Source organism: Flavobacterium faecale, from assembly GCF_048320115.1.
GTDB classification, from domain to species: Bacteria; Bacteroidota; Bacteroidia; order Flavobacteriales; family Flavobacteriaceae; genus Flavobacterium; species Flavobacterium faecale_A.
On sequence record NZ_CP182943.1, the window covers coordinates 115343 to 173013 of the forward strand.

Consider the following 57671-nt stretch of genomic DNA (forward strand, 5'->3'; position numbering starts at 1 on the left):
AAAGCGGCTACTCCTTTATCGTAATGACCTTCAAATAACGTTGTAACTATATCCATTCTACATTTGATTGTTTTGTCTTGTCGTGCAAGGCGAATAATTTTGTGTTTATAAAACTATCTCTTTTGTTATTTTTTACTTTAACAGTAGTTTTAAAACTGCCTATATTAGTGTAAAGCTCTTGTATTAAATCTAAAATTTGATACTCACTTCTTTGAAGAATGTTTTTATGATAAAAAATTCTAAGGTAAGCTGATAGAATGTTTTTGATTTTCCTTAGCGTTATATACCGATAATCATTTTTGATATTAATGGGGTTTGTTTTATCTAAATCATACCCAATCAATAAAGGACTGGAAAGCCCAAAACCCAAAAACAATTTTTTATAATAATTAATCTCTGTACGATTTTTGGGAATGTAATGGTAAAACTGTAATCTTTTGTACCACAACACCTCATAACCTATCATACGTAACGCTAAGCACAACTCATGATCTTCACTGCTGGCTAGTGAGGCTCCTATTCGACCAGTCGCTTGAAATTCAAATTGATAATTCTGTATCAATTCCAAAAAAGCTTTTTTGTTAACAATCATTCCAGCACCATAAACCACTTTTCGCGTATGGGTAATATTGCCCTCTTCGACATATTGTGCCCCCACTGCCAATGTATGGTATTGATTTTTCCAAAAATAAGGAGGTTCTTGTCCTTCAAAAACGGGTGTCCCATAACCCCCAATCACTCCAACATTGGAATGGGCAGCAATAATCGCCAATGCATCCTGCAAATAACTTTTGACCAACCAATTATCATCGTCACAAAACAACAAAAAGTCAAAAGAAGCATGGTTAATCCCACACATTCGAGCTGCTGACAAACCCGGTTTAACTTCTTTAATAATCTTAAAAAAGGGACTGTTTTTCGTCTTATTCTTTTCTAATAAATCACTAGCTACTGCTGCGGTATCATCTGTTGAGGCATTATCAATTATCAATATTTCCCATTGATTTGGCGCGATACCTACTTGATTTAGTAAGTGTTCAATAGTTGGTTTTAACCTTTCAACACTATTATAACAGCAAACAATTACACTGATTCCCTTCATAATTTGTTGATTTTGTATTTAAGTTTTTTAAACTGAAAATTCAAATTACGTAGGAACGGAAGAGTCTTAAGCTCCCAAGAATTCCCTTTTGAATCTATCCATTGGTCAATTTCAAAATAATCCTTTGATAAATTATACAAGGCTTTACCATCGGTTACATACTCATCATACGATTCCGTAATCGTAACGGCATGGGCAAGTTTTTTTCTTTTTTTTGCAGAAAAGAAAATTTTATTAAATGGAATGCTGTTCCATGAAGCCTGTAATTGGTTCCAATCACTCACTTCCCTATCGCAACCTTTAATGAACCAAGTTGAAGTATCCTTGGGCATGCGATTTAAGCGTCTGTTCCATTTGGAGCGGGCTTGAGTTTCATCAGTATAATGCAAAAAATGAATTTCGACATCACCAAGTAACGCAATGGGATATTGCTCTTTTTTATACAATTCTTTATAATCCTGAAACGCTGTTTCTTTTACAAAAACCAATTCAGTTGCCAAATAAGCTTGTAGATTATTTGCCATTTTCACAAAATGGGAAGGCGGAATAAACAAACCTACAAATGGCGTATTGTAAGCTATTTTACGTTCGATGTAAATCTCAGCTCCCCAACAATCATTCGAAATAATACAAAAATCAGTATTCATAAATAGCATTAAATTTTATAGAACCTACCGATGAATTTAGCCACCTTGATGCTCATCTTTTTTTTCTTGATTTCCCAAGGAGAATTAGACAAAATGGGATAATTCACATTCTTGAAATAAGCCACATCTAAGTCTCTCGGTGGTTTTCCTTCCATTGCCCAAGCCAAATAATTGTTCAACCAAGGTTTTTTGCCTCCTAAAGCGTGGTACATCATTATTTGTCCAGAAACAAACCCCATTCCTTCCTTACCTATGTGACTCACAACGCCTTTATACGCTTCAATTGTTGCATTTAGCGCATCTTGATCCGACTTATCAAAATATTGAAAACCTATCATGGGAGCGATGGTAGTATCACGACCTTCTTTGGAAAAAATAGAATTCATCAACCCGCCTATGGCATCCCCCATTCCTTCTTGTAATTGCAACCACAAATTCAAAAACGCAATATCTTTTTTAACAAGCCCTACGAAACCCCCATTAACATAGATTTGGTTGACGAATTGCAACTTGAAACCGTATTTTTCGAAGTAGTTTCGCCAACTTATTCTGCGAGGATGAAATTCTGGCAAGGGCGAATTGATGTCTTCGGATACTGCCACACCATATTGAGCCCATTGTTCAAAACAAGCCCATGGCTCAACTACGACAATATCGGGATCAAAGAAGAATAAAGCTTCTGCTTCTTTTGCTACTCCATGCCATAATTCCAACATAAAATCCGGCTTGTAATTCGTCAGACTATAATGCGTGGTGAGCGGTAAGAAAACAAGTTCTAATCCCTCAATAGGCTTTAACCGAATCGCCTCTTCCCATTTTCCTAGTCGTTCTTTTTTACCTTTTAAAACCCAAGAAGGTAACGCCCCTCTATAGCCTGCGAATATTGTCCCTCGAAACCCCTGATTGTACAGTGAATTAGAAAGTGTAGCAACTCCATAGTGATAATGACCTTCAAATAAGGTACAAATTGCTGAATTCATACAGTAAATTTTAGAATACGATTTAAATAGTTTTTGACACGCTTTCTTTGATTTTTATAATAGGTTATCCCCAACATGTCTGCCAATTGTATTGTAAATAGCCGTTCCATTCTTTTTTTATTGGTTTGATCCGAAAACATCAAATCATCAATAGGCTCCGTACCTATACGCCCTCTACCTGAATAATGCAGATGACTGATAGGCGTATTTGAAGGCGTATTAGAAGGTGGTTCAGGAGAGGGTTCAGGAGATTCCGTTTTTGATTGATCTGACTTAATTGAAAACCAGGTTTTATGAGAAGCCGTATCTTGAATATAGCCCCCTTGTATGGCGTGAATTAAATCCAAACTATTGGCATAATCTCCAGACCACGAACTCAACCAATTGTGCGGTGGTTTGCATAAATTGAGGAGTTTCCAATCTCCTATTAATGTGGCAACATGCAATAAAGATTGGTCATGTTTCTTAGGGATTTCAGGATGTTCTTTAAACCATTCAATAGCAGCATTCATATCTGCAATCATATTAGGATTCTTTTTTACCACAATATGTCCTGCTGTGATAGCAGTACTGAGACTACCTTCACCAAAAAGCGATTCAATTTTATCAGGTTGCAAATAATTGTAAATACCTTGAGTGGTATATTCTTCATCCGCATGAACTAAATCATATTCTTCAGTAAATTCAAATAGTCGTTCCCAATTCATTAGGGCTACAATATCATTATCGGCATAGATGAATTCGTCCCAATCAGAAAACCAACCCAAGAAACGGTATAAGAAACCCTTAGGACAATCGGTCAATACGCTTCCTAAATTTGTAATAAAAGCTTTGGCTTCACTTGAAAACTCATCAACCGTTAAAAATTCGACTTCACTGAGAACAAATTCAGAGTTAATTTTTTCTCCTCCAAAATGTACCAACCGAATGGGAAGTTTACAACCACTTTTTCTAATCGAAAAAATTAAATTTTCACAATACCATTGGCTTTTTAAATTAGCTACTAAAACAATTCCTTTTTTCATTCTTTAAATTTTTATAAACTTAGATGCCATTTGTATTTTTTTTGCCACATTTTATGTCTAACTGGCCCCGTATAATGACGAACCGCCATTTGTTTGGGGGTAAATAAATAAGAAAAATCAAATTGATCGCCTGCATCCAAAACAAACGTTTTAGGAGGTAAAGGCATAAAACTATTGTCTTTTAATAATTGATGATAAATGGTTTGCTCGCTGAAATATTCATAACTAAAATCATAGATTTTTAAAATTTCAAGTGCCTTTTCCAAATGCTGAAAAGGGACATTGGCGAAAATAAAACCAGAGTTTACTTGATATACTTGTTCGGAGTATAAGGTTTTGTATCGGCTATCCAAACAACCCCAGTTGGTATCAGGCATAAACCATCCCGTTGCTTGAGGTCTCTCCGTTAGGAATAATTCTACAACCTTTGCCTGCTCATAAAATAGAATATCTGAATCTATAAAAAGTGTTGGATTTTCAATCGTATGGTTTAAATAGTAAAACAACTTTTTGCCTAGCGGAAATTTTTTAGCATAATCAATCAAATATTCCTCATAGTCTTCTAACGCTTCTTTACACAAGCCTTTTAAGGTTTTAATAGTGTTCCATGGTATCCCTTTTTTGACCTTCAAAAAATCAAAATGATCTTCCAGTTGTGCTATTTGTGCTGCGGTATGTGATCCATCGGAATAAAGAGTCCACTTAATCGGAATTCCTACGTACCGAACAAAAGACAAAATGGATAATAGTTGCTCTTGGTAATCATTACAGGAAGAAAAACTAGCTACTTCCATTGGAATGCGTTTCTTTTGATTGATTTTTATTAGCAAAATGGGTAAATTTTGACTCACTTCATTTGCAAATTTTTTTCGATGCCACTTGCTGATCTCCGTAGTTAGTTTTTTAGTGAAACCGCCTTGCCCTGGTATTTTTTTCATGATTGTTTTTCTTAATTGTCGGTAAGTGGAAATGAAAACCGATTCTTTAACCATCCAAAATTGTTGAATAATGGTTTCCAAAATTTATTTTTTAGCCAGATATCGAAAATATAATTGATTGGAATACAAAGTAAAATTGCGAAACAAACAAAAAGATAAGCCTCCCGAATCCCAATATGATAGCCTATAAAATATAAGGGAATGTGAAATAAATACAGGGGATACGAAAGTTCGCCTAAGTAATTAAACCACTCTTTGATAGACTTGCTTAATTTTATTTTAGCAAACAAGAAGCTAATTACCATTCCTGTAGTGAGCAAGAACCAAATAAATGTGAATTTTTCGATGACTACTTCCCTTAAAAAATTATAATAAATACCTGCCGTCCCTATTAAGATTAAAGGAATAACTCCATAAAATTGTTTTTTGACCGCTACAAGGTATCCAATGATAAATGGCCATGCATATATTAGGTGTTTTACTCCATACAGCTCTAATGCAAATAGTTGCGTATGAGCCACATAGAAAACCACCGAAAGTAATGCAATCAAATAAACAAATGGCAACCGCAGTTTATAAATAAATGGCAAAATGAGATATAGAAAAAACTCTACGCTTATTGACCAAAGAGGACTGTTATATGTAAGTGATATACTTGCAATCCCTTGCAATAATAAAAAATTACTGATGCTAGTTAAATTTCCCGTTGCGATGAAAGTAGTGTCTTTGACGGTATAAGGACTTCCTAGATAAAATTGTAAAAAAACAGTTAATAACACCGCCATAAAATACAAAGGATAGATTCGTAAAAAACGTCTTTTTAAGAATCCCTCTTTGCTTTTCATGATTGAAACACCAACAGAAATACCTGAAATCATTAAAAAAACCATTACAGCTCCTTTTCCACCAAATTCACGAATTATAGCAAATACACTATTTGTGTTTACAAACCGATCTAAATGTCCAAAGCTTATCATTACGATAAATGCTAATAAAAAACGTGTTATCGCTAATAAAGCCCATGTAGAACTTGTAAATGTTGCTTCAGAGTAAAAATATTTTTTCATCACAGATTGATTTAGCTGTTCAAAACTTAAGCTACTTTTTTAAAAATCAAACATTTAACAAACAGCTTTACTTCCTCATTTCGATGTATCTGGGTTTTCCAATTCCATTTTGACATAAGATACTTAACATATAAAATAGGACTATACCGGAAGTAATTGTTAAAATACCTATTCATCACGTTTACTTCTAATTGTGATAAATAGCGTTGAAATGCCTTGGGTTCAAAAAAACCAGCAGCATTGGATTGACTTAATTTTTTTTGTAATTTTTTAAAAATCACCAATTCATTATAATCAACACATTGCGTGTTTCTATAGTATTTTTCCAAAAATTGGTACTCTTCTGGAGTTATCGTAATATCCAAATGGTTCAATAATTCAAACTTTAACTGGATGTCGATTTTCATTTGTTCTTCCGCTCTTTTAGCCGAAACTTGATTCGCATAAACGCGATATTCCACCAATATTTCGGGTAAAATATAGAGCTTCCCTAAGAACAATAACTGAATCCACATGGCATAATCCTCAGCAGGTTCTTTGGTTTTGTCGTATAGGATATCATGAGCATCTAAAGTTGCCTTGCGCATCATTATAGAAGAATGACAAATGCAATTCCCTTCTAAAAAGGCTAATTTGATTGCATCGTGTTCTTCAGGAGAACTAAAATAAACTTCCCTACCAATTACTTTGAAAGCCGTAGCACATAATACCGTTTCTGGATGGGACTCTAAATAACTAACTTGTTTGAAAAAACGTTCGGGCATACAAATATCATCCCCATCCATCCTAGCTATATACTCGCCTCTTGCTATTTTAAGTCCGTGATTCAAACTATTAGTATAGCCCGTATTAATTGGTTTTTCAATCAATTGAATTCGAGAATCGTTATAACTTTTTACAATTGAGGCGGTAGCATCCTTAGACGCATCGTCAATTATTAAAAGCTCAAAATCAGTATACGTTTGATTCAAAATACTATCGATAGCCTCCCCTACATACAGTTCACAATTGTACACGGGCATCAAAACAGTAATTTTGGGAGAAGATTTGACAGCTAGATTCATTTGAAATACTATTTTATGATGTTTACGTTATTCTTTGATAAAATCAGGTCTGGTTGAGAATTATTTTAGAACCCTTAAAAATGCATTCTATTCAAGCCGATGTTTTAGTTAACCTAATAATGACCAGAGATAATACCCCGTGAAATAGCTTGCGTTTTTTACGGACTTATTAATTTGAAAAGCTTTTAAACTATGTTGTTTTGCTGTTTTCAAGTCATTTTTATGTACAAGCCTAGCGTAGCCTAAATGGGTGCTGGCCAATTGCTCCATTCGAATCTTCAGTGGAATTTCTTTCCAATCAAAATGTTTGGCATAAATTTTAATTAAGGCTAAAACCATTTTAACTTCATTATTGGAAGCCGCATTTCCTGAAGAATGTTTGCGGTAAAGTGCGGTATGCTGCCCTGAATACGCTATTTTATTTCCCGTTCTGGCAATTCTAAAAAACAATTCTTTGTCCTCGGCTGGATGCACTTCTTGAATCATCCCCCCTACAGATTCCCACGTTTTTTTTTCGATTATTGCAGTACAGGGATTTATCCCTATTTGATGGGTAAACAATGAAACATTAAAATCTTGTAGCATCGCTGCGCTAATCTCTTGCTTAAATATGATGTTCTCTACCTTGTCTAAAAAAACAAGACATCCCGCATAAGCCATTTTAATTGTTGCATCTTGAGTAATAGTAGTTACTAGTGTTTCTAAATGGTTCGGTAGCCAAACATCATCGCTGTCTAACAAAGCCAACCAACTCCCCGAGGCATTGGCCACGGCAACATTTCTAGAAACACTTACTCCTGAGTTTTTTTCATTCGTAATTACTTTGACAACATTACTAACTCCCTGTGAAAATTCGTTTGCTTTTTGGAGTGTGGCATCTGTAGAACAATCATTTACCAAAATAATTTCCCAGTTGGAATACGTTTGCTGTTTTACAGATTCCAAGGTTTCTTGCAAAAATTCAGCTGCATTGTACGCTGGAACTATAACGCTTATCAGTGGATTGATCATTATTTATTTACTATTAATTTATAAAAACTAAAACTATAATTTACTGCCAATGAAATACATTGGTATAAAATGCTGTAGTATAAAATCCCTCGAAGTGTTGCTAAATCCCAAATAAAAAAAGCAACAGTAACCGTTAACAAATTCATTGCTATAACTAGGATAGGATTCAAAAAATGACCTCTACTTCCCATCAAATTTCCAGTCATGGAAGCAATTAAGCCAATACAATTGGACAAAATAATTAGAAAAAGTTCCGTAGATAAATCACTATAGGAAGAACCTAAAACCCATAACATTTGAGTGGGGAACAAAAACACAAAAAGAATTACCACTATCGAAAACACAAAAAGCAGGGCTTGAAAAAACAGAAAAGCTTTTATTATAAGCGATTTATTTTCGTCTAATCTGGAAAAACGAGGAATAAAAAGGGTTGACAATACGCTCGTAAAAAGTCCTATTAAGAGTGAAAACCTTCCTAATGCGCCAATACTAGCTAACTCATTAGAATTTCCAAAAACCGATAATATCCAAATAACAATTTGTCCAGAAAAGGCAAAAAAGACGATATTAGGTAATAATTTATAAACTATTGCTAAAATATCTTTTCTAACTGTTGCATCTGGTTTTTGATGTACGTCAACAAACTTACTGTTGATTTTCTTCAATTTTAGATTCCCATAAATTTGAGGTAATCCAGAAGCTAGGACAATCACAAATGTAAAAGGGAATATAAAAATGGTTGAAAGTGTTAGTAACAACCTGCCCAAACCTACTTTTAATTGATTTTTTTGTAAGCTCTCAATATCTTGATGTAATTTGGGTGTAATTTCTAACAACGAATCTGATAAAGCAGCGTAAAAAGCAGGAATTAACGATAGCATTATTAAAGCAGCAGACAACCAACTGGCATTATTTTTTACCAATAAATAAAGAATAATCGGAGTGGCAATTACTAAGGTTACCACTGCAAATTTCTTCCTTAAATCTAATCCTGTGGCAAGAATAACGCCTAGTTTTTTAGGGTCTTTCCACTCTTTTCCACTCAATGCCATGACGCCATTGGAGATACCAGAATCTGTAAAAACCACTAAAGTACCCAGCATTGTATTGGCTAAGGTATAAAAGGCATATTCTTGAATAGGTAGTAATCTCACAATTAAAATCCCTGTAATAAATCCAACTCCTTTTAAAATAATTTCAGTACTTCCTACAATGGAAACTAACTTTAGTACATCTATTCCCTTATCGTAGTGGCGATGGTTTCTTACTTTATCAAAAGCTTTGTTCATACTTAGGTACTTGTTTATCAAAACTTTTATTATCCTTTTCCTATTCCTTTTATCTCAAAACCTATAGCACTTAATTTTTCTACATCTAAAATATTTCGACCATCAAAAACAAATGCGGGCTTGTACATATTGGCATAAATTGTTTCCCAATCATAAGTTTTAAACTCATCCCATTCCGTTAAAATCGCAACGGCGTGAGCTTCATTCATTGCTTCCATAGGGGATTTATACACGATAATTTGTTTGAGTTTAGAGGCTATTTTCTTTTCGGTTAGTCCTTTTAAATCCCACAAATAACTCATATCTGCTTTGATTTTTTCTTCAGATACTTTGGGGTCATACACGTGAATTTCAGCTCCATCTTCAATCAAATGTTCCGCAACATAAATAGCCGCAGATTCCCTGGTATCATTGGTATCTTTTTTGAATGCCCAACCTAGGAAGGCAATTTTTTTCCCGCTTACCGTATTGAAAAGAGTTGTAATAATTTTTTTTGCAAAACGGTATTTTTGGTAATCATTTAAAATGATAACATGCTCCCAATAATTGGCTACTTCAGGTAAATTAAAATAGCGACACAAATACACTAAGTTCAAAATGTCTTTTTGAAAACAAGAACCACCAAAACCAACGGAAGCTTTCAGGAATTTAGGTCCAATACGACTGTCAGTTCCTATAGCATTGGCTACTTCATCGACATCCGCTTCTGTCGCTTCACACAAAGCCGATAAAGCATTAATAGACGAAATACGTTGTGCTAAAAAGGCATTGGCGGTCAATTTTGATAATTCAGAAGACCATACATTGGTTGTTAAAATCTGTTTTGGGGATAACCAATGGGCATAAATATCAACCAAACATTGAATGGCTTTTTTTCCACTTTCTGTTTGTTTTCCTCCTATTAGTACGCGATCAGCATAGAACAAATCTTCGATAGCAGTTCCCTCGGCCAAAAACTCGGGATTAGAAAGTACTTCAAACTTAACGCCATTTCCGGTACTGTCTAATATGGTTTGTAACGTTTGGGCTGTTCGTACAGGAAGTGTCGATTTTTCGACAATAATTTTATCATTTTTAGCCACTCGAGCGATTTGTCTGGCGCATAATTCGACAAATTTAAGGTCAGCAGCCATTCCTTTACCCTCTCCATAGGTTTTGGTAGGTGTATTTACAGCGATAAAAATCATGTCAGCTGCTTCAATAGCAGCATCTACCTCGGTTGAAAAAAACAAATTACGCCCTCTAGCTTCGTCCACAACCTCTGCCAAACCTGGCTCATAAACTGGTAATTTATCCAGGTCTTCATCATTCCATGCCGCGATTCGGGCTTCGTTTAAATCAACTACCGTTACCTTTATCTCTGGACATTTTAGAGCGATAACAGACATGGTAGGACCACCAACATATCCAGCCCCTAAGCAACAAATATTTTTAATTTTCATAGTGCTATTTTTTTTACAAGCAGAAAAACTTTGCCTTTATTTGATCGTTAATAATTTACCTATTCAAAATAATTTAGTGTCGCATATCCTCCTACTTTCAGAAATTGATCTTTTTTCATCAACATTAAATCCGATTGCATCATATCTTTAACCAATGCAGCTAAATCGTATTTACATTCCCAACCCAATTTAGTTTTGGCTTTTGTAGGATCCCCTATTAGTAAATCCACTTCGGTAGGTCTAAAATACTTGGGATCTACTGCCAATACTTCTTTACCAATTTCTAATTGATAATCGGGATGACTACAGTATTTGACAAAAGCTTTCTCTTCTATTCCTTGACCTACAAATTCCAGTTCAATTCCAACTTCGGCAAAACTCATTCGGACAAATTCACGAACTGGAGTGGTGACTCCTGTAGCAATTACCCAATCTTCAGGCGCATCTGCTTGTAAAATCATCCACATCATACGTACATAATCTTTGGCGTGTCCCCAGTCACGACGAGCATCTAAGTTTCCTAAATAAAATTTATCTTGTAAGCCTAATGCAATTCTGCTGGCTGCTCGTGTAATTTTACGAGTAACAAACGTTTCCCCTCGAATGGGTGATTCGTGATTAAAAAGTATTCCGTTACACGCATACATTCCGTAGGCTTCTCTGTAATTTACTGTAATCCAAAAAGCATACATCTTAGCAACTGCATAAGGTGAACGCGGGTAAAAAGGAGTCGTTTCTGATTGCGGTACTTCTTGTACTTTTCCGTACAACTCTGAGGTGGAAGCTTGGTAAATACGAGTCTTTTTTTCCAATCCCAATAATCGAACAGCGTCTAAAATGCGTAGGGTTCCTAAACCATCGGCATTTCCAGTATATTCTGGTGTCTCAAATGAAACTGCAACATGACTCATAGCCGCTAAATTGTAAATTTCATCAGGCTGAATTTCTTGAATCAATCGGATGAGATTCGTACTATCAGTCATATCGCCATAATGCAAAATGAAATTTCTATTTTCAACATGAGGGTCTTCATAGAGATGATCAATTCTGTCTGTATTAAACAAAGAAGTACGTCTTTTTAATCCGTGTACTTGATAGCCTTTTTTTAGTAGAAATTCACTTAAATAGGCTCCATCTTGTCCTGTGACTCCGGTTATGAGGGCGGTTTTTTTCATTGGATTGATTTTAAAATTATAGGACATCCTTGTGTTGTGCCATTTTGAAAAAGTCAGTTCGATTTTTTTCGGGATGAAACAAAAAAGAATGAAGAACTGTTTTTTAATGACTTGTTTCAGGTATTCAGAAAATAATCATTAAAAACCAATTGAATCGAATGGGCTAAGACATAGCAATAGCTGCGCGAGAAGTCGCAACAGGCAATTTTATTTTTTTATGAGATTTTTATTCGATAGTAAGCGAAAGCAAACTACTAATAACGAACTTGTTTGAAATTTTCACTGTTTTCTAAAAACCAATTATAGGTATTATGAATCCCCTTTTCTAAAGAAACTTGGTGTTTCCAACCGATTTGGTGCATTTTTGAGACATCCATTAATTTTCTTGGAGTACCGTTAGGCTTGGTATCATCCCAGAGAATATCCCCTGTATGTCCGATAATTTTTTGAATGATAAGTGCTAATTCTTTAATGGTAAGATCTTCACCTGTTCCTACATTATACAAATAATCAGGAAGTTGGTTTTCCAAAGCAAAAACAACGGCCGCCGCCATATCATCCACAAAAAGAAACTCTCTCATGGGAGTCCCAGTACCCCAAAGCACTACTACAGCATTATTATTTTGTTTGGCATCATGGAATTTTCGAATCATGGCAGGCAACACATGTGAACTGTTTAAATCAAAATTATCATGGGTGCCGTATAAGTTGGTAGGCATCAAACTCACAAAATCCTTGTTGAATTGTTTGCGAATTGCTTCACATGCTTTAATACCACTGATTTTTGCTAATGCGTACCACTCGTTTGTAGGCTCTAAAGAAGAAGTCAATAGATACTCCTCTTTTAAGGGTTGTGGTGCCATTTTGGGATAAACACAAGAACTTCCTAAAAAAATAAATTTTGATACTCCTAAAAGATGGGCTTCATGAATAAGATTGTTTTGTATTTGCATATTTTCCATCAAAAATTGATACGGAAAATTATTATTTGCCTGAATACCTCCCACTTTTGCAGCAGCGTCGATGATGACATCAGGTTTTATTTTATGTAAATACGCTCTAATCTCTTGTTGTTCCGTCAAATTTACTTCACTACTTGATGCACCCACTAGATTATTATAGCCCTTTTGGGATAAAATTCTCCAAATTGCGCTTCCCACCATTCCTTTATGTCCAGCAATATATATTATTGAATTTTTGTCAATCATCAGTGCTATCTCTTTATAAATAAAATTAGTTTAAAATTTTGTGTTATGGAAGAAACTCCCTCTTATAAATCTTCTTCCTTTAATACGGAATGAGACACCATTAGTTTTTTAAAATTAATCAAGGAAATACGCCCGCATCCTTTAATGAGTTTCATTTTATCAAAATCAATATTTTCTAAAAGGCTTCGCTCCATTGTTTTTAGATCTTCCCAACAAAGTTTAATATCGTAATGCGTCTTATAATATTTTTGAAGCACTCTAAACACTCCACCTCGCATATCCTCTTGAATATTAATTTTCTCAGTGGTATGCAGAATTTCTTTTAACTGATTATCCATCTGCAATTTATATTCTGCAATAATTTTAATCGCTAATTCAAATTCTTTAGAAGTAATCATCTCATTTCATTTAAAGGGGAAATATTCCCAAATTATTTAAATCAATTTCATGAAAGTCGTTTTTACAATAATGGTGAAGCAATTGATTTTAATTCTTGGTAAACATCTTTTACATCTTGGGAATTTTCTTTTTGCAAAACCATCAAAGCATCAACAGTATAGATTAAAATACAATTTTTAAGACCTACAAAACTAGTATGTCGAGAGGTTCCTATAACGATGTTGCTATTGGTATCCATTGGATGACCTTTTTGGACGAGGTAATCATATACCGATTCAAAAGAACCCAAATCGGACCAATCAAACTGCGAGGGAACCATTTTTATCGCTTTAGTTCTTTCCATAACGGCATAATCAACACTAATGGAGGGTATTTTTATAGACAAATTATAATCCAAGAACCCTTTTTCGTTAGCTTTCCAAGCTGCTTTAGAGGCTAAGAAAACTTCAGGTTCCTGTTTTTCCAGTTCACTTAAAAATTTTGCAGCTTTAAAACAAAACAAACCACTGTTCCAAAAATATTTTTTCGCCTCTAGATATTTCGATGCTATTTCTAAACTTGGTTTTTCATGAAATGCAATTACATTTTCATTATCAAATTCAATATAACCATATCCTGTTTCTGGCTTGGTGGGTTTTATTCCAAAAGTCACTAGATAATCTTGATTTGCTAATGCAATTGCTTGTTTCAAAGCACTTTCGTATAAATCGCTCCCTTCTATAACATGGTCAGATGGGGTAACTAATAAAATATCGTCTGGTTTTGAGGCAAAGGCAGCAAAAGCTATTGCCGCAGCCGTATTTCGTGGAATGGCCTCAACGATGTGAATAAAAGGTTTCTCCATTTTTGACATCAGGATATCAGTCAATTTGTAATTTTCAATATTTCCAACGACGATGGTATTATTAGAAAATGCGACATTGCGATTTATTGTTTTTTCAAAAAGAGATTCTCCTGCAAAAAGTTTCAAATATTGTTTTGGCATGCTTTTACGAGAAAGAGGCCACAATCTACTTCCAATTCCTCCAGTCAAAACTACGTGAGTAATTTGGTGAGTAACTGCCATTAGTGAGAATTTAAAAGTTCTTTTTGATATACCTCATGACGCAAATTGGTACTAGAAAAACGGTGATCTCTAGTATTAAAATAAAGTGTGATTCCCTTTTCTTCACAATATTTTCTTCCTGTGAAATCTTTGTCTTTATATTCATCACCTACAATTCGCAAATCAATTGTAAAAGACTTCAATATATCTTCTAAATCTTGTTCAGTAGCATAAGGGACAATTTCATCAACAAATTTGCAAGCTTTCAATTGTATGTATCGTTCTACTACTGTTTGAGTAGGTTTGTTTTTGGTAGGTCGATCTATAGTAGGATCTGTCTGTAAACCTACAATCAAATAATCACAATTAAGTTTGGCTTCTTCAAGCATTTTAACGTGCCCTGCATGTAACAAATCAAAAGCACTAAAGGTTATTCCAATTTTCATTTGTATTAGATTTAAATTAAACAATTAATTTTTTTTGTGTATTGATTATTATTAAATAGTAGCGCAGAACTACCAAAAAAATACTTAAAAGATGCTGTTTTTTTTACAGAAAAGGATAAGGGTTCCCCGTGAATAGTTACATTATACTATCCAAAAAAGAAAAAATAAAACTTGCAAAAAAGAAAAATTCAGTAGCTCAATTTTTGCAAAATGACTTTGATTTCTAGCTTCAAAAATTCAAGAATTCAAATCATTATAATAGTATTGTTTTAGCAATAACTACAATGTCAAAATTAGATAGAGTACAAGTGAAAAAAGGATGATTTTAGTGGTTAAAAATCCTTAATACGGACAAATTGCTATTAAAACCGCCTTTAAAAAAGAATGGTAAAAATTAAATTTACAACAATAAGTCTTCGTGATTTGTATGCTTAATGCATACACAACACAACTATAAATACATTATAATCAGAATAATAATTACAAACTCAAAAATTTAGTAGTATGAAATGGTATGTAGTCTTCACCAAACCAAAATGGGAAAAAAGAGCCAGTGATCAATTAACGCAGCTGGGAATAAACTGTTATTGCCCCATGATAAAAAAGGTAATTCAAAGATCCGATCGTAAGATTAAGAAAGAAGTCCCTTTATTTAGCAATTATATCTTTGTTCAGTTATTGGAAAAAGATAGGAATAAAGTGTTTTTATCCCCTGGTGTTGTACGTTATCTATTTTGGTTAGGAACCCATGCTATCGTAAAAGACAAAGAAATTGAGACGATAAAAGAATGGCTTAGCGCTGGAGATACAGCTACGGAAATTTCAGTTATGCAATACCAAATTGGACAAAAAATCAAATTACATTCGGGTCCATTTTGTGAGCAAACGGCAGTAATTAAAGATATTACTAAAACACATTATGTTTTGATATTAGAATCTTTGGGTTATGTTCTGAAGGTAAAATATTAATAGACCTACTTTTATACCAACGCTTTCCTTTTTTACTACCTTCAATTAGAATAAGAAAAAATTAGTAGGATAGCTTACAAACATCGCTTTTTTTAACTCCCAAAACCTTAGCTAATTTATCAAGTTTTGACAATTTCAAATCTACTTTGCCTCTTTCAATTTTTGAATACAATTTTACGCTCATTTCCATTTGAATGGCAACAAAATCAAGACTGTAATTGTTCTTTTCACGATATTCTTTTATATTCTTATAGATTTTATTTACTTCCATAATCTTATAAATTAAATTATTCTTTATTAATCATTTTGGTATCGCATGTTACTTAGTTTCATTAAAAAAAATAGTGACATCAAACTTAAATATGAATTCTATTGAGACGTCCAAAACTTTAGAAATTTCCATCAATTTAGTTACTGTCAAATCAACTTCCCCTCTTTCAATTTTCCCATAGCCACTCATACTCATTTTTAGTTCTTCAGCAACATACTCCCTAGTTAGATTTTTTAATTCTCTGATTTTCCTTATGTTTAGGTACACATTCGATTTTGCCATAACAAAAAGATTTAATTAATACTTATACTGTTTTTTTATATTCTTAGGATTATCAAAATCCTTTTAATACTTTTTCCCATGGTATTTATTGTTAATGTTAATTCAATTGCGCTTTAATGATTAAAAAAAAACAATTATTTATTTCATTTTATATTGTCTTTTTTCTAAAAAAATACTGATAAAAAAGAATGTGATAAAAATAACTTTCAAAATAAAAAAATATAATAATTTTTAGCAAATTATTCAATTTAACTATTAAATAACATCAAAAACATTAATTTAACAATAAAAACATCAATGAAAACTTGTTTTTGAATCAATTCTTTAAATATTTTATAATATTAAGACAAATACTATTCAACAAAAAACAAAAATAGTAACTATCTGACGAAAAGGTTATTATTTCCGACGAACCACATGATATTAAATAATTTCTTACAAAGAAAAGAAAAATACATTTTTTTTAAAAAAAAGTGACACAATTGTAGGAATAACTCTTTTACTATTTCTTAATATCAATCATGCAAAAAACTAAATCGTAAGGAAAAAAAAGAAAAAAGATACATTAATACCCCAGCTATTGTATAAATTCATTTAAACCTTTACTTCATTCCCATCCATTTACAACGGAATAGTTTACTTTGTAAAAAGTACACCGATGAAATGAAAAAACCCGGCTAAAAAAAGTTAACCGCAGATTCGCAAATTATTCGTTGCGTAAGAAAATAATTAAATTTTCTTTAATTCCACTATTAAGTGAATCAGTTGTATTCCAATTATTTTTAAAAATCTGCGAATTTGCGGTACTTTCTTAACTCCTGCTTTTATTCCCCTACTTCCCTTTCATTTACAACTGAATAGTTTACTTTTGCAAAAAAAATACACTTGTGAATTACCTTTCAGTTGAAAATATATCAAAGTCTTATGGTGAACGTACACTGTTTGACAACATCTCTTTTGGAATCAACAAAGACCAAAAAATTGCTTTTATAGCCAAAAATGGATCGGGAAAAACGACCATTATGAACATCATCAACGGTTTTGATGAGCCTGATACAGGGCAAGTTATATTGCGCAAGAGCATCCGCATGGCGTTTTTATCACAGGATAATAACTTGCAAGAGGAGTTGACGATTGAGGAAAGTATTTTTGCTTCAGACAATGAGACTTTAAAGGTTATTGAGGCTTACGAAAAAGCATTAGAAAATCCTGAAGACGAGGAGGCGTACCAAAAAGCCTTTGACGGAATGGACCAACACAACGCGTGGGATTTTGAGACGCAGTACAAACAAATTCTATTCAAACTGAAACTGGAAGATTTCAAACTGAAGGTTAAAAACCTTTCGGGTGGGCAAAAAAAGCGTTTGTCGCTAGCAATTATCTTGATTAATCGACCTGATTTATTGATTTTGGATGAGCCAACGAATCACTTAGACTTGGAGATGATTGAGTGGTTAGAGAGTTATTTTGCCAAAGAAAACATCACCTTGTTTATGGTGACACACGACCGTTTTTTCCTAGAGCGTGTGTGTAACGAAATCATCGAACTGGACAACGGAAAAATATACCAATACAAAGGAAATTACTCTTATTATTTAGAGAAAAAAGAAGAACGCATCGCCTCCGAAAATGCGAGTGTGGACAAAGCGCAAAACCTTTTTGTTAAGGAATTAGAATGGATGCGCCGCCAACCTAAGGCGCGAACAACCAAATCGAAATCGCGTCAAGACGATTTTTATGTGATTAAGGAAAAAGCCCAAAGTCGCCGTAAGGAGAACAAGGTGGAACTAGAAATCAATATGGAGCGAATGGGCAGCAAGATTATCGAGCTACACAAAATCTCTAAAAAATTCAAAGATCACGTTATTTTAGATGATTTTTCTTTTGATTTTCAACGTGGGGAGCGCATCGGAATTATTGGAAAAAATGGAACTGGAAAATCTACTTTCCTGAACTTATTGACAGGAACGATACCGCTTGATAGTGGTAAAGTGGTAGTTGGTGATACCATCAAAATTGGGTATTACACCCAAAGTGGTATTAACCCGAAACCAGGACAACGTGTTATTGATATTATCAAAGAATATGGTGAATTTATTCCACTTTCGAAAGGAAGAATCATATCAGCTTCGCAATTGTTGGAACGCTTCCTTTTTGATGCCAAAAAGCAATACGATTATGTTGAAAAATTAAGCGGTGGTGAATTAAAACGTTTGTATTTATGTACGGTTTTGATTCAGAATCCAAACTTTTTGATTCTCGATGAGCCAACTAACGATTTGGATATTGTAACGCTAAACGTACTAGAAAGTTTCCTTTTAGATTATCCTGGATGTTTGCTTGTAGTATCACACGACCGTTACTTTATGGACAAAATTGTCGATCATTTATTTGTATTTAGAGGTCAAGGCGAAATCGAAAATTTCCCAGGGAACTACTCTGATTTCAGAGCTTATGAAGACAGTGCTGATGTGGCTCAAAAAGAAGAAAACAAAGCCGAGAAGAAAGAGTGGAAACAAAAAAATCCAACAGGCAATTTGACTTTCAACGAGCAAAAAGAATTCCAGAAAATCGAGCGTGAAATCAAAGATTTAGAAGAGCAAAAAGCCAAAATAGAGCTTTTATTCTCTGAAGGAAAAGTAGCCGAGGCGGACATTGAGAAAAAAGGAAACGAATTGCAAAACCTCATCAATAAAATGGAAGCTAAAGAAGAACGTTGGTTTGAATTAAGCGCCAAAATGGAGGGATAAAAATTTCCGAATAAATAGAAAGTACAAAAAAATCCGATTTACAATTGAATGTGAATCGGATTTTAAATTTAAATACTTTATTTAGTCTTCATTGGCGGTAAATCAAAAGCCTTTGGTTCGTGTTCAAAATTGTTGCGGTGGGAACCATCACAAAAAGGTTTATTAGAAGATAACCCACAACGACATAGTCCTAAAGCTTTTCTTCCTTCCAAGCCATATACTTTTCCGTCACAGTCCATTATTTCAAAATCACCTTCGATTTTTATAGAACCATTATTATTGATTATTAATTTCGTCTTACTCATACCAGTTTATTTATTTTTTTAGAATTCAAAGATTAGAAAATAAATTCTGAAAGCTCTTCTTTAAATGCTTTTTATGTGACCAAACAACCTAATTTATATCGATTTTATTTAATTAGTTTATCCCCAAATCAAAAGCCACAATAGAAATAATTCTACTGTGGCTTTTACCAATAATTTCAACTGATCTTAAGCTAAATCAAATCGATCCAAATTCATCACTTTATCCCAAGCGGCAACAAAATGTTTTACAAACTTTTCTTTGGCATCTTCACAAGCATAAACTTCAGCAATCGCTCTCAATTCTGAATTAGATCCAAAGATCAAATCCACACGAGTTCCTGTCCATTTCAATGCTCTTGTTTTACGGTCACGTCCCTCGAATACCTCTTGATCATCAGAGTTTGCTTTCCAAGTTGTGCTAAAATCTAATAAATTCACAAAAAAGTCATTCGTTAACACAGCTGGACGATTAGTAAACACTCCATGTTTAGAATGGTCATAATTAGCATCAAGGACACGCATTCCTCCAATTAGGACTGTCAATTCAGGAACTGTCAAAGTCAGCAATTGTGCTTTGTCTACTAATAACTCTTCTGTTGCGATTGTATATTTTGTTTTCAAATAATTTCTAAAACCGTCTGCTATAGGTTCTAAAATCGCAAAAGCTTCTACATCCGTTTGTTCTTGAGAAGCATCCGTTCTTCCTGCCTTAAAAGGCACTTTAACCGCATGACCAGCATCTGAAGCAGCTTTCTCTACAGCAGCACAACCTCCAAGCACAATCAAATCAGCCAAAGAGACTTTCTTGCCATCTTTTTGTGAATCGTTAAAACTAGATTGTATACCTTCTAAAACCTGCAATACTTTAGCCAATTGGGCTGGGTTGTTGACATTCCAATCTTTTTGAGGCGCTAAACGAATACGGGCCCCATTAGCACCACCCCTTTTATCTGAACCTCTGAATGTAGCCGCTGAAGCCCAAGCAGTGGAAACCAACTCAGAAACAGACAATCCTGAAGCTAATATCATAGACTTTAATGTTTCCGCATCAGTTGCATCAATTAATTGATGATTTACTGCAGGAATTGGATCTTGCCAAATCAATTCTTCTTGAGGTACCTCTGGTCCTAAATATCGGGAAATTGGTCCCATATCTCGATGTGTCAATTTGTACCAAGCACGCGAAAAAGCATCTGCAAACTCATCTGGATTTTCATAAAATCGTCTAGAAATTTTCTCATAGGCAGGATCAAATCTCAAAGATAAATCTGTTGTCAACATGAATGGTGCATGACTTTTAGACGGATTATGAGCGTCTGGAAAAGTTCCAGCTCCTGCTCCATTCTTAGCAGTCCATTGGTGCGCGCCAGCGGGACTTTTGGTCAATTCCCATTCGTAACCAAAAAGATTTTCAAAGAAATTATTACTCCATTTGGTTGGAGTTGTAGTCCAAGCTCCCTCTAATCCGCTTGAAATGGTATGTTCTCCACTACCGGTTCCAAAAGAATTCTTCCATCCCATTCCTTGTTCCTCAATTGTAGCTCCAGCAGGTTCAGCACTTACATATTGGTTGGGGTCTGCAGCACCATGTGTTTTACCAAAAGTATGCCCTCCAGCAATCAAAGCGACAGTTTCCTCATCATTCATAGCCATTCGCCCGAAAGTTTCTCGAATATCAACCGCAGCCGCCAACGGATCAGGATTTCCATTTGGTCCTTCAGGATTCACGTAAATCAATCCCATTTGAACAGCTGCCAAAGGGTTTTCCAATTCTCGATCCCCTTCATAGCGTTTGTCATCCAACCATTCTTTTTCTGAACCCCAATAAACATCTAACTCTGGTTCCCAAATATCTTCACGTCCACCCGCGAAACCAAAAGTTTTTAACCCCATAGATTCCAAAGCGCAATTACCAGCCAATATCATCAAATCGGCCCAAGAAATTTTCTTGCCATATTTCTTTTTAATAGGCCATAATAATAAACGAGCTTTGTCCAAGTTTACATTATCAGGCCAACTATTTAAAGGAGCAAAACGTTGTGAGCCAGAACCTCCTCCTCCACGTCCATCAGCAATACGGTAGGTACCGGCACTATGCCAAGCCATCCGGATAAAAAACGGACCATAATGACCATAATCAGCAGGCCACCAATCTTGAGAATCTGTCATCAAGTTGAATAGATCCTGCTTCACCGCTTTTAAATCCAGGCTTTTAAATTCTTCTGCATAATTAAAACCTTCATCCATCGGATCAGAAAGCGAAGAATGTTGACGAAGGATATTTAATTTTAATTGATTGGGCCACCAATCATGATTACTCGTTCCAGTACCAGCACTTTGCTTGGGTGCACCACCTGAAAATGGACATTTGCTTGCACCGTTTGAATTGCTCATGTTTTCCATAATTTTATATGTTTTTAATTTTATAATTCTCTTTTGCTAAACTACAATATACAAATCTATAGTTATTCAAAAAATAATAGATAAAAACTATACTATCATTGTATGCCTCTCAAATTTAATCAAAAAAAAGACCACAACAAAACTAAATTCTGTTGTGGTCAAGACCTTGTTGTAATCTAAATTGTTCTAAAGTTATAATTTCTTTACCAAGGGATCGGATTGTAATCTTTTAAAAATTTTCCGCACCAATGTTTACCCGTGTTGATTCCGTCAAATAAAGGATCCATTACTCTTGCGGCACCATCTACAATGTCTAATGGAGGCTGAAAATCATGTTGTTCTTGCTTCTTTTTAGCTAATTCAGCGGGATCTTCATCGGTTACCCAACCCGTATCAACAGCATTCATAAAGATTCCGTCTTTGGCTAAGGTTCTTGCGGCAGTATGTGTCAACATATTCAAAGCCGCCTTGGCCATATTAGTATGAGGATGACGATCTTCCTTGAAATCACGATAAAACTTCCCTTCCATGGCCGAGACATTGATAATATGTTTCTTTCCCGTATTGTCTTTTTTCATCAACTCGGATAAGCGGTTACACAACACAAATGGTGCGACCGAATTCACCAACTGTACTTCAATCATTTCAGTGGTTTCAATTTGCCCTAACTTCAAACGCCAGCTGTTGGTTTTTCTCAAATCAACTTGTTGCAAATCAGCGTCCAATTCTCCTTCTGGAAAAACTTCTGTAGCCACTAAGGCCTTATCAAAGGAATACGGAATTTGGGACAACTGCGCCGAAGCTCGCAACCCAATTCCAGGTTCTGGTCCATGCCAAGTAACGGGCATATTTTGATTCGAAGAAGCTCCAGAAGTCAACACTCTTAATTCATTTAAACAATGGGTATGATCCGACAATAAAGTTTGCGCTTGCAAAGGTAAAGACGTTATAGGACGTTCCTCATTTGCCATCAAATGAGTATAGAAGCCTGAAGGTCTTCGCACGGTTTGAGCCGCATTGTTGATTAAAATATCCAGTCGTCCGTATTGCTGTTCGATATAATTGCAAAATATCTCCACACTCGGAATATGACGTAAATCCAAACCATGAATCTTCAATCGGTCTTCCCATTCCTTAAAATCAGGTTCCTGTGCAAATCGCAAAGCCGAATCTACGGGAAAACGTGTAGTAGCCACAACGGTAGCTCCGCCTCTCAGTAACATCAAAGTAATATGATAGCCTATTTTCAATCTTGAACCCGTTACCACCGCTATTTGACCTTTCACATCAGCCGTTTGAAAACGCTTAGCATAGTTGTAATCCCCACAATCAGTACACATGGTATCATAAAAATGATGCATTTTGGTAAAATCGGTTTTGCACACATAACATTGTCGTGCTGTTTCCAATTCCAAGGTTTCTTTGTTTTCCAATTCTGCTGCCGCTAATAATTTGGGTGCCATAAATACCGCCGATTCACGAGCAGTGCGAATTCCGGTTTCTTTTCGAGCCGTTCGGTCCCGTTTTTCCATTTTGCGTTTGGCTGCTTTGGCACCGTCTTTTTTACGGCGTGAAAGTTCGTCACGATCGGGCCTTGCAAACTGTCCTGCCGCTTTGATTAATGCAGTACGTTGTTCTTTTGGGATATCAAAAATCTGATCGGTATGGTTTGTCAATTGCGAAAGAATGGCAATGCAACGCTCTATTTCAATTGAATCTATTGCAATCATCTCTTCCGTCTCGTCTTGGTGTATCATAAAAAAAGAATCAATCTTGGACAAAATTCCAAGGCTGCAAAGATAGTTTTTAAATCTTTCTATCGTACTGGGTTGAAAAACTATAATCAATGCATTCAGAATTCTTTATTTAAGTTTTTTGAGTACCCAATTTTTAATACTTACTTTTGCTCCACTTATAACCATAACAACACCTTATGAAACTTATATTTCGTTTACTATCCATTACTTTATTTTTTTGTTACTTAGCTGGTAATGCACAAAAAAAAGTTTCCCTTTTTAATCAAAAAGATCTTAAAGGTTGGTATGCTTTCGAACCTAAAACTGGAAAACATACTGATGCTTCGGAAGTTTTTTCAGTTGAAAACAACTTGATTCGATTGTACGGAAAAGAGGTTGGCTATTTAATGTCTGAAGAGTCCTTTCAAAATTTTAAATTGACCGTTGAATTCCGTTGGAATACCGATCCTACTTTTGTAAAAAAAACAGACAAAAGAAATAGTGGTGTGATGTATCTTGTCCCTACCGAAACTCCTGATGAACTTTGGCCAAAAGGAATTCAATTCCAAATAAAAGACAAAGCTACTGGTGATTTTGTATTGCTTCAAGAGGTAACTTTAAATGTTAACGGCACCAACACAATTCCAGGAAGAAGCGTCTCTTCAAAATTTTTCATTGATAAAGAAAAACCTGTTGGAGAATGGAATACCTTAGTGGTAACAGTAAGAAACGGTTGTGTTACCCAAAAACTTAACGGAAAAGTAGTCAATAAAGGCACTGAAGCTACGGTTAAAGAAGGTCGTATTTTATTGCAATATGAAGGCTATCCAATTGATTTTAGAAAAGTTATCATCAAAAAATTCAACTAAACTGTTTCAAGAGTTCAACTCCTATGTGGTTCGCTATCAAATCCTATTTAAAATTTCTTTGGCTCTCCAAAAACGAACATGCAGTGCATTCGCCTTTTGTGTTCAGTTTGTTGACCAAATGTTTTTATGACAAAAAACCAAAAGCTGATTATACTGTATTGAAAAAATACCGCCAATCGCTTTTAGAAAATAAAAACACGATTGAAGTAACCGATTTTGGCGCAGGTTCGAAAGTTTTTAAATCGAACAATAGACCTATTAACCATATTGCTAAAACGGCTGGGATTAGTTCGAAACGAGCAAAGTTGCTGTATCGAATAGTCCGTTATTTTCAACCTGAAACGATACTAGAACTAGGAACGTCATTAGGATTAGCTAGTGTTGCCCTCTCTTTAGGATCCCGAAACCTCGAGACAAAAGCAAGAATCACCAGTTTAGAAGGTTGCCCAAATACCATCGCAATTGCCAATAAACAACTGCAATTATTTAATATCAACAATGTAGACTGTATCGCAACAGAGTTTCAAGATTTTTTAAGCAATATAGAACTACAAACCACAAACTATCAACTCATTTACTTTGATGGCAATCATTCTAAAAAAGCTACTTTAGATTATTTCGAACGTTTACTGCCTACGATTTCTAATGATACCGTTTGGATTTTTGATGACATTCATTGGTCAGCCGAAATGGAAAAAGCTTGGGAAATCATAAAAAACCATCCAAAAGTAAAAGTTACCATTGATACCTATCAGTGGGGATTGGTTTTCTTTAGATACGAACAACCCAAACAACATTTTATCATTAGAGCTTAAATAGGCAACGGATACTAAATATGCGTTAAAAACAGAAGAAACTGCAATCTTACATTTACATTTAGTATTTTTATTTTCTCAAAAAAAAACAAGTATTGCTCAAATGAGAGATTCTTTAATCAAAATAACCAATATCAAACGCAATTTTGCCCTAGGCGATGAAACCGTTTATGTACTCAAAGGCATTGATTTAGAAATTAAAAAAGGAGAATATGTCGCTCTAATGGGGCCTTCGGGTTCTGGAAAATCAACATTAATGAATCTTTTAGGTTGTTTAGACACGCCTACTTCTGGAAATTACATCCTCAATGGCAAAGATGTGAGTCAAATGAAAGACGACGAATTGGCCGCAATTAGAAACAAAGAAATTGGTTTTGTATTTCAAACCTTCAATCTTTTGCCTCGAATGAATGCTTTGGATAATGTTGCTTTGCCTATGATTTATGCAGGTTATGCCAAACCCGAAAGAAAAATCAGAGCAGAAGAAGTTTTAACCCAAGTAGGATTAGCCGATCGCATGGACCATCAACCCAACCAACTCTCAGGTGGACAACGCCAGCGTGTAGCGGTTGCAAGAGCTTTAGTTAACAAGCCTTCCATCATTTTAGCCGATGAACCTACTGGGAATTTGGACTCTAAAACATCCCTTGAAATCATGAACTTATTTAACGAAATTCACGCCAACGGAAACACCGTGATACTAGTCACTCACGAAGAAGAAATTGCCGCTTATGCCCATCGAGTAATCCGGCTAAGAGATGGAATGGTTGAAAGTGACACGGAGAGAATAATTGGTTAACAGATTAAATGGTTAATTGGTTAACTGGTTAACTGGTTAAAAACTAAACGATTAACCTCTAAACAATTAAACCCTAAACGATTAAACCCTAAACAATTAACCTCTAAACGATTAACCGATTAAACCCTAAACAATTAAACAATAAAAATGAAAATATACACCAAAACAGGAGACAAAGGAACTACAGCACTTTTTGGTGGTACCAGAGTCCCAAAAGATCATATAAGAATTGACAGTTATGGTACAGTAGACGAACTGAATTCTTACATTGGATTAATCCGAGACCAAGAAATAGAGGCTCATTACAAAAAGATATTAATCGAAATTCAGGACCGCCTTTTTACTGTGGGAGCAATTTTGGCCACACCACCCGAAAAGGAGCTTTTAAAAAACGGCCAACCACGATTGAAAAACCTAGGAATCAGCGAATCAGATATTCAATTATTAGAAAATGAAATCGACAACATGGAACTGGATTTGCCTCCCATGACGCATTTTGTTTTGCCAGGCGGACATACTACCGTGTCATATTGTCACATTGCCCGTTGTGTTTGTCGCAGAGCCGAACGCTTAGCCGTACACCTAGACCACGAAGAACCTATTGAAGAACTGACGATTCAGTACTTAAACCGACTTTCTGACTACCTTTTTGTCTTGGCACGAAAGTTGACTTTTGATTTGCACGCTGAAGAAGTAAAGTGGATTCCGAGGAAATGAGAAGCTAAGATTCTAAGCTACTAAGCCCCTAAGAAACTTAGTGACTTAGCCCCTTTAAAAAACACGTTCTTAATTTTATTGTAAAAAAAACTTTTTTTACTTGTATTTTTCAGTAAAAAATTTATTTTTGCACAAAACTAAATCGATAAAAAGATGTATTGGACATTAGAATTAGCATCCTATTTAAGTGATGCACCGTGGCCTGCTAACAAAGATGAACTTATTGACTACGCTATACGTGCTGGAGCACCACTAGAGGTGGTAGAAAACCTTCAATCTATTGAAGATGAAGGCGAGATATATGAATCGATGGAAGAAATTTGGCCTGATTATCCAACTGACGAAGATTATCTTTGGAATGAGGACGAATATTAAAAAATAAATCAAAGAAAAAAGTCTCATACCTGAGGCTTTTTTTTTGGTTCAACATACAAACAAAAACAATTTAGAAACATACCCTATTATGAGTTTCATAAACAGCATTTTAAAAGCCTTTGTAGGAGACAAATCCGAGAAAGATGTTAAGGCTTTGCAACCTTATTTAAAAAAAATAAAATCATTTGAAAGTAACTTGATTACTTTGTCTCATGATGATTTAAGAGCCAGAACTTATTATTTTAAGAATCAAATTAAAGAAGCACGCGCCGCTATTGATTCGAAAATAACTACTTTAAAAGAAGAAGTAGAAGCTACTGAAGACATTGATCAAAGAGAAGATCTTTACGAAAAAATCGATGCCCTTGAAAAAGAAGCTTACGAAATATCTGAAAAAACATTATTAGAACTTCTTCCAGAAGCCTTTGCAGTGGTAAAAGAAACAGCAAGACGTTTCAAAGAAAACTCTGAAATCACAGTTACTGCAACGGAGCAAGACAGAATCTTCTCTGCAACAAAACCGTACGTTTCTATCGAAGGAGACCAAGCAACTTGGAAAAACCAATGGAATGCCGCTGGTAAAGCCATCACTTGGGACATGATTCACTATGATGTACAGTTGATTGGCGGTATGGTATTGCACCAAGGTAAAGTAGCCGAAATGCAAACAGGGGAAGGAAAAACATTAGTAGCTACCTTGCCTATTTACTTGAATGCCTTGACAGGAAACGGAGTACACCTAGTAACCGTGAATGACTACTTAGCCAAACGTGATAGCACTTGGAAAGCACCTTTATTCGAATTCCACGGAATGACTGTAGATTGTATTGACAACCATCAGCCAAACTCTGAGGGACGTAGAGCCGCTTACAACGCTGATATTACTTATGGTACCAATAACGAATTTGGTTTTGACTACCTTAGAGATAATATGGCACATTCGCCAGACGACCTAGTACAACGCAAACACAACTTTGCCATTGTCGATGAGGTGGATTCGGTTTTAATTGATGATGCCAGAACGCCATTAATTATCTCTGGACCCGTTCCGCAAGGAGACCGTCACGAATTCAACGAATTGAAACCAAAAATCGAAAACCTAGTAAACCAACAGCGTCAACTAGCAAACGGATTTTTGGCCGAAGCTAAAAAATTAATCAAAGAAGGAAATACCAAAGACGGTGGTTTCTTATTATTGAGAGCTTACAGAAGTTTGCCTAAAAACAAGGCGTTGATTAAATTCTTAAGTGAAGAAGGAATCAAACAATTGCTTCAAAAAACGGAGAACTCCTACATGGAGAACAACAATAAAGAAATGCCTAAAGTGGATGAAGCATTGCTTTTTGTTATTGAAGAAAAAAACAATCAAGTAGAATTGACAGACAACGGTATCAAATACCTTTCTGGAGATACTGATGCTGACTTCTTTGTCCTTCCAGATATTGGGACTGAGATTGCTGCCATCGAAAAGAAAAAATTAGACAAAGACGCTGAAGCAGAAGAAAAAGAACGTTTGTTCCAAGATTTCAGTGTGAAAAGTGAGCGTATCCATACGTTAACACAATTACTAAAAGCGTATGCCTTGTTTGAAAAAGACGTAGAATACGTAATCATGGACAACAAAATTATGATTGTCGATGAACAAACTGGTCGTATCATGGACGGTCGTCGTTATTCTGACGGATTGCACCAAGCCATTGAAGCCAAAGAAAACGTAAAAATCGAAGCCGCTACACAAACTTTTGCAACGGTAACTTTGCAAAATTATTTCAGAATGTACAGCAAATTAGCGGGTATGACTGGTACAGCGGTTACTGAAGCAGGTGAGCTTTGGGAAATCTATAAATTGGATGTGGTTGAAATCCCAACCAACAGACCAATCGCACGTCAAGACAAAGAAGACTTTATCTACAAAACAACCCGTGAGAAATTCAACGCGGTTATCGAAGATGTAACCGAATTGTCTAAAGCAGGTCGTCCAGTCTTAATTGGAACCACTTCGGTTGAAATCTCTGAGTTGTTAAGCCGTATGCTTAAGATGAGAGGGATTCCACACAACGTATTGAATGCTAAAATGCACAAGCAAGAAGCACAAATCGTTGAAGAAGCAGGAAAACCAGGTGTGGTAACCATTGCTACCAATATGGCTGGTCGTGGAACGGATATTAAATTATCTCCAGAAGTAAAAGCTGCTGGTGGATTAGCAATCGTTGGTACAGAGCGTCACGATTCACGTCGTGTGGACCGTCAGTTGCGTGGTCGTGCAGGACGTCAAGGAGATGTGGGTAGTTCTCAATTCTACGTTTCGCTAGAAGACAACCTGATGCGTTTGTTTGGTTCTGAAAGAGTAGCCAAAGTAATGGACAGAATGGGTCTTGAAGAAGGTGAAGTAATTCAACATTCGATGATGACCAAGTCTATCGAACGTGCTCAGAAAAAAGTAGAAGAAAACAACTTTGGTGTTCGTAAGCGTTTATTAGAGTATGATGATGTTATGAACGCACAACGTGAAGTAGTGTACAAACGTCGTCGTCACGCCTTGTTTGGCGAGCGTTTGAAACTAGACATCGCTAATATGTTGTATGACACCTGTGAACTAGTGGTTCAAAATAGCAAAGGAATGAACGATTTCAAAGCATTTGAATTTGACATCATTCGTTATTTCTCTATCACTTCGCCAGTGACAGAGCAAGAATTTGCTAAAGCTACTGAAGCAGAATTGACTGGGAAATTATACAAAGAAGCTTTAAAATACTATACGGAAAAAACAGAACGCAGCGCTAGAGAAGCCTTCCCTATCATTGCAGGCGTTTACGAAGACAAAAACAATCATTACGAGCGTATTGTAGTTCCGTTTACCGATGGTGTAAAATCTTTGAATGTAGTAACTGATCTTAAAAAAGCTTACGAAACACAAGGAAAACAATTAATTGCTGATTTTGAGAAGAACATCACTTTGGCCATTGTAGACGAAGCTTGGAAAAAACACCTACGCAAAATGGACGAATTGAAACAATCGGTTCAATTAGCCGTTCACGAGCAAAAAGATCCTTTGCTTATTTACAAGTTCGAAGCATTCAACTTATTTAGCAGCATGCTAAACGGAATCAACAAAGAAGTAATTTCGTTCCTTTTCAAAGGTGATTTACCACAGCAATCAGCTCCAGAAATCATCCATGAAGCCAGAGAAATTCCACGTCCAAAAGAGGATTACCAAACTCAAAAAGACGAAATCGTTTCGAGCGAAGCGGCTAATCGTGAAGCAGGTCAAACACAACAACGTCAGGTAACCGAAACCATCGTTCGCGACATGCCAAAAATCAATCGCAACGACACCGTAACCATCCAAAACGTGGCTACAGGACAAACACAAGAAATGAAATACAAAAAAGCCGAAAGCCTAATCGCTACCGGACAATGGGTACTGGTAAACGCCTAAACCCTTTTAAATCCATAATTCCAATCCCCAATTACGAAAGTAGTTGGGGATTTTTGTTTTTAGGAGCAGAAGCTTTGGTTTTCATAATGACTTCCCTCCCGCTATACACTACAATCTTGTGGTGGCATAAAGCCCGCCACCACAAGGATTTTCGTTTCTATCGGGGCTAAAAATCATGTTAATTTTAATCAATTACGATTAACCGTACTAATCCATCAAAAAAAATATACTTTTAAAAAGTATCAAACACAAAACTAAGTTAATTCTTAATTTTAACTATATTTGAAAAACAAATAAAACGCTACTCAATAGCACAAATCTAGCTTAAACGGGATGGATTGCCGCAATGGAGTTGCGGATATTTAAGAGTTGGCAGATAGTTTGCTCAAAAACCGCATAAAAATAAAAAAATGAATGAAATAATTTCTATAATTTTAGTTTCAATTATTATACTTTTTATTGAAATATACTCCGAAACGCATTTGAAAAATTATGGGAGATTTATTGAACGTATTGTTTATTTATTTAGCATAAAAACTCTTTTTAATCTTTTTAAATTTAGTGTTTTAATTAGTTCGGCTTATGTTTTGCTAGATTTACAGAAATCGAATTTTTTATCCGAAACTGTAAAAAACAAAATTATAAATATTGACATACAAAATTTTGAAATTTATTTAATTCCTTCAGCAATATTTTCTTTAGGATATATAATAATGAATTCAAAAGAACTTAATAGACAATTAGAAGATTATTCAATTGATAATGAAACATTGAATAAATTTTTTGCTAAAATTAAATACTTATTTTTCAGAACGATTTCTTATTTATTAACTTTCATTATATTTAAATACACATTAGAATATACAATTGAGCTTAATATTACTCTTAATCAACGCAATTTATTTGTTTTCGATTGGCTAAATGTAAATTCAAGTAATGTAGATAATTATAATAAAGGAGTTTATTTTTCACTTATTTTAACCATTATTATCTTTTTCCTGTTTAACAACTCTTTTATCAAAAAAAATAGTGGTGAATGGGAATATAGAGAAATAAAATTTGACTTCGTAAAGTATTTTTTTATCACAGTAATTTTAAGTCTTGGACTCTTTTTTGGTTTCTTTTCAATTTTTAATGGTTTCTATAATTTATTCAATTCAAATTTATCAATCTGGATTTCAAAAGAAAATGTATTAGGAATTTTACCTATTAGAATTTCTTCTTTACTAATCATAATATATCTTTTGTCTTATATTTATAAAGAAATTTTAAATAAAGATATAATTTCATTTCTCCTTATAGGTATACTTCCATTGAGGTCAATTAAAAATTATAATGGAAATATAAATTTCGAAAAACACGAAACTTTATTCTTTTCTCAAATTTCTTTTTACATTATAAACATTGCACTAGCGGAATTTTTTATTATAATTGGATATAAAAACATATATATAAGTATTTTGAATTTTGCTATTCTTTTTATATTAGATGATTTTAAAATAATCAATGATTATTCACAAGGGTTAAAGAAAGTATTAACATCACATTTTATTAGAGTATGGATATTCAACTTAATTATGTTATTAGTTGCAATAATTCTATTGGCTGAAAAAGAATATTATTTCATTTTAGCTACTTATTTAATTTTTACTTTTTTACTTTTCAGATATTATTTTATGAATTTTAGATTTATTAATTTACAAGAGAAAATATAAAAAACCATCTGCCAACACACGTCTTGCGCCATTTGCGAATTTAGTGGAATTGCCGTTTTAATTCGTATTTTCGTTAAGCCGAAAATACTCGTCTTCGTAAGTCGCAAACGGCGCAAGGCCCCCGCTCGTGCGCGAATCCTTTCGCGTTCGACTCGTTAATCAAAACTTTATATTCCAGCTTCAAGAACAAAATACATCCAAAAAGTTTACCCTATCTCGCAGATTTGCACATACGTTAGGCAGATATTCATCTGTGCCCGCAACAATGAGCAAATAAAATATGAGAAACACTTTGTCGAGCTACTTACGGAGTTCCCCGCTCGTGCGCGAATCCTTTCGCGTTCGACTCGTTAATCAAAACCTTATATTCCAGCTTCAAGAACAAAATACATCCAAAAAGTTTACCCTATCTCGCAGATTTGCACATACGTTAGGCAGATATTCATCTGTGCCCGCAACAATGAGCAAATAAAATATGAGAAATACTTTGTCGAGCTACTTACGGAGTTCCCTCCTATCGTCGGGAAGACAAGATTGGGGTTACTGATACTTTAAAAATCTGTGATAATCCGTTTCATCTGTGTTATCTGTGTTCGCCCCGCTCGTGCGCGAATCCTTTCGCGTTCGACTCGTTAATCAAAACCTTATATTCCAGCTTCAAGAACAAAATACATCCAAAAAGTTTACCCTATCTCGCAGATTTGCACATACGTTAGGTAGATATTCATCTGTGCCCGTAAACAATAAGTAAATAGCATAAGAGAAATACTTTGTCGAGCTACTTACGGAGTTTGCTTCGCCTGTTCGCTATCGCTCGAGTGCTCCTATCGTCGGGAAGACAAGTTTGGGGTTACTGAGACTTTAAAAATCTGTGATAATCCGTTTCATCTGTGTTATCTGTGTTCCATTTCTCAACATTGAGCAAATGACACAAATAAAATACTTTGTCGAGTTACTTACGGAGTTTGCTTCCTCGTGCCCGCAACAGTGAGCAATAGATAAACTTGATCGAGCTACTTACGGAGTTCCCTCCTATCGTCGGGAAGACAAGATTGCGGGAATAACTATACAGATAGTTCGCAGCTCCACATTCTATAACTTTACGGAAATGCGTAAATTTGAAAACTAAATTAAAAAGAAAAATAATATGTCTATAACAAGTGAACTAGAGTTAATTGGAATGAGAAAAGTAAGTGAAGCTGTTGCTTATACTTTAAAAGAAATGAAAAACTTTGCTCAAGTTGGTATGACGACAAAAGAAATTGATGACTTTGGAGGAAATATATTAAAAGATTTAGGAGCAAATTCGGCACCTTTTGTTACATACAAATTCCCCGGATTTACTTGTATAAGTGTGAATAATGAATTTTGTCACGGTATTCCATCTAACAAAAGGATTCTTTGCGAAGGCGATTTAATAAATATAGATGTATCAGCAGAACTTGATGGTTTTTGGTCAGACAATGGTAATTCATTTGTACTTGGTGAAGACATTAACCAACACCAAAAATTAGTTGATGCTTCCAAAGAAATATTGCAGAAAACAATTAGCAATATTAAAGGGGGAGTAAAAATTGCGGACATAGGATTTCTGATGGAAAACGAAGCTAAGAAAAGAGGTTATAAAGTTATTAAAAATCTTGGCGGACACGGTGTTGGAAGAAGTTTACACGAAGAACCAGACGAACTATTAAACTACAGAAACAAATATGACCAACGACGATTTAAAAAAAATGCTGTAGTTGCAATTGAAACTTTCATTTCAACTACTTCATCTAAAGCTGTAGAACTAAATGATGGTTGGACAATGGTAGGTGATAAAGGAGGTTTCATGGCACAACACGAACATACTATTGTTGTAACCGATGGAAAGCCTATTATATTAACAGAAATGAATGGAGTTTGGAATTAAATTGAAAAAACCAATCACACAGGCTAGCGCGAGCGCAATGTCATTAAGTTAAGCATTTTTTGTGTCATTTCCCCCGCTCGTGCGCGAATCCTTTCGCGTTCGACTCGTTAATCAAAACCTTATATTCCAGCTTCAAGAACAAAATACATCCAAAAAGTTTACCCTATCTCGCAGATTTGCACATACGTTAGGCAGATATTCATCTGTGCCCGCAACAATGAGCAAATAAAATATGAGAAACACTTTGTCGAGCTACTTACGGAGTTTGCTTCGCCTGTTCGCTATCGCTCGAGTGCTCCTATCGTCGGGAAGACAAGTTTGGGGTTACTGAGACTTTAAAAATCTGTGATAATCCGTTTCATCTGTGTTATCTGTGTTCCATTTCTCAACAATGAGCAAATAACAAAAATCAAACACTTTGTCGAGTTACTTACGGAGTTTGCTTCGCCTGTTCGCTATCGCTCGAGTCCTCCAATGGTCGAAAAAACAAGTTTGGACTTGCTGCCACACGAACCAGATAGGGTTACTAAGCTGAATTTAAAAATGGTTTTGTATTTGTAAAATTTGTATTTAACCGAAAAACCTCGCATCTTTATTTCCCAATCTCGCAAAGCCCGAGACCGTTCGCGGTCATTGTAGCGGTACACATACAAAAAGAAAATGAAAATAGTTAGAACTACTCTTCCTTATAATTCGATACTGAATACTTCTCACAAAGTATATGACTACATGGACAGTTTTCAAGGCGTTTTTAATGACGTTGAAAACAAAACCACTTCGGCTGACATAGGCAAAGCCTTTTTTTCAAGTGGCCCAAAATGGGTGGGAAAACTATTTAATTTAAGAAATAAAATAGTAGCTGTTTTTGGACTTAAAACTTCAGAAAATGTAGTTGACAACCAAAAACAATTAGAAAATTTTAAATGTGAACCTGGCGAACAACTTGGACTTTTTAAAGTGTTCCTCAAAACAGACAATGAAGTGATTCTTGGGGAAGACGATAAACATTTGAATTTTAGAGTTTCATTATTATTAGACAAATCAACAAAAAACCTAACAATATCCACAACAGTAGAATTTAATAATTGGTTTGGACGACTTTATTTTTTACCCGTTAGACCATTTCATAAATTTATAGTCCCAACAATGCTGAAAGGAATCATTAATGAATTGGAAAAACAGGAAAAGCAGAATAGCTGAGAAAATGAACGAATCCACTCCCAGAAGAGTACACGCCTTTGTAATAGTACTTCACAAATGGCGCGAAGTTTTAGCGGTAGTGAATTATTCGTAAATTTAAGCTAACAACTACACCTATAAAAGAAAAATCGACATAGCAACAGCCAAAATAAAAACGAAATTATGATATCAAAAAAAATTATAGTAATCATATTAACCAGTCTTGTAATAACCTCCTGTAAAGAGAAAACAACTGAAACCAAACAACCCCTCCCTCTACCATCGGTCCAGAGTTCAACCCCTGCAATTGTTACCAAAACTTTGACTAATCCTGATGGTTCCAAAATCAAATTGACCTTTAATAATACTACCGGTATAGCAATCATTGAGTTTAACAATGAAAAAATAGAGCTTCTTAGCCAAAAACCAGCTTCGGGAATTTGGTACAAAAATGACCAATACGAATTGAGAGGCAAAGGACAACACATCGAACTAAAAAAAGACGAAAAATTAATCTTTAGCCATAAAGAATAGTACGCATTTGCTATCCGTGCCCAGAAGAATGAGCAAACAACAAACATAAAACTCTTGGTCGAGCTACTTACGGACTTTGCTTCGCCTGTTTGCTATCGCTCGAGTCCTTCTATCGTAGGGAAGACAAGATTGCGGGAATAACGATCCACATAAAGAATTTACACTTTAACTCAAAATGGGTCTCGACTGCGCTCGATTTGACAGAACGTTTTAAATTAGATGTTGGTTTTTGTCAAATCGAGCGCAGTCGAGATTATCTTTGTTTTTAAAAATATATGACATAATTTAGAGCATGTGAACGAGCAGCTGTTCGCAATAGCATTTGTGGTAGAAATCTGCCGAATTACTTTGTTGACCAGCAGACAACTAAATTCCAAAAAATAATGAACAAGAAAAACAGTGTATTTATTGCAACCAGTTTAGACGGCTACATCGCAGCTAAAAACGGCGGACTTGATTGGTTAAATTCCATACCAAATCTCGATCATGATGATATGGGTTATATAGCATTCAATAAGGAAATTGATGCTCTTGTAATGGGAAGAAAAACATTTGTAACTGTTCTCGGGTTCGATGTTGATTGGCCGTATGACAAACCCGTTTTTGTACTAAGCAACAGCTTAAAAGAAATACCTGCAAGTCTTAAAGAGAAAGCATTTTTGGTTAATGGTACTTTAACAGAAATTCTAACACAAATTCACAAAAAAGGATTTTACAGACTTTATATTGACGGAGGAACTACGATAACTAATTTTCTAAATGAGGATTTAATTGATGAAATGATCATTACCACAATTCCCATTCTGTTAGGTGGAGGTGCTCCCTTGTTTTCAGAACTACCAAACGAATTGAAATTTGAATTGATTGGAACAAAAACATATTTGAATCAAATCGTGCAGAGTCATTACATACGAAAAAGATAAAATCATAAAACCCAAAAATGCCTCCTAAAAACATCCTTTGCTCCAAATCGCTAACGGCTACTCTTTTTTAACCAAGTCTTTTTTTTTAACGAAAACTGCAATCACAGCATTTGCAATGCGAACTAAAATTTCAAAGGCGAACTGCTTAATTTTTTTTTCATGGATTAAATATTAATACTGAATATCTCTTGCAAATTCTATTTTTAATTTATCTTTGCACCACTTTTAAAAATTTCAAGTCTTGAAACTATTTTTTGCGACTTTATTATCACTCCTACTTTTACTTCCTTCTTTGGGAACTGTGGTGATTTACACGCAATTTAAAATGGCGCAAGACGAAATCGCTCAAACCATTTGTATCCAAAGAGCCAACATCAATAACAGTTGTAATGGGCGATGCGAACTACAAAAAAGCCTTAAAAAATACGACGACAACGAAAAAAGAATGGACAAAACCAACCTGAAAGAAAAAACAGAATTGGTTTACACGACTGTTCCTTTTCAAGTCCAATTCAATCCCAGTACTACAGTAACCCAAAAAGAAAAAACCTTTACTGCTTTTTCGGCAAAACCAATTGGGATTTCCTTTAGCATTTTTCACCCTCCTCTTGTATAAATTATAATAATAAGTTTCTGTATTTGAGACAGAACAAATCCTTTTGACCAAAAGTCAAAGCTTTAATTTATTATAATTTAGTACTATCCTAATGAAAAAAATATTCATTATCCTATTGATTTTAGGACAATTTATCCATGCACAAAACAAAAAAGTAAAAGATACTAGTCGAACCGAGTTGGACAATATTTTCGTTACTGCCAATAGAACAAAAACAGTACGTCAAGAAACTCCCGTAGCCATCAGTAAAATCAGTGCCAAAACTATTGATGAAACCAAAGCGACCGCTTTATACGAAATGGTCAATAAAACACCAGGGGTATTGATGGTTAATCTAGGGAACGAACAACACATGATGGCTATCCGTCAACCCATGACCACTAACGCTTATTATTTGTATCTAGAGGACGGATTGCCTATTCGACCACTGGGAATCTTTAACCACAATGCGTTGTTAGAGATTAATCAATTTAATTTACAAGCCATTGAGGTGGTAAAGGGTCCAGCTTCTTCGCTTTATGGTCCTGAAGCAGTGGGAGGAACCATCAACTTAATTTCACAAAAACCTTCTTTTTATCCTGAATTCAAGTTTGGTATTCAAGCCGATCAATGGGGTTATAAAAGAATACAAGCCTCGGGAGGTGCTACCATTGGGAAACTAGGGTTTCATATCGCTGGAATTTCCAGCATTCAGGAAAACTCTTGGATGACACATTCTGATTACCAAAAAGACAACCTTAACATTAGATTGGATTATGCCATCAATGACAACACGCGCTTAATCAGCAATACTATGATAGGCAACTACTTTTCGGATATGAGTGGTGGCGTAAATGAGCAAGATTTCTACAATAGAGACTACAAAAGCACCTCGGATTTCACTTATAGAAAATCAGAAGCATTACGCAGCCGTTTGACCTTAGAACACGATTGGAACACAAATGCCAATTCATCCCTAACCGTTTACCATAGAGATAATAAATTAGGGCAAAATCCATCCTACGGAATTCGCTGGAGTGCCACTAATAACCCAACCTCAGCAACAGGCGAGGTCAATTCTAATAACTTTAAAAGCTACGGTGCCGTTGGACAACACACTCAAAAATTTGATTTCTGGAATACTACTATGGTAAGTGGTGCTACTTTTGACTTTTCACCCGTAACCTATTGGTCGTATTTAATTAAACTTTCGGCTACTTTGAACCCTGGAGACTCTGGAAAACAAACGGTCAACAAATACGAAATTGTCTCTGAGCATCCTGAAACAAAGTTAGCCAATTATAGTGCTGACATTTACAATACTGCTATTTTCAAACAAATTAGCTTTAGCCCTGTTTCAGAAGTGACTTTTACTTTGGGGGGACGTTATGACAATATGAAACTCAATTACGATAATGCTTTAGACAATTCTACAGGAAACAAAACCTACGACAAGTTTACCTTTAAAGCAGGTGTAAATTACAACCCATTTAAAGAAGCGGGTTTCTACGGAAACTATTCACAAGGATTTTCACCTCCAAATATCACCACCATTTTCAGAGCAAGACCTGGAACTGGAGGAACTACGGGGAAACCAGCAGAGTTTTACTATAATTTAGAACCTGCCACTTTTGAAAATTTTGAAATTGGCGGATGGGTTTCAGTCTATAAAAACAAACTTAGTTTTGATTATGCGGCTTACTATATGGAGGGCAAAAATGAATTGTTGAATATCAAGCTAGAAGACAACACAACCGATTTCCGTTCCGCTGGGGAAACCAGTCATAAAGGAATTGAATTTGGGCTTAATTACACTCCCAATAGACAATGGCATATTCGCCTAGGAGGTACAGTAGCTGAACATCGCTACATTGACTTCAAAGTATCAGACATTACCACTGATGCACTACAAAATCTAGGTGGGTACGAAATGCCATCGGCTCCAAGATGGACTGGAAATTCAGAACTGAGTTACTACCCCAATTGGTTTCCAAATTTTAGAGCTGCGGTAGAATGTCAATATGTTAGCAGTTTCTATCAAAATCAAATCAACACGGTTAGCTATGAAGGCTACACCATATTTAATGGCAGACTGGGTTATAAATACAAAAATGTAGAGTTTTATGGTAATGTATTGAACTTTACCGATAAATTATATGCGTATAATGTTGGTAGAGGGAATGTTACTTCAGCCCAATCAAGTTATTTAGCCGCCGCTCCTAGAACCTTTTTAATTGGTTTGCAATACAACCTTTGTTTGAAAAAATAAAACGAATGAAAAAATCAAATTCCAAAAAGTGGGTTAAAAAGCTAAAAAAGAACCTTTACAAATGGCATCGAACACTGGGTATTATCACGATAATCCCAGTGATTTTTTGGTGTATATCAGGATTGATGCATCCTGTGATGGCGCATTGGTTCAAACCTACTATCGCCCATGAAAAATTAGAAGTGGCACCCATCGACAATACTTCAATCAAGTTGACACTTTATGAAGTTTTGCAAAAAAACAACATCGAAACCTTCCAAAATTTCCGATTGGTTAGTTTTAACGATGCTAGTTTTTACCAAGTCAAAACAACCAAAACCAATGAAGTTTTATACTTCAATTCTGAGAATGGTGCCGAATTGAAAAATGGCGATAGATTTTATGCCGAATGGCTGTCTCGTTACTTTCTGGATGATCAAAAAAGTGCTGTTTCGAATATCGAATTGCAAACGGATTTTGATACCCAGTACAAATATGTCAATCGCTATTTACCCGTTTGGAAACTGAGTTTTGACAGAGAAGACGATATGGATGTTTATGTAGAAACCTCTTCTAGTAAATTGGCTACCTACAATCCTACTTCTCGAAAAATCCAACTTTGGGTATTTGATATGTTTCACAATTGGAATTTCCTAGAAGATATTACTAACAAAACTGTGCATATTAGCTTGATGCTAATTCTTTTAGGAATTATCAGTATCTCGGCTTTGAGTGGTGTGGTGATTTATGGCTTCTTTTGGAAAATGTTCAAAAAAACACCTGTCACTGATCAAGAATCTAAATTTAAAAAACACCATCGCAAAATAGGAATTGCTGTTTCCTTGGTGACTTTGACCTTTGCATTTAGCGGTGGTTATCATGTCACGAAAAAATTCAAGCCCTACACCTTGGACAAAATGGTCTATGCTCCCGACTTTAAAACAGCCGATTTTAGTAAGTCTAATTTTGAAATTAAACCCGATTCGAGTTGGTCAAATTTGTCTTTGGTGCAATTCCAAAACAAACCTTATTGGCAGGTACAATTGCTCCCCAATGAAGATGGAGAAATCAAAAACAAATACATTGATTACAAAACAGGAATCGAAAACAAAACCCTTGAAGTAGATTATGCTGCCTTTCTAGCCAATAAATTTACTAAAATGATGGCAAATACTACTAATGAAACGCCAGCCGATTGCTGCGATGTAATCAATACAGAGTCTTGCATCAAAAACGCTTCCTTGTCTGATACTAAGTACTTGTACCAATTTGACAATCGTGAATACGGTTTTGTAAACAAAAGATTGCCAGTGATTAAATTGAGCTACGACACTCCAGACAAAACCGCAATCTATATTGAGCCCTCTACTTCGAGATTGGCCGCTTTTGTAACCAATGCAGATCGAACCGAAGGCTATAGTTTTGCCATTCTCCATAAATATTTGTTTATGGATTGGGCAGGAAAAAACATTCGCGACTTAGTAATGGCAATTTCTGCCTTGGGAGTTTTGGTAGTAAGCTTACTCGGGTTGTATTTATTCGTGAAGAAATAGGCAATGAGTTAAGGGTTATGAGACAAGCGTTATTGGGTGCAAATTTCTGTACCACTCTTAACTCCTAACCCTTAATTTTCCAACTTTAAACTCTTAACTTTTAATTCTTTTCCCCATAATATCGGGCTTCAATTCGCTTAATATCTTTGATAGAGTTTTTTGCCCATGCCAAGCGTTTTTCTAGGATTTCTTCTTCAGACAAATGCCAATCAATATCCGAATTACGAAGTCGACTCGTTAAATTCTGGATGATAATAGCTGCTGAAACTGAGATATTCAAACTCTCTGTAAAACCTACCATGGGAATTTTTAAGAATCCATCAGCACGCTGCATGATTTCAGGAGAAAGTCCTTCTTTTTCGGTTCCAAAAAATAAAGCCGAAGGTTTACTAATATCAAAATCTTCAAGGACACAATCATTTTCATGAGGAGTTGTCGCAATAATTTGGTACCCTTTATCTTTCAAGGATTCCACACAATTGATATTACTGTCATGGCGCTGGATATCCACCCATTTTTGAGCTCCAAGAGCAATTTCTTTATCGATTCGTTTTCCGTATCGTTGCTCAATAACGTGTAATTCCTGAACGCCAAAAACCTCACAACTACGCATTACGGCACTGGTATTGTGCATTTGATAAACATCTTCTACAGCGACTGTAAAATGTTTGGTACGGTTTTTCAAAACTTGAAGAAAACGTTCTTTTCGGTTATCGGTTAGTATATTTTCAAGGAAATTTAGATAATCGAGGTCAATCATGGTGTTTTGTATTTGTGGCAAAAATAATAACTTTAAATTTTATCGTTCAATTAGGGTATCTATTTTTTTTGAAACAGACTGCTATTTGTGCCAATTTTAAACCAATTAAGAAATAGCAGAACTTATAAATTGCGGAGCAAACAAACTCGACAAAGTTCATGGATAGGCAAGAAGCAATCACACAAAGTGAATCACCTAATTTAAAAACAGCGCTTGATTTTGCAAACGTGATTGCTTCGTTCCTTGCAATGACAATATTGATAATTGTTTTAAATTTACACGAAATGCTTAAAAAAATGAAAAAGAAACTAGTTGTTTTATCGGGTGCCGGCATGAGCGCCGAGAGCGGAATCAAAACATTCAGAGACAGTGATGGATTATGGGAAGGTCACGATATACAAGAAGTTGCCACTCCCGAAGGTTGGCAGAAAAATCCTGAATTAGTTTTGGACTTTTACAATCAAAGACGCAAACAGTTATTTGAAGTGGAACCCAATTTGGGTCACATCGCTTTAGCCAATTTGGAAAAGGATTATGAGGTACATATCATTACGCAAAATGTGGATGATTTACACGAAAGAGCGGGCAGTACGAATGTTTTGCATCTGCATGGTGAGTTGTTAAAAGTTCGCAGCACACGATTTGAAAACGAAATTCAAGACTGGAAAAACGACTTGGCTTTAGGGGATTTGGATTCGAAGGGATACCAACTCAGACCGCATATTGTATGGTTTGGCGAGGCAGTACCCGCTTTAGAAGAAGCTATTGACATTGCTGAAACAGCGGATTATTTTGTAGTTATTGGTACCTCATTACAAGTATATCCAGCAGCAGGATTGATTGATTTTATAAAAGCGGATTGTCAACTATTCTACATTGACCCTAAACCCGCCGCTATTCCGAATTTGAGCAATAAACTGGAGTTGATTCCAATGAATGCTTCTGATGGTGTTGCGTTTTTAAAGGAGAAATTGTTGATTTTGTAAATGTATTAACGTTTCTGAGTTGCTAAGTTCATAAGGTAGATGAGGGTATTTAAAAACGATAGGATTATCGACTAAATAAAAAATCTCAGAGACTTAGCAACTTCAAAATAGCTCCTGAAAAAAATACTCGATTTTTGTAAAAAACTTCTAACTTCTAACCCCTAACTTCTAACTTCTACGTATATTTGTGCCTTTCAAAAAAATACTCAAAAATGACGACTTTAAACGAATTGAATGCTATTTCGCCAATTGACGGAAGATATAGAAGTAAAACTCAAAATTTGGCTCCTTTTTTCTCTGAAGAGGCCTTAATAAAATACCGTGTTTTAATCGAAATTGAATATTTTATTGCGTTATGCGAACAGCCTTTACCACAATTAACTGGAGTAAATGCTGATTTGTTTGATAGTTTGCGTAACATTTATAAAAATTTCTCAGCTGAAGATGCGCTTTGGATTAAGGAAACTGAAAAAGTAACCAACCATGACGTGAAAGCAGTAGAATATTTCATCAAAGATAAATTTGAGAAATTAGGGTTATCTGAATACAAAGAATTCATCCACTTTGGATTGACTTCTCAAGATATTAACAATACAGCGATTCCATTGTCAACAAAAGAAGCTTTTGAACAAGTATATCTACCTTCGTTGATTGCCTTGGTTGCTAAATTGAAAGAATTAAGCGTGGAATGGGCAAATGTACCATTGTTAGCACGTACTCACGGACAACCAGCTTCACCTACACGTTTAGGGAAAGAAATTGGAGTTTTTGTAGAGCGTTTAGAGGAGCAAATGCGTTTGTTATTCAACGTACCTTTTGCGGCTAAATTTGGAGGTGCTACTGGAAACTACAATGCTCACCATGTAGCGTACCCACAAATCGATTGGAAACAATTTGGAAACAAATTTGTGGAGCAAACACTTGGTTTACACCACTCCTTCCCAACGACTCAAATTGAGCACTACGATCACTTTGCTGCATTTTTTGATGCTTTAAAGAGAATCAACAATATTATCATTGACTTAGACCGTGACATTTGGACATACGTTTCAATGGAATATTTCAAACAAAAAATCAAAGCAGGTGAAATTGGTTCATCGGCTATGCCACATAAAGTAAACCCAATTGATTTTGAGAACTCAGAAGGAAACTTAGGGATTGCCAATGCGATTTTCGAACATCTATCGGCTAAGTTGCCAATCTCAAGATTACAACGTGATTTGACTGATAGTACCGTTTTGAGAAATGTAGGTGTCCCAATAGGACACACTATTATCTCATTTGAAGCAACTATGAAAGGGTTGAACAAATTGTTATTGAACGAATCCAAATTCCACGAAGATTTAGAAAACAACTGGGCAGTAGTGGCTGAGGCGATTCAAACTATTTTACGTCGTGAGGCTTATCCAAATCCGTATGAAGCATTAAAAGGATTAACCAGAACCAATGAAGCGATTACTAAAAAATCGATTCATGAGTTTATTGGTACTTTGGAAGTTTCGGATGCTATTAAAGCCGAGTTATTACAAATTACACCAAGTAATTTCTTAGGAATATAGTAGTAAAAAACCATCCTATTTACAAAGCTATCCTTACCGATAGCTTTTTTTATGAAATTGAAATAAATCAATCCATACATCCGGTATAGATTGCACACAAGCGATGCTTTTGCTATATTTAGCCTTAAATTTACAGAAGCATTGTAAAACAAAAATTCATTTATGAGTGCCGCAGCAACAATAGCCGAAACAACAAGCCATTTAAAACCCCTAATAAGCGATTTAGGACTAATATTGATGACCGCTGGTATCGCGGTTTTATTGTTTAAAAAACTAAAACAACCCTTAGTATTAGGATATTTAATTGCAGGATTCTTAGCTGGAAATCATTTCGATTTTTTCCCTTCGGTAAAAGACATTAAGAGTGTTGAAGTCTGGGCCGAAATTGGCGTAATCATTTTATTGTTCAGCTTAGGACTCGAATTTAGTTTTAAGAAATTAATGAAAGTCGGCGGTACCGCCTCCATCACTGCAGTCACCCAAATCATTACCATGGTCCTCTTTGGATTCATGGCTGGAAAATGGATGGGCTGGAAATTGATGGACAGCATTTTCTTAGGAGTAATTCTCTCTATTTCTTCGACCACGATTATTTTGAAAACCTTTGACGAACTAGGGGTTAAAGCACAAAAGTTTGCAGGAATCGTAATTGGGTCCCTAATCGTGCAGGATATTGTCGCCATTCTGATGATGGTATTATTATCAACTGTAGCGGCAACTCAAAACTTTTCAGGGAGTGAATTGCTCTTTTCTGTACTAAAGTTGGCGTTTTTCCTAACTGCTTGGTTTGTGGCGGGAATCTTTTTCATCCCTACCCTACTCAAAAAAGCCAAACATTTACTGACCGATGAAATGCTCTTAATCATCTCCTTAGCACTTTGCTTGATGATGGTGATTTTGGCTGCCGATGTAGGTTTCTCACCTGCTTTGGGCGCCTTCATCATGGGGTCTATTATTGCTGAAACAACTCAAGCCGAACATATTGAACATTTGATAAAACCTGTTAAGGATCTATTTGGTGCGATTTTCTTCGTATCTGTTGGAATGTTGATCAATCCAACCACACTTTATGAACATGCACTTCCTGTATTCATCCTCACTATTATTACCATTTTAGGGCAATCTTGTAGTTCCACCGTAGGTGCACTAATCTCTGGACAACCCTTGAAACAGTCTGTACAAACAGGAATGAGTTTGTCTCAAATTGGAGAGTTTTCATTTATTATTGCCACACTAGGGATGACTATGAATGTCACAAGTTCGTTCCTATACCCTATAGTCGTTGCAGTTTCTGCTATAACCACTTTCACCACACCATTTATGGTTAAAGCGGCAGTTCCTTTCTCAGAATTTTTAGAAAAAAAATTACCTCGTAGAATAACCAAAAAAATCAATCGTTACAGTACCAATGCCCAAGCGATTCGGGCAGTAAGCACTTGGCAAGTGGTCATAAGAACTCATTTGGTACACATTGTAATCCATACTATTATCATTACCTCTATCATTTTACTTTCGTCTAAATTTGTACTTCCTTTAGTTGAAGATTCTAAATTTGGAAATGCCATAGCGGCTTTGATTACAATTATTATAATCTCTCCTTTTCTATATGCTTTATCGCTACGAAAAATTGCTGTCAAAGAAGTAGCAACTTTATTTCAAGAACGTAAATACAAAGGCCCTATTTTAATGTTATTCTTTTTGCGAATGGGGCTGGCAGTCTTCTACATTGGATTTTTGTTGAATATCTTTTTCTCTCCTGTCATCGCTTTTATCGCTCTAGTTTGCGCCATTATTACCTACTTTTTATTCCCAAAACAATTGCATGAGCAATACCATAAAATAGAAGGTCATTTCTTAAAAAACTTAAACGATAGAGCCGAAATAGAATCTGTACGAATGGATAGAAAGCATGCCAACCTAACTCCATGGGACGGTCACATGACCAGTTTTACTATTGCTAAAGAGTCCAACCTAGCCGGAAAAACGCTTCGTGAAATTAAAATACGAGAATTAATGGGGATTAATATCGCATATATCAATCGTGGTGAGATTACAATTCAAGTCCCTAACAAAATGGAACGCCTGTTTCCTGGTGACGAAATTGGAGTCATTGGTACTGATGCGCAAGTGAAACAATTTGCGGAATACCTGCGCCAAAATGAAATCGAAATTCCAGAAAAAGTAGACAATGAAGTTGTTCTAAGACAAATTGAACTAGATAATGAGGAATTTATAGGGAAAGCCATAGGTCGTTCTAAACTTCGTGAACAAACCCAAGGTCTCATTGTGGGTATTGAACGTAATGGAGAACGTATGCTCAACCCTGAATCTAATATTATTCTAGAACGTAATGACATCCTTTGGATAGTAGGAAATAAAAAATTATTGAATTCCTTATTCAAGGAAAAATAAACAAACTATTGTTTCTCGACTGGAACAATGAACCACAAAAAAAGCGGTCTAAAACTATTTAGACCGCTTTTTATATTTTAGAAGAAACTGAAATTATCTAGAATAATTAGGAGCCTCTTTAGTAATCGTCACATTGTGTGGATGACTTTCAGTGATTCCACTTGAAGTTAGGCGTACAAAACGTCCTGTTTCTTGAAGTGTTGGAATGTCCTTAGCGCCACAGTATCCCATTCCTGCTCTAAGGCCACCAATGAATTGCAACATACTTTCGTTCAATTCTCCTTTATAAGGAACGCGACCTACAATTCCTTCTGGAACTAATTTTTTCACATCGTCTTCAACATCTTGGAAGTAACGGTCTTTAGAACCTGTTTGCATTGCTTCCACAGAACCCATTCCACGGTAAGATTTGAACTTTCTTCCTTCAAAAATAATGGTTTCTCCTGGAGATTCTTTAGTACCTGCTAACAACGAACCTAACATCACACAGTCAGCTCCTGCAGCAATAGCCTTTGGTATATCTCCTGTATAACGAATTCCTCCATCAGCAATTACTGGTACACCTGTTCCTTTGATAGCCGCAGCTACTTCAAGAACGGCAGAAAATTGAGGGAATCCAACACCCGCAACAATACGAGTAGTACAGATAGAACCTGGTCCAATTCCAACTTTTACACCATCAGCTCCGTTATCCACTAAATATTTAGCTGCTTCTGGAGTCGCAATGTTTCCAACGATTACGTCGATTTGCGGAAATTTAGATTTTACTTCTTTCAAAGTATTCACCACACCTTCGGTATGACCGTGTGCTGTATCAATGATGATTGCATCAACACCTGCATTTACAAGTGCTTCAGCTCTTTGTACCGCATCACCTGTTACCCCAATCGCTGCTGCTACGCGCAAACGCCCGTAAACATCTTTGTTTGCAATTGGTTTTTGAGTTAATTTGGTAATATCTCTAAAAGTAATTAAACCTACTAATTTATTATCTTCACTTACTACAGGTAATTTTTCAATTTTGTGTCCTTGCAAAACAACCTCAGCCTGTTCCAATGAAGTTCCTTCGGCTACCGTGATTAAGTTTTCACTAGTCATTACCTCAATGATTGGTCTTGCGTTGTTTTTTTCAAAACGCAAATCACGATTGGTAACGATTCCTTTAAGAGTTCTATTTTCGTCAACTACAGGAATACCGCCAATTCCGTATTCTTTCATTGCGTTCTTGGCATCTGCAACAGTAGAAGTTAATGGTAAAGTTACTGGATCGATTATCATGCCTGACTCCGCACGTTTTACTTTACGAACTTTAGCAGCTTGCTGCTCGATAGTCATGTTTTTATGTAGAACACCTATCCCGCCTTCTTGCGCCATAGCAATAGCCATTGCACTTTCAGTAACGGTATCCATTGCAGCAGCTACAATAGGGACGTTAAGTGTTATGTTTCTTGAAAATTTGGATTGGATACTCACTTCTCTTGGAAGCACATTGGAGTAATTAGGAACTAATAATACATCATCGTAAGTTAAACCTTCGCCGATAATCTTGGTGCTGTGTGCTATCATGGTGCAATTTCTAGTTGAATTGCGTGCAAATGTAGTGAATTTATTTGAAATAAAAATTGATTTTTAGCATTGAATTAGAGAAAGGGTATTAAGGTACAGCTAATCCCATGAACACTGAATAACTTTTGAACTACAAATTTCAAAGTTTAACAAAAAACAATTCCGTTTCTTACTTTGTGTTGTACGCTCTAGGACTTCTCTGAGAACATTTTATCCATTCTTTTTTGCATTTCTTCTGGACTGACCACTTCGATATGGGTGGCAATCATCCATTTGTACCCAAAAGGATCTAAAACCTGCCCCGTTCTATCGCCATAAAATTCATCTTTGATAGGCATCACTACTGTGGCTCCTGCCTCTATGGCTTGTTGAAATACTTTATCGGCATCTTCTACATAAATACTCAAAGCTACTGAACTTCCTCCTAAGGTTGTTGGACTAATAGCTCCCCAATCTGGATTTTCATCAGACATCATTAGTAAGGAGCCTTCAATTTCAATTTCACCATGGGCCACTAAGCCATCAGGCATGAGTAGTCGAAATCGTTCAATTGCGCCAAATGCTTTTTTATAGAATTCTATAGCTTCGTTACACCCTTTAATAATAATATAAGGATTTAGAGAATGGGCGCCTGGATAAATGTGTTTTGGTTTCATTTCACTGCCTTTTTAAAATTATAACACTTCATTTACACTATTATAAAAATACAAAAATAAATCTAAAATCACTCAAAGTATGTCCTTATGTGAACCATCACAAATCGGATATTTTTTAGACAATCCACAGGTACAGTCATTTATTCCTTTCCCGTCAAGAATTTGATGGAAATATTTTTCGATTCGGCTAATGCGAGTTTTGGATTGTTTTGCGGCATTAAAAAACAAGTTATACCCCCTTTGTCTTCCTGGAGTTAAAGATTCGAAGGCTTTTTTAAAATTTGGATTCTCTTCAAATTTTCTCAATAATTCTTCTGAAAATTCTAAGGCATTATTTTCTTTCAACTCAACTTTCAAACCTGCTTTTTCCACCTCAATGGCTTGGTAGATATAGGTTTTTAAAATAGCTTCTTTTTGGACAACTTCATCAAGACTTCTAAACTTTATCATTCGCACAGATTGCGAGTTTTCACCTGGTGCTTCTAATAAATTATCTGTGTCTTTCAACAATACGCCTTTAAAAAAACTCAAGCTGCAGTAGTCTTTGAAATTCCCTATCAAAATAACATTTGTATTTTGATACGCATAACAAGGTTGTTTCCACTTCAATTCTTCGGTTAATTGACATGCTAGAAGTATGTTTCGTAACTGAATCATTTCGTTTTGCCAATGCTTTGCATTGCATAAAAATTCGTCCACTTTTGGATTCATGATTGTTAACTTAGAATTCATTGTCTCTCAAATATACCAAAAAATATCATTATACCCCAACTCCCTAGTCCAGATGGAAATGGAAAGCCCAGAGCAGCTAGCATCACTTTTTTCTTACCCAAAAAGAGCGACCGGAGGAAGCTCCTTTTTTGGGTTTAGAAAAAGGATGCTAGCAGTGAGGACTTGTAATGTACAGCTGGGAATGACTCCTAAAAATTAATCTTCCTCTCTATCCTTGAACACGAAATTGAGTCCAAATTGAAACGAGAGACTTCTAGCTTTGGCGAGATCCCTATAGGCTAATAAATTATCACCCATCAAGTAAATATTGAAAGCTCCAATCTGGCCTGAAAGCCCTAAACCGATATTGGTATACGAAAAAGAGTCCAATGTATAGGTCGCTTTTAGATGTAGTTTATTAGCTATATTTCTTTGGTAAAAAGCAGTCAAGGCCATCATAGGACTCCTAGGACTTGTCATCATAAACAACTGTGCTCCTACAGCATTTTGATAGCCGTTATTATCATTTCCGTAGCAATTGCAATCTGCGGTTCCACGTCCGTCGTTGAATGAATATTGATACGAGGCATTCATTTTAACAGGTCGCCAAGTTCTATAGGCAGTTCTAGTGGTATCCAGCGAAATTGCATTTTGAAAATCACTAAAACTACTTCCTGAATTATTAGGATCTATAAAATCAGGATTGATTCCCTCGTACTCATAATAACCATTGAAATTATAGGTCTTTACATCCTTACTATGGCCAATAAATCCAACATCTAAAATACTCCCTGTCCACTGAATATTTTTTTTGGGGTAATAGGTAAAACCAACATCCAACCCCAAACCTAAATCAGGACCTAAAAAGGCTTTTTTTACAACGCTTTTAGCATCACTATTTTGACTATTACCATCTATATAACTGGAAATTCCAGAGGTTTGCAACTGTAAGTTAGAATAAATTACTTGCTCATACATGGTTGTATTTGACGGAATCGTATAGATATAACCCGAATTTCGTGTAGTTGTGGCATTGAAACCACTGGTGTAAATTTTCCCTCTTGCTCCAAATATTAAATTCTCTTTGATGTTCTTGTGAAAACCTAAATGCAAAACAGAAACTGCCTCGGCTCTAGCTTTCAAATCCCCTAAATTGAAGGACCTTCCAATATAATTTTGATTTCCGTCCAAGGCCAAGATAGCTGGATCTTTGGGCACATATACAATTGCATCAAATTCTTGATACATCCCGAAAGATATGTAGGTAGGACTATCCCAATCCCCTACTCTAAAGCCACCATTTAGGATTTCCAGTTGCTCATTGACCACTAATTTATCATTGTTAGTAGTCGAAAAAACAACATCACGGAGTTTGGTATTAAAATCGACTCCATTATCAGCAAACAAATCATAAGCTGAAAATCCCGAAGAACCTACATGAGTAGAAAATCCTGAAAGTAAAGGCACTCCAAAATAAAACTTATAAGAAACGTCAGCTCCAGGATTTGTGATCATGGATTGAGGCACTGAGGTAAAATTGTATAAAATTTGTTTGTTCTGAGCTAAGCCACTAAAAAATATAAAAAATAGGAGCCAATGAATCCTTCTTAACTTTCTCATTCTATCTCCATATAAACAGTTGCACTTGATCTTAATTTTAAACTTCCTGGACTATTTTCAGTCAATGGTGTTCCAGGGGGCATTACTAACCTAAATCCCATTTTATCCGTTTGTTTTAACAAGTCCAATTTAGCTCCTTGAAACAATTCTGTTTTAGTCACGACCTGTGGAGCCCCGCTGGATGCCGGTACATTAAAATTAATTGCATATACTATTTGATCTGCTTTATTCAGCATCACTAAATCAATAACATAAGCCCTATTAATGGTATTTGTGATTTCAAAAAACAAATCGGCACGCACTAAGTTATCTCTAAAAAAAGAATCTCTAAATGCATCAAAATTAAGTGCTGCAAAAGCCGCATTTGTCTCCACTCCATTGGTCACAAACTCATGAGCAGGAACATCAAAATACGTTAAATTAGCTACTATAATTGGATTTATTTTAAATTCGTTTACTTGATCAAAATCCAATTCACTGGAACAGGAATAAGACATAGATAGCATCAAGAGTAAGCTAAGGATTTTATAAATTATAGGTTTCTTTTTCATTGAGGTTTATGGTATTTTACTTATTAGCAATCATCTGTACTTGCCAAACAACTTAGAGGCTACATTGTAAGCCGACTCAAAACTTAACGGATTTAAATGAGTATTTATTTTATTTCCTGTAAAATAGGATAATAACTTTTCAGTTGGCATATTTCCAGTGAGCTCATCTTTGGCCATTGGGCAACCGCCAAAACCTTGAATGGCACCATCAAAACGGCGACAACCCGCTTGGGTAGCGGCATCAATTTTTTCAAACCATTTGTCATAAGTAGTGTGAAAATGAGCACCAAATTCGATTTGGGGATATTGAGCAACCAAATGCGAAAACAGATACTGTATCACTTCTGGAGTTGAACTTCCGATGGTATCTGAAAGGGAAAGTATTTTCACTCCCATAGCAGCTAACTTTTCTGTCCATTGACTTACAATTTCAACATTCCATCGATCTCCATAAGGATTGCCAAAACCCATAGAAAGATAAGCCACGACTTCCTTATTGCTTTTATCGGCAATACTTAGAATTTCTTCCAAAGTGATCAGTGATTCGGCAATAGTTTTGTGTGTGTTTCTCATTTGGAAATTCTCCGAAATCGAAAACGGAAATCCCAAATAATCGATTTGCGAATGCGTCGAGGCGATTTCAGCCCCTTTAGTATTGGCTATAATTGCAAGCAGCTTACTTGTAGTTTGAGATAAATCCAATTGATCTAAAACTGCAGCAGTATCCCGCATTTGAGGTATGGCTTTTGGGGAAACAAAGCTTCCAAAATCAATCGTATCAAAACCTACTCGTAACAAAGCCTGTATATAGGCAGCTTTTTGTGCGGTAGGTATAAATGTTTTAATGCCTTGCATGGCATCTCTTGGACATTCTATGATTTTGACTGACTCCATATAGTCAAAGATATAAAAACTTAGAAATTGCTGAGGCTTGCACCAATAAGTTTTTAAAAATTTATTAATGATGGAAATTTACATTTGTATTTGGTCTTGGATACATATTAAGAAGTTTTAGATACCAATTACACCAATTAACACCAATACTTTGCGGTAAAAAAAATTTCACGAATTATTATCTACCTAAGGCAGATTCGTAAAATTGTAATATTCATACTTAAAACTAAAAATCCCGACTGTTTTCACAATCGGGATTAGATATGATTTTAAAATAAATGAATTATTTTACTTCCATTAATTCTACATCGAAAATCAAAGTAGCGTTTGGCGGAATTACTCCTCCAGCTCCATTAGCTCCATAACCTAGGTGTGATGGAATTACAAAACGCGCTTTATCACCCACTTTTAACAAAGCGATACCTTCGTCCCATCCTTCGATTACTTGCCCTTGACCCAAACGGAATTCGATTGGTTTTTTTCTTGGATAAGAAGAATCAAAAACTTTTCCAGAAGGCAAAGAACCTTCGTAGTGTACTGAAACCGTTTTTCCAGCTTCCGCTTGCTTTCCTTCACCTTTTTGAATGAATTGGTAACGCAAACCACTTTCTGTTTTTTGAAATCCAGCTGCAATTTCTTCCATCGCTGCTTCTGCAGCTGCTTTTTCAGCTTCTAAACGTTTTTTACGGTTTCCTTCAAAAGTTCTGAAAGCTTCAACTGCATTCCATTTTTCAGCCTCTTCACCTACTCTTACAATTTCTAATGTTTCAAGAGAATCTCCTTGACCAATAGCATCAACAACATCTTGACCTTCGATTACGTGACCAAAAACAGTATGTTTCCCGTCTAACCATGAAGTTGGAACGTGTGTGATGTAAAATTGAGAACCGTTAGTTCCTGGACCAGCATTAGCCATTGCTAAAACTCCTGGCTTGTCATGTTTTAAACTTGGGTGAAATTCGTCATCAAATTTGTATCCTGGCCCACCTGTTCCAGATCCTTGAGGACATCCTCCTTGAATCATGAAATCAGGAATAACTCTGTGAAAAGTTAAACCATCGTAATATTTAGTTCCTTGAGGTTTTACACTATTTTCTAAATTCCCTTCAGCAAGCGCCACAAAGTTACCTACTGTACCTGGAGTCAAATCGTGTGTTAACTTTACTAAAATCGCTCCTTTTGGAGTGTTGAATTTAGCATATATTCCGTTTTCCATCATTGTTATTTTTAAATTGTGGTGCGAAATTACAAATTTAATTAGAGAATTGAAAAAGAATGACTTCTAAGAGCAAAAATAGATATAGAGAAGAAAGTAACAAAATTATGGATTACCGATACTTAAAATTAGCACTAAAATTGATTTTTGAAATTGCAATTGCAATTGAATTTTGCTTTCGTAACTTTGCCAACTTATTAGATAGAAGAAAATCATGCGCATCGACATTATTACTGTTTTACCTGAATTATTAAGGAGTCCTTTTGAAGCTTCGATTATGAAGCGTGCCATTGACAAGGGACTAGTTGAAGTTCATTTTCATAATTTAAGAGACTACACAACCAACAGACAAAAAAGTGTAGACGATTATCCTTTTGGAGGCGGAGCAGGAATGGTTATGACCGTACAACCTATAGATGCTTGTATCACCCACTTGAAAAGCGAAAGAGATTATGATGAAGTCATTTATATGACACCCGATGGAGAAACATTGAATCAAAAAATGTGCAATTCCATGTCGATGTACGAAAATATCATTATCCTATGTGGTCATTACAAAGGTGTCGACCAACGGGTTCGAGATCACTTCATTACCAAAGAAATTTCAATAGGCGACTATGTATTGAGTGGTGGCGAATTGGGAGCATTAGTTTTATCAGACGCACTAATCCGATTGATTCCAGGTGTTTTGAGTGATGAAACCTCAGCGTTAACAGATAGCTTTCAAGACAATTTATTGTCCCCACCTATCTATACACGACCTGCAGATTATAAAGGATGGAAAGTTCCTGAAGTCTTAACTAGCGGTCATTTTGCCAAAATTGACAAATGGCGTGAAGATATGGCGTATGAACATACTAAAAACAGAAGACCGGATTTACTTGAAGAGTAGAGTTTATAAGGCTCTAAGATACTAAGACTCTTAGGTACTACGTTTTTTTAGTCCAAAGAATCTAAATCACTTAAGATTTCGAAAAAAAAAACTTAGCACCTAAGCAACTTTTTCAAACTTTTTTCCATACTTTTGCGCCCACATTTGATCAACCTCTGGCGATACCCGTGAATGTTGGTCCGATTTTAAACCATAATTTAGCATATAAAATGGCAAATTTAGTAGATTTCGTTAATAACGAATATGTTGCAAAAAAAGATTTCCCTGAATTCGGAGCTGGAGATACAATCACAGTTTACTACGAAATTAAAGAGGGTGAAAAAACTAGAACTCAGTTCTTCAAAGGAGTTGTAATCCAAAGAAGAGGTACTGGAGTTACTGAAACTTTTACAATCCGTAAAATGTCAGGTTCAGTTGGTGTTGAGCGTATCTTCCCAATCAACTTGCCAGCTTTACAAAAAGTTGAAATCAACAAAAGAGGTTCTGTACGTAGAGCTAGAATTTTCTACTTCAGAGAACTTACTGGTAAAAAAGCAAGAATCAAAGACAAAAGAAGATAATCAATTATCTCTTTATTATAAAAGTCTCGACCTAGTCGGGACTTTTTTTTTGACTTTAGAAATCAAATAGCAAACAGACAGAACGAATTCGCTTTCACAACTGCACAGTTGAAAACTTTTTTTTTACCCACTGCAAACATAAAACAGCTTGGTTTTCTAGTTCTAAAATATCCCTATAACAAATTCTGCCTTATAAAATTAAGAACACTAATTTTCAAAAAACAGAATTCTTAGTTTATGAGCGATTCATTAAAAAAATAACATTTTAAACCTAAGTCGTTAGTTATCCCATAATTCGGTGATTTCTCGATTAATCTTCTGCGTATTTTGGTCTGATTTACATATATTTGCACGGCTTTGTTCAAAGCAAACCATACATTTCACATTCTTACCATTAGGATTACGTTTATAAATTTTAAAAAATGACACAAAAATCAAAGATTGTTTACACATTAACTGACGAAGCACCTTTGTTAGCTACTTATTCTTTTTTACCAATTGTTCAAGCTTTTACTGCTACTGCAGGTATCGAAATTGAAACTGAAGACATTTCAGTTGCAGCTCGTATCCTTGCTAACTTCCCAGAATTTTTGACTGAGGAACAAAGAGTAAAAGATTCTTTGGCTGAATTAGGAAAATTAGCTACTGCTCCAGAAGCAAACATTATTAAATTACCAAACGTTTCTGCATCTGTTCCTCAATTAAAAGGAGCGATTGCTGAATTGCAAGCACACGGATACAACGTACCAAATTTCCCAGAAGATCCTAAAAACGATGCTGAAAAGGAAATCAAAGCAAAATATGCTAAAATTTTAGGTTCTGCTGTAAACCCAGTTTTACGTGAAGGAAACTCTGACCGTAGAGCTCCTAAAGCAGTAAAAAATTACGCAAAAGTAAATCCACATTCTATGGGAGCTTGGTCTGCTGATTCCAAAACAGCTGTAGCTTCTATGAGCGAAGGTGATTTTTACGGAAGTGAGCAATCATTGACTGTAGCAGAAGCTACGGATGTAAAAATCGAATTTGTAGCTGAAGACGGTGCTACTACTGTTCTTAAAGCTAGCACTCCATTGAAATCAGGAGAAATTATCGATAGTTCAGTAATGCACTTAAATGCTTTAAAATCTTTTGTTGCTAAAACAATTGCTGAAGCAAAAGCACAAGGCGTATTGCTTTCTGTTCACTTAAAAGCTACGATGATGAAGGTTTCTGACCCAATTATCTTTGGAGCTATCGTTGAAGTATATTTCAAAGACGTTTTTGAAAAATACGCTGCCTTATTTGCTGAACTTGGCGTAAACACTAAAAACGGTTTAGGTGACGTATATGCAAAAATTGCAGGTCACGCTCAACAAGCAGAAGTAGAAGCTGCCATCAATCAAGCGATTGAAAACGGTCCTGCTCTTGCTATGGTAAACTCTGAAAAAGGAATTACAAACCTTCACGTACCATCAGATGTAATTGTAGATGCTTCAATGCCAGCTATGATTCGTACTTCTGGTCAAATGTGGAACAAAGAAGGAAAACAACAAGATACTATCGCTATTATTCCAGACCGTTGTTATGCTGGAGTTTATACGGCAACAATTGATTTTTGTAAAAAGAATGGTGCTTTTGACCCAACAACCATGGGCTCTGTTCCAAACGTAGGTTTGATGGCTCAAAAAGCAGAAGAATATGGTTCTCATGACAAAACCTTCCAAATGTCAGCTAACGGTAAAGTTCGTGTAGTTGATGTAAACGGAAACGTATTGATGGAACAAGCAGTTGAAGCAAATGACATTTTCAGAATGTGTCAAGCGAAAGACGCGCCTATTCAAGACTGGGTAAAACTAGCCGTAAATAGAGCACGTTTATCTGATACTCCTGCTGTTTTCTGGTTAGACGAAAAAAGAGCACACGATAGAGAAATCATCAAAAAAGTAAACACATACCTTAAAGATCACGATACAACTGGACTAGACATCCGTATCTTAAATCCAATTACTGCAACTGATTTTACTTGCGAAAGACTTGTAAAAGGTCTAGACACGATTTCAGTAACAGGAAACGTATTGCGTG

51 protein-coding genes (2 of these 51 running past the window's edge) are annotated in these 57671 nt (G+C 35.6%); 22 read left to right on the forward strand and 29 right to left on the reverse strand.

What is annotated here, in order from left to right; all coding sequences use genetic code 11:
* From ACNH59_RS00470 to ACNH59_RS00545, 16 genes are all read right to left on the reverse strand, one after another.
* Positions 1-56, reverse strand: the 5' portion of a protein-coding gene (locus ACNH59_RS00470; RefSeq protein ID WP_418263499.1) for a hypothetical protein. Its footprint begins 478 nt before the window's first position; the window shows 56 of its 534 coding nt (coding positions 1-56); the start codon lies at positions 54-56; its stop codon lies off the left edge, out of view.
* Complete coding sequence (locus ACNH59_RS00475) at positions 47-1102, reverse strand: glycosyltransferase (RefSeq protein WP_418263500.1); 1056 nt, start codon at positions 1100-1102, stop codon at positions 47-49. Before ACNH59_RS00475 ends, ACNH59_RS00470 begins: the two co-directional genes overlap by 10 nt.
* Positions 1099-1749 carry a DUF1919 domain-containing protein gene (locus tag ACNH59_RS00480; protein WP_418263501.1) on the reverse strand — a complete coding sequence of 217 codons (651 nt, stop codon included), beginning with the start codon at positions 1747-1749 and terminating at the stop codon, positions 1099-1101. The genes ACNH59_RS00475 and ACNH59_RS00480 overlap by 4 nt, the downstream gene beginning before the upstream one ends.
* A gap of 8 nt (positions 1750-1757) precedes the next feature.
* On the reverse strand, positions 1758-2729 hold the full coding sequence (locus ACNH59_RS00485) for a hypothetical protein (protein WP_418263502.1): 972 nt from the start codon (positions 2727-2729) through the stop codon (positions 1758-1760).
* Positions 2726-3754, reverse strand: a complete 1029-nt coding sequence (locus ACNH59_RS00490) for a hypothetical protein (RefSeq protein WP_418263503.1) — start codon at positions 3752-3754, stop codon at positions 2726-2728. Before ACNH59_RS00490 ends, ACNH59_RS00485 begins: the two co-directional genes overlap by 4 nt.
* 11 nt (positions 3755-3765) lie before the next feature.
* Positions 3766-4692 (reverse strand): hypothetical protein, encoded by a 927-nt coding sequence (locus ACNH59_RS00495; protein WP_418263504.1) that lies wholly within the window; start codon positions 4690-4692, stop codon positions 3766-3768.
* Between the two features lie 11 nt (positions 4693-4703).
* Positions 4704-5759, reverse strand: a complete 1056-nt coding sequence (locus tag ACNH59_RS00500; protein WP_418263505.1) for an acyltransferase family protein — start codon at positions 5757-5759, stop codon at positions 4704-4706.
* Positions 5760-5785: 26 nt separating this feature from the next.
* Complete coding sequence (locus tag ACNH59_RS00505) at positions 5786-6823, reverse strand: glycosyltransferase family 2 protein (RefSeq protein WP_418263506.1); 1038 nt, start codon at positions 6821-6823, stop codon at positions 5786-5788.
* A 108-nt stretch (positions 6824-6931) separates the two neighbouring features.
* Positions 6932-7834, reverse strand: a complete 903-nt coding sequence (locus ACNH59_RS00510; RefSeq protein ID WP_418263507.1) for a glycosyltransferase family 2 protein — start codon at positions 7832-7834, stop codon at positions 6932-6934.
* The gene (locus ACNH59_RS00515) at positions 7834-9123 is read right to left on the reverse strand and encodes a polysaccharide biosynthesis protein (RefSeq protein WP_418263508.1); all 1290 of its coding nucleotides are present in this window, start codon (positions 9121-9123) and stop codon (positions 7834-7836) included. The genes ACNH59_RS00510 and ACNH59_RS00515 overlap by 1 nt, the downstream gene beginning before the upstream one ends.
* A 29-nt stretch (positions 9124-9152) precedes the next feature.
* Positions 9153-10565 carry a UDP-glucose 6-dehydrogenase gene (locus ACNH59_RS00520; RefSeq protein WP_418263509.1) on the reverse strand — a complete coding sequence of 471 codons (1413 nt, stop codon included), beginning with the start codon at positions 10563-10565 and terminating at the stop codon, positions 9153-9155.
* 59 nt (positions 10566-10624) lie between these two features.
* The gene (gene gmd / locus ACNH59_RS00525; protein WP_220764415.1) at positions 10625-11740 is read right to left on the reverse strand and encodes a GDP-mannose 4,6-dehydratase; all 1116 of its coding nucleotides are present in this window, start codon (positions 11738-11740) and stop codon (positions 10625-10627) included.
* Between the two features lie 254 nt (positions 11741-11994).
* Complete coding sequence (locus ACNH59_RS00530; protein ID WP_418263510.1) at positions 11995-12948, reverse strand: GDP-L-fucose synthase family protein; 954 nt, start codon at positions 12946-12948, stop codon at positions 11995-11997.
* Positions 12949-13010: 62 nt separating this feature from the next.
* Positions 13011-13346, reverse strand: a complete 336-nt coding sequence (locus tag ACNH59_RS00535) for a hypothetical protein (RefSeq protein ID WP_418263511.1) — start codon at positions 13344-13346, stop codon at positions 13011-13013.
* Between the two features lie 62 nt (positions 13347-13408).
* Complete coding sequence (locus tag ACNH59_RS00540) at positions 13409-14413, reverse strand: mannose-1-phosphate guanylyltransferase (protein WP_418263512.1); 1005 nt, start codon at positions 14411-14413, stop codon at positions 13409-13411.
* Positions 14413-14838, reverse strand: coding sequence for an adenylyltransferase/cytidyltransferase family protein (locus ACNH59_RS00545; RefSeq protein ID WP_418263513.1), 426 nt, complete (start codon positions 14836-14838; stop codon positions 14413-14415). The genes ACNH59_RS00540 and ACNH59_RS00545 overlap by 1 nt, the downstream gene beginning before the upstream one ends.
* A 504-nt stretch (positions 14839-15342) precedes the next feature.
* Here ACNH59_RS00545 and ACNH59_RS00550 point away from each other — a divergent pair.
* Positions 15343-15807 carry a UpxY family transcription antiterminator gene (locus ACNH59_RS00550; RefSeq protein WP_418263514.1) on the forward strand — a complete coding sequence of 155 codons (465 nt, stop codon included), beginning with the start codon at positions 15343-15345 and terminating at the stop codon, positions 15805-15807.
* A 61-nt stretch (positions 15808-15868) separates the two neighbouring features.
* Here the strand turns inward: ACNH59_RS00550 and ACNH59_RS00555 are convergent, their stop codons facing one another.
* Both ACNH59_RS00555 and ACNH59_RS00560 read right to left on the reverse strand, forming a co-directional pair.
* On the reverse strand, positions 15869-16078 hold the full coding sequence (locus ACNH59_RS00555) for a helix-turn-helix domain-containing protein (RefSeq protein WP_418263515.1): 210 nt from the start codon (positions 16076-16078) through the stop codon (positions 15869-15871).
* A gap of 48 nt (positions 16079-16126) precedes the next feature.
* The gene (locus tag ACNH59_RS00560; protein ID WP_418263516.1) at positions 16127-16360 is read right to left on the reverse strand and encodes a helix-turn-helix domain-containing protein; all 234 of its coding nucleotides are present in this window, start codon (positions 16358-16360) and stop codon (positions 16127-16129) included.
* An 887-nt stretch (positions 16361-17247) separates the two neighbouring features.
* Between ACNH59_RS00560 and abc-f the strand changes: the two genes are divergently transcribed.
* Positions 17248-19110 carry a ribosomal protection-like ABC-F family protein gene (gene abc-f / locus ACNH59_RS00565; protein ID WP_418263517.1) on the forward strand — a complete coding sequence of 621 codons (1863 nt, stop codon included), beginning with the start codon at positions 17248-17250 and terminating at the stop codon, positions 19108-19110.
* A 77-nt stretch (positions 19111-19187) separates the two neighbouring features.
* Here abc-f and ACNH59_RS00570 read toward each other — a convergent pair whose 3' ends face one another.
* The 3 genes from ACNH59_RS00570 to ACNH59_RS00580 all read right to left on the reverse strand — a co-directional run bounded on the left by ACNH59_RS00570 (position 19188) and on the right by ACNH59_RS00580 (position 23575).
* Entirely contained in the window at positions 19188-19415 is a 228-nt protein-coding gene (locus ACNH59_RS00570) for a CDGSH iron-sulfur domain-containing protein (RefSeq protein ID WP_418263518.1), read from the reverse strand.
* Between the two features lie 186 nt (positions 19416-19601).
* A complete protein-coding gene (gene katG, locus ACNH59_RS00575) occupies positions 19602-21818 on the reverse strand; it encodes a catalase/peroxidase HPI (RefSeq protein WP_418263519.1) in 2217 nt (738 codons plus the stop codon).
* Between the two features lie 203 nt (positions 21819-22021).
* On the reverse strand, positions 22022-23575 hold the full coding sequence (locus tag ACNH59_RS00580) for an SDR family NAD(P)-dependent oxidoreductase (protein WP_418263520.1): 1554 nt from the start codon (positions 23573-23575) through the stop codon (positions 22022-22024).
* A gap of 176 nt (positions 23576-23751) precedes the next feature.
* Here ACNH59_RS00580 and ACNH59_RS00585 point away from each other — a divergent pair, with 176 nt between their 5' ends.
* The 14 genes from ACNH59_RS00585 (at position 23752) to ACNH59_RS00650 (ending at position 41227) form a co-directional block, all read left to right on the forward strand.
* Complete coding sequence (locus tag ACNH59_RS00585; protein WP_418263521.1) at positions 23752-24423, forward strand: 3-keto-disaccharide hydrolase; 672 nt, start codon at positions 23752-23754, stop codon at positions 24421-24423.
* 23 nt (positions 24424-24446) lie between these two features.
* A complete protein-coding gene (locus tag ACNH59_RS00590) occupies positions 24447-25238 on the forward strand; it encodes an O-methyltransferase (RefSeq protein ID WP_418263522.1) in 792 nt (263 codons plus the stop codon).
* Between the two features lie 103 nt (positions 25239-25341).
* A complete protein-coding gene (locus tag ACNH59_RS00595; protein ID WP_418263523.1) occupies positions 25342-26037 on the forward strand; it encodes an ABC transporter ATP-binding protein in 696 nt (231 codons plus the stop codon).
* 147 nt (positions 26038-26184) lie between these two features.
* Complete coding sequence (locus ACNH59_RS00600; RefSeq protein ID WP_418263524.1) at positions 26185-26754, forward strand: cob(I)yrinic acid a,c-diamide adenosyltransferase; 570 nt, start codon at positions 26185-26187, stop codon at positions 26752-26754.
* Between the two features lie 153 nt (positions 26755-26907).
* Positions 26908-27129: a DUF2795 domain-containing protein gene (locus tag ACNH59_RS00605; RefSeq protein ID WP_007138072.1), complete on the forward strand. Its 222-nt coding sequence runs from the start codon at positions 26908-26910 to the stop codon at positions 27127-27129.
* An 88-nt stretch (positions 27130-27217) separates the two neighbouring features.
* Positions 27218-30568, forward strand: coding sequence for a preprotein translocase subunit SecA (gene secA / locus ACNH59_RS00610; RefSeq protein WP_418263525.1), 3351 nt, complete (start codon positions 27218-27220; stop codon positions 30566-30568).
* A 410-nt stretch (positions 30569-30978) separates the two neighbouring features.
* The gene (locus ACNH59_RS00615; RefSeq protein ID WP_418263526.1) at positions 30979-32283 is read left to right on the forward strand and encodes a hypothetical protein; all 1305 of its coding nucleotides are present in this window, start codon (positions 30979-30981) and stop codon (positions 32281-32283) included.
* Between the two features lie 1147 nt (positions 32284-33430).
* Positions 33431-34195: a type I methionyl aminopeptidase gene (gene map, locus ACNH59_RS00620; protein WP_320889517.1), complete on the forward strand. Its 765-nt coding sequence runs from the start codon at positions 33431-33433 to the stop codon at positions 34193-34195.
* A 660-nt stretch (positions 34196-34855) separates the two neighbouring features.
* Complete coding sequence (locus tag ACNH59_RS00625) at positions 34856-35395, forward strand: DUF2867 domain-containing protein (RefSeq protein WP_418263527.1); 540 nt, start codon at positions 34856-34858, stop codon at positions 35393-35395.
* Positions 35396-35557: 162 nt separating this feature from the next.
* Entirely contained in the window at positions 35558-35908 is a 351-nt protein-coding gene (locus tag ACNH59_RS00630) for a hypothetical protein (RefSeq protein WP_418263528.1), read from the forward strand.
* Between the two features lie 383 nt (positions 35909-36291).
* Positions 36292-36831 (forward strand): dihydrofolate reductase family protein, encoded by a 540-nt coding sequence (locus ACNH59_RS00635; protein WP_418263529.1) that lies wholly within the window; start codon positions 36292-36294, stop codon positions 36829-36831.
* 241 nt (positions 36832-37072) lie between these two features.
* Positions 37073-37447, forward strand: a complete 375-nt coding sequence (locus ACNH59_RS00640) for a hypothetical protein (protein ID WP_418263530.1) — start codon at positions 37073-37075, stop codon at positions 37445-37447.
* A gap of 91 nt (positions 37448-37538) precedes the next feature.
* Entirely contained in the window at positions 37539-39695 is a 2157-nt protein-coding gene (locus tag ACNH59_RS00645) for a TonB-dependent receptor (RefSeq protein WP_418263531.1), read from the forward strand.
* A 5-nt stretch (positions 39696-39700) separates the two neighbouring features.
* Positions 39701-41227, forward strand: a complete 1527-nt coding sequence (locus ACNH59_RS00650; RefSeq protein WP_418263532.1) for a PepSY domain-containing protein — start codon at positions 39701-39703, stop codon at positions 41225-41227.
* A 100-nt stretch (positions 41228-41327) separates the two neighbouring features.
* On the opposite strand, the gene ACNH59_RS00655 is transcribed toward ACNH59_RS00650, so the two are convergent.
* Positions 41328-41987 carry a TrmH family RNA methyltransferase gene (locus ACNH59_RS00655; protein ID WP_418263533.1) on the reverse strand — a complete coding sequence of 220 codons (660 nt, stop codon included), beginning with the start codon at positions 41985-41987 and terminating at the stop codon, positions 41328-41330.
* Between the two features lie 296 nt (positions 41988-42283).
* Here ACNH59_RS00655 and ACNH59_RS00660 point away from each other — a divergent pair, with 296 nt between their 5' ends.
* The 3 genes from ACNH59_RS00660 to ACNH59_RS00670 all read left to right on the forward strand — a co-directional run bounded on the left by ACNH59_RS00660 (position 42284) and on the right by ACNH59_RS00670 (position 46944).
* Positions 42284-42973 carry an SIR2 family NAD-dependent protein deacylase gene (locus tag ACNH59_RS00660; RefSeq protein WP_418264909.1) on the forward strand — a complete coding sequence of 230 codons (690 nt, stop codon included), beginning with the start codon at positions 42284-42286 and terminating at the stop codon, positions 42971-42973.
* A gap of 212 nt (positions 42974-43185) precedes the next feature.
* Positions 43186-44532, forward strand: a complete 1347-nt coding sequence (gene purB, locus ACNH59_RS00665; protein ID WP_418263534.1) for an adenylosuccinate lyase — start codon at positions 43186-43188, stop codon at positions 44530-44532.
* Between the two features lie 162 nt (positions 44533-44694).
* Positions 44695-46944 carry a cation:proton antiporter gene (locus tag ACNH59_RS00670; RefSeq protein WP_418263535.1) on the forward strand — a complete coding sequence of 750 codons (2250 nt, stop codon included), beginning with the start codon at positions 44695-44697 and terminating at the stop codon, positions 46942-46944.
* Positions 46945-47037: 93 nt separating this feature from the next.
* Here ACNH59_RS00670 and guaB read toward each other — a convergent pair whose 3' ends face one another.
* From guaB to ACNH59_RS00705, 7 genes are all read right to left on the reverse strand, one after another.
* Positions 47038-48510, reverse strand: coding sequence for an IMP dehydrogenase (gene guaB, locus ACNH59_RS00675; protein WP_418263536.1), 1473 nt, complete (start codon positions 48508-48510; stop codon positions 47038-47040).
* A 188-nt stretch (positions 48511-48698) separates the two neighbouring features.
* A complete protein-coding gene (locus ACNH59_RS00680) occupies positions 48699-49166 on the reverse strand; it encodes a VOC family protein (RefSeq protein WP_418263537.1) in 468 nt (155 codons plus the stop codon).
* Between the two features lie 72 nt (positions 49167-49238).
* Positions 49239-49898 carry a DUF1801 domain-containing protein gene (locus tag ACNH59_RS00685; RefSeq protein ID WP_418263538.1) on the reverse strand — a complete coding sequence of 220 codons (660 nt, stop codon included), beginning with the start codon at positions 49896-49898 and terminating at the stop codon, positions 49239-49241.
* 195 nt (positions 49899-50093) lie between these two features.
* Positions 50094-51392, reverse strand: coding sequence for a DUF5723 family protein (locus ACNH59_RS00690; RefSeq protein ID WP_418263539.1), 1299 nt, complete (start codon positions 51390-51392; stop codon positions 50094-50096).
* A gap of 101 nt (positions 51393-51493) precedes the next feature.
* Complete coding sequence (locus tag ACNH59_RS00695) at positions 51494-52048, reverse strand: hypothetical protein (protein ID WP_418263540.1); 555 nt, start codon at positions 52046-52048, stop codon at positions 51494-51496.
* Between the two features lie 30 nt (positions 52049-52078).
* Positions 52079-52942, reverse strand: a complete 864-nt coding sequence (locus ACNH59_RS00700) for a hydroxymethylglutaryl-CoA lyase (protein WP_418263541.1) — start codon at positions 52940-52942, stop codon at positions 52079-52081.
* A 283-nt stretch (positions 52943-53225) separates the two neighbouring features.
* A complete protein-coding gene (locus ACNH59_RS00705; RefSeq protein ID WP_418263542.1) occupies positions 53226-54158 on the reverse strand; it encodes a peptidylprolyl isomerase in 933 nt (310 codons plus the stop codon).
* A 214-nt stretch (positions 54159-54372) separates the two neighbouring features.
* On the opposite strand from ACNH59_RS00705, the gene trmD reads away from it, so the two are divergent.
* The 3 genes from trmD to ACNH59_RS00720 all read left to right on the forward strand — a co-directional run.
* Positions 54373-55050, forward strand: coding sequence for a tRNA (guanosine(37)-N1)-methyltransferase TrmD (gene trmD, locus ACNH59_RS00710; protein WP_418263543.1), 678 nt, complete (start codon positions 54373-54375; stop codon positions 55048-55050).
* A gap of 209 nt (positions 55051-55259) precedes the next feature.
* A complete protein-coding gene (gene rplS, locus ACNH59_RS00715) occupies positions 55260-55610 on the forward strand; it encodes a 50S ribosomal protein L19 (RefSeq protein ID WP_418263544.1) in 351 nt (116 codons plus the stop codon).
* A gap of 422 nt (positions 55611-56032) precedes the next feature.
* A protein-coding gene (locus ACNH59_RS00720) for an NADP-dependent isocitrate dehydrogenase (protein WP_418263545.1) crosses the window boundary here: on the forward strand, positions 56033-57671 show its 5' portion. The gene runs 599 nt beyond the window's last position; 1639 of the gene's 2238 nt are visible here — the first part of the coding sequence; it begins with the start codon at positions 56033-56035; its stop codon lies off the right edge, out of view.

Coding starts and splice junctions, on each gene's coding strand:
- trmD (WP_418263543.1), top strand. CDS start 54,373: ATGCGCATCGACATTATTACTGTTTTACCTGAATTATTAAGGAGTCCT.
- ACNH59_RS00490 (WP_418263503.1), bottom strand. CDS start 3,754: ATGAAAAAAGGAATTGTTTTAGTAGCTAATTTAAAAAGCCAATGGTAT.
- ACNH59_RS00480 (WP_418263501.1), bottom strand. CDS start 1,749: ATGAATACTGATTTTTGTATTATTTCGAATGATTGTTGGGGAGCTGAG.
- ACNH59_RS00600 (WP_418263524.1), top strand. CDS start 26,185: ATGAAAATATACACCAAAACAGGAGACAAAGGAACTACAGCACTTTTT.
- gmd (WP_220764415.1), bottom strand. CDS start 11,740: ATGAAAAAAACCGCCCTCATAACCGGAGTCACAGGACAAGATGGAGCC.
- ACNH59_RS00545 (WP_418263513.1), bottom strand. CDS start 14,838: ATGAAAATTGGAATAACCTTTAGTGCTTTTGATTTGTTACATGCAGGG.
- ACNH59_RS00670 (WP_418263535.1), top strand. CDS start 44,695: ATGAGTGCCGCAGCAACAATAGCCGAAACAACAAGCCATTTAAAACCC.
- ACNH59_RS00580 (WP_418263520.1), bottom strand. CDS start 23,575: ATGATACACCAAGACGAGACGGAAGAGATGATTGCAATAGATTCAATT.
- ACNH59_RS00500 (WP_418263505.1), bottom strand. CDS start 5,759: ATGAAAAAATATTTTTACTCTGAAGCAACATTTACAAGTTCTACATGG.
- ACNH59_RS00655 (WP_418263533.1), bottom strand. CDS start 41,987: ATGATTGACCTCGATTATCTAAATTTCCTTGAAAATATACTAACCGAT.
- ACNH59_RS00570 (WP_418263518.1), bottom strand. CDS start 19,415: ATGAGTAAGACGAAATTAATAATCAATAATAATGGTTCTATAAAAATC.
- ACNH59_RS00605 (WP_007138072.1), top strand. CDS start 26,908: ATGTATTGGACATTAGAATTAGCATCCTATTTAAGTGATGCACCGTGG.
- ACNH59_RS00510 (WP_418263507.1), bottom strand. CDS start 7,834: ATGATCAATCCACTGATAAGCGTTATAGTTCCAGCGTACAATGCAGCT.
- guaB (WP_418263536.1), bottom strand. CDS start 48,510: ATGATAGCACACAGCACCAAGATTATCGGCGAAGGTTTAACTTACGAT.
- ACNH59_RS00555 (WP_418263515.1), bottom strand. CDS start 16,078: ATGGAAGTAAATAAAATCTATAAGAATATAAAAGAATATCGTGAAAAG.
- ACNH59_RS00475 (WP_418263500.1), bottom strand. CDS start 1,102: ATGAAGGGAATCAGTGTAATTGTTTGCTGTTATAATAGTGTTGAAAGG.
- rplS (WP_418263544.1), top strand. CDS start 55,260: ATGGCAAATTTAGTAGATTTCGTTAATAACGAATATGTTGCAAAAAAA.
- ACNH59_RS00495 (WP_418263504.1), bottom strand. CDS start 4,692: ATGAAAAAAATACCAGGGCAAGGCGGTTTCACTAAAAAACTAACTACG.
- ACNH59_RS00520 (WP_418263509.1), bottom strand. CDS start 10,565: ATGAAAATTAAAAATATTTGTTGCTTAGGGGCTGGATATGTTGGTGGT.
- secA (WP_418263525.1), top strand. CDS start 27,218: ATGAGTTTCATAAACAGCATTTTAAAAGCCTTTGTAGGAGACAAATCC.
- ACNH59_RS00585 (WP_418263521.1), top strand. CDS start 23,752: ATGAAACTTATATTTCGTTTACTATCCATTACTTTATTTTTTTGTTAC.
- ACNH59_RS00515 (WP_418263508.1), bottom strand. CDS start 9,123: ATGAACAAAGCTTTTGATAAAGTAAGAAACCATCGCCACTACGATAAG.
- ACNH59_RS00530 (WP_418263510.1), bottom strand. CDS start 12,948: ATGATTGACAAAAATTCAATAATATATATTGCTGGACATAAAGGAATG.
- ACNH59_RS00645 (WP_418263531.1), top strand. CDS start 37,539: ATGAAAAAAATATTCATTATCCTATTGATTTTAGGACAATTTATCCAT.
- ACNH59_RS00635 (WP_418263529.1), top strand. CDS start 36,292: ATGAACAAGAAAAACAGTGTATTTATTGCAACCAGTTTAGACGGCTAC.
- ACNH59_RS00550 (WP_418263514.1), top strand. CDS start 15,343: ATGAAATGGTATGTAGTCTTCACCAAACCAAAATGGGAAAAAAGAGCC.
- ACNH59_RS00615 (WP_418263526.1), top strand. CDS start 30,979: ATGAATGAAATAATTTCTATAATTTTAGTTTCAATTATTATACTTTTT.
- purB (WP_418263534.1), top strand. CDS start 43,186: ATGACGACTTTAAACGAATTGAATGCTATTTCGCCAATTGACGGAAGA.
- ACNH59_RS00595 (WP_418263523.1), top strand. CDS start 25,342: ATGAGAGATTCTTTAATCAAAATAACCAATATCAAACGCAATTTTGCC.
- ACNH59_RS00685 (WP_418263538.1), bottom strand. CDS start 49,898: ATGAATTCTAAGTTAACAATCATGAATCCAAAAGTGGACGAATTTTTA.
- ACNH59_RS00690 (WP_418263539.1), bottom strand. CDS start 51,392: ATGATCACAAATCCTGGAGCTGACGTTTCTTATAAGTTTTATTTTGGA.
- ACNH59_RS00705 (WP_418263542.1), bottom strand. CDS start 54,158: ATGGAAAACGGAATATATGCTAAATTCAACACTCCAAAAGGAGCGATT.
- ACNH59_RS00660 (WP_418264909.1), top strand. CDS start 42,284: ATGAAAAAGAAACTAGTTGTTTTATCGGGTGCCGGCATGAGCGCCGAG.
- ACNH59_RS00680 (WP_418263537.1), bottom strand. CDS start 49,166: ATGAAACCAAAACACATTTATCCAGGCGCCCATTCTCTAAATCCTTAT.
- ACNH59_RS00505 (WP_418263506.1), bottom strand. CDS start 6,823: ATGAATCTAGCTGTCAAATCTTCTCCCAAAATTACTGTTTTGATGCCC.
- katG (WP_418263519.1), bottom strand. CDS start 21,818: ATGGAAAACATGAGCAATTCAAACGGTGCAAGCAAATGTCCATTTTCA.
- ACNH59_RS00630 (WP_418263528.1), top strand. CDS start 35,558: ATGATATCAAAAAAAATTATAGTAATCATATTAACCAGTCTTGTAATA.
- ACNH59_RS00535 (WP_418263511.1), bottom strand. CDS start 13,346: ATGATTACTTCTAAAGAATTTGAATTAGCGATTAAAATTATTGCAGAA.
- ACNH59_RS00695 (WP_418263540.1), bottom strand. CDS start 52,048: ATGAAAAAGAAACCTATAATTTATAAAATCCTTAGCTTACTCTTGATG.
- ACNH59_RS00540 (WP_418263512.1), bottom strand. CDS start 14,413: ATGGCAGTTACTCACCAAATTACTCACGTAGTTTTGACTGGAGGAATT.
- ACNH59_RS00625 (WP_418263527.1), top strand. CDS start 34,856: ATGAAAATAGTTAGAACTACTCTTCCTTATAATTCGATACTGAATACT.
- ACNH59_RS00560 (WP_418263516.1), bottom strand. CDS start 16,360: ATGGCAAAATCGAATGTGTACCTAAACATAAGGAAAATCAGAGAATTA.
- ACNH59_RS00485 (WP_418263502.1), bottom strand. CDS start 2,729: ATGAATTCAGCAATTTGTACCTTATTTGAAGGTCATTATCACTATGGA.
- map (WP_320889517.1), top strand. CDS start 33,431: ATGTCTATAACAAGTGAACTAGAGTTAATTGGAATGAGAAAAGTAAGT.
- ACNH59_RS00650 (WP_418263532.1), top strand. CDS start 39,701: ATGAAAAAATCAAATTCCAAAAAGTGGGTTAAAAAGCTAAAAAAGAAC.
- ACNH59_RS00590 (WP_418263522.1), top strand. CDS start 24,447: ATGTGGTTCGCTATCAAATCCTATTTAAAATTTCTTTGGCTCTCCAAA.
- ACNH59_RS00700 (WP_418263541.1), bottom strand. CDS start 52,942: ATGGAGTCAGTCAAAATCATAGAATGTCCAAGAGATGCCATGCAAGGC.